Raw genomic sequence first — 57,671 nt, forward strand, 5'->3', positions numbered from 1 at the left:
CTCGACCCCCGCATGGCCAAGCTCGCCGGCGGCGTTCACCGTCTCGACGGCCAGCTCATGGTCGTCCTCGACGTCGACCGTGTTCTCGAAATCGTGCCGAAAACAACGCTCGCCGCGTAGCGCCGCTCGTCAAGCAAGGAGGCCTAAAATGAAAACCTGTCTTGTGGTCGATGACTCCAGCGTCGTGCGAAAGATCGCGCGCCGCATCCTGGAAGACATGGACTTCCAGATCACCGAGGCCGAGGACGGCGAGCAGGCGCTTGCGTCCTGCAAGGAGGCCATGCCTGACGCGGTTCTGCTCGACTGGAACATGCCTGTCATGGACGGCTACGAATTCCTCGGCAATCTGCGCCGCCTGCCCGGCGGCGACGTGCCCAAGGTGGTGTTCTGCACCACCGAGAACGGCATGGATCATATCTCGCGTGCGCTGCATGCCGGCGCCAACGAGTACATCATGAAGCCGTTCGACAAGGACATCGTCACCGCGAAGTTCCAGGAAGTCGGTCTGGTCGCGCTTACGGAACAGAGCTCGGTCTAAATCCTATCCGCTTGCCCTTGAGAGGCCCTCGTGACCCCGCCAGACTATGAGTATCTGCGTAAGCTCCTGAAGGATCATTCCGGTCTCGACCTGTCCGCAGACAAGCAATATCTGATCGAAAGCCGTCTGCTTCCGCTGTCGCGCAAATGCGGCGTGTCGGGCATCGGCGAACTCGTGCAGAAGATGAAGGGCGGGTCGTCATCGATCATCGCCCAGGTGGTCGAAGCCATGACCACCAACGAAACCTTCTTCTTCCGCGACAAGGTGCCGTTCGATCATTTCCGCGATACGATCATGCCGGAGATGTTGAAGGCGCGCGCCAGCCGAAAGAGCATCAGGATATGGTGCGCCGCCGGCTCGACCGGCCAGGAGCCATACTCGCTTGCCATGGCGCTGAAGGAAATGGGGGCAGTGCTCGCGGGATGGCGTGTGGAAATCATCGCGACCGACCTGTCCACGGAAGTGCTCGAGAAATCGAAATCGGGCGTCTACAGCCAGTTCGAGGTTCAGCGTGGCCTTCCGATTCAATTGCTCGTCAAATATTTCAAGCAGAACGGCGAGCTCTGGCAGATCAGTCCGGAGCTGCGCGCCATGGTTCAGCACCGGCAACTGAACCTGCTGCACGATTTCTCCCAGCTTGGCACCTTTGACATCATCTTCTGCCGCAACGTCCTGATCTATTTCGATCAGGACACCAAGATCAATATCTTCGGCCGACTCGCCAAGGCGATGGAAGGCGATGGCTTCCTGGTGCTGGGCGCGGCGGAAACGGTCGTCGGCCTGACGGACGTGTTCAAGCCGTTCCCGGACAAGCGCGGTCTCTATCGGCCGAGCGGCGCGCGTGCCGCGTCACCGCAGGGCGCAACGTCGATGCCGAAAATTGCGGCGATGGCGGGACGGTGAGCGATGACAGAGGACAGCAAAGGCGCGGAGCGGGTCACGTTCAGCCGGGGCTATGACGTCTGCATCATGGCGATCGACGGGACCTGGCGCAGGGACTGCCAGCTCAACGCGATCTCGGACACCGACGCCGAACTGACGGTGGAAGGCTCGATTCAGGGCCTCAATCTCAAGGAGTTCTTTCTGCTGCTGTCGTCGACCGGCCTCGCCTATCGCCGGTGCGAACTGGTCCGCGTCAACGGCACGGAAATGGACATTCGTTTCCTGAGAGGCAAGCCCGCCAAGAAGCGGCCGGGCGCCTCGTCAAAGGCCGAAGAGGCGGCGCACTGAGGCGATCGCAGCAGGCGGTTAACCGCGCGAGAAAATCCGGGGAAAAATTTGCGGTGGAGGAACATCGTGCGCTCCAGCGGGACGGCGCCGTGTCGGCCTTACGCTCCGATGACCGAAAGTGCGGGCAGGCTCGCGGCACCGGGATCGCTATCGGCGGAATCCATCAGGGAGCGCAGGGCGATGCCAAGATTGACGTCGCAGGCTTGCACCGCGGCGGCAGCCTTCATGTAGCGGGGAGATACGTCGTCGAGCACGATGAGGTTGGTGGAACTCTCGGGGCCGCCGGGCGACGTTTCCGGCGAAGTTTCCTTTGCGATCGTCTGTTGGATCAGCCGCAGGCTGTTCTGGACGCGCTCGACCAGGCTGACGAGGTCCGAAACCACGGCGCGGTAGGCGGCGTTCTGGTCGTGGGGCGCCTGTGCGACGCCGTCGCCTGCTGCATTCTGCATGGGTGCACTCCTTAGTTTTTTTTTAGGTGCGCGTTGCTACTTGTGCGTTAAGCTGCGGTCCCGTACAAATACGGTCCGGTATGGAGTTCGATACCGTTATCCGAGTGTGCGTCACATTCAACCACGCATGGACGATGGAACATGGCTGAGAAACCCCCCTCCCGTGGGGAGATCTTCGTAGTCGATGACGATCCTGCCATTCGCGACACGCTTTCGATGGTCCTGACGGCAGGCGGCTATCAGGTCATCTGTTTCGCCGACGGCGCCGCATTGCTGGCGATTGCACGAACGCGGACGCCAGCGTGCATCCTGCTCGATGTGCATATCCCCGGTAAGTCCGGTCTCGATATTCTGAAAGAGCTTCATGGCGAGGACTACCCTGCGCCGATCTTCATGATCTCGGGGCAGGGCGATATCGCCATGGCGGTCAGCGCCATCAAGAACGGCGCGCTGGACTTCATCGAAAAGCCGTTTCGCGGCAGTGAAATCGTGGCAAGACTCGATGAGGCGATCGAGGCTTACGCGCGCCGGCAGGCGCAAAATGCGCCATCGCGCATTGCGGCCCTGCATTTTCCCGGACGCGAACCGCTCACGCGGCGCGAACGCGAGGTGCTGGAGCAGTTCACCGCCGGCGCGTCCAACAAGGAAGCGGGGCGGCATCTCGGGATCAGCCCGCGCACGATCGAGGATCACCGCGCCAATATCATGAAGAAGCTCGGCGCGCGGAATGCGGCTGACCTGGTCCGGATCGTGATGACCACGCAGCGTCAGGGTCAGATCTGATTAATGATCTGATTGCAGGCAAGCCGGATGCGGGCGCCGCGGCTGCGATCACTCGGCGAGCGCTTTGCGGATCATGATCGCCATATCCGATTTCCGATAGGGCTTGGCGAGCAGCAATACGCCTTCGTCGAGCCGGCCGTGATGAATGATGGCATTCTCGGTATAGCCCGAGGTGAACAGTACCCTCAACCCGGGCCTCACCTTCAATATCTCGTCGGCGAGCTGGCGGCCGTTCATGCCGGGCATGATCACGTCGGTGAATAGCAGGTCGAACGGATGGCCGGTGTGGGCGAGCACCAGCGCCTCGGTCGCGTTCGCCGCGTCCAGCGTGACGTAGCCGAGCGAATGCAGCTGCGCCAGCACATAGTTGCGCACCAGCGTGTCGTCTTCCACGACCAGAATTGTTTCATGGCCGCCCTCGACGGCCGGCGCCAGCGCCGGCTCGGCCGCCGGCAAGGCGCCCGTGGCCGGCGGCAGGTACATCTTGATCGTCGTGCCATGGCCCTCTTCGCTGTAGATCATGATGTGGCCGGCCGATTGCTTGATAAAGCCGTACACCATGCTCAGCCCAAGGCCGGTGCCCTTGCCGTGACCCTTCGAGGTGAAGAACGGATTGAATACCTTGTCGAGGATCGCCGCCGGGATCCCGGTTCCGGTATCGCTCACCGCGATCATGGCGTAGCGGCCGGGCCGGACGTCGCTGTGCATCCTCGTATAATTGTCGTCGAGTGTGACGAAGCCGGTCTCGATGATCAGCTTGCCGCCGTCCGGCATGGCGTCGCGGGCATTGAGGGCCAGATTGAGGATCGCGGTGGCGAGTTGATTGGGATCGACGATCGCCGGACAGCTCTCGTCGTCGAACACGGATTCGATCTCGACATGCTCGCCGAGCGTGCGCTGCAGCAGCTTCGCGGTGTCGATGATCAGCGTGTTGACGTCGGTCGCCTTTGGTTCGAGCGGCTGCTTGCGCGCGAAAGCGAGCAAATGCTGGGTGAGGTCGGCGCCGCGCGACGCGGCCTCGTCGATCATTCGCGTGATGGCGGCAAGCTGCGGTTCGCCCTTGACGGCGTCAGCCAGAATTTCGATCGTTCCCGTGATCACGGTCAGGATATTGTTGAAATCGTGCGCGATGCCGCCGGTGAGCTGGCCGACCGCCTCCATCTTTTCGGCCTGCCGGATCCTGTCCTCGGCCGCGATCTTGTCGGTGAGATCGCGCATGAATCCGTTGAACACAAATCCGTTGCGCCGCCGCAGCTCGGTGACGCTGAGTTCGACCTTGATTTCCTTTCCGTCGCGCCGCATTGCCTCGATCTCGAAACGGCGGCCGAGGATGGCGCCCTCGCCGGTGCGCAGGAACCGCTCCAGGCCGGCCTTGTGCGCATCGCGGTGGACGTCGGGAACGATCAGTTTGCTCAGCCTGGTGCCGACCGCTTCGGCGCGCGACCAGCCGAAAATATTCTCCGCCTGCGGGTTCCAGTCCGTGACCGTGCCCTGATCGTCCATCTGGACGAAGGCGTCCAGCGCGGTGTCGATGATGCCGCGCGCAAGCTGTTCGCTTTCGCGCAGCGTCTCCTGCGCCAGCCGGCTCTCGGTCATGTCGCGGCCGACGAAGAAGAAGCGCTTGACCGGGCCGGACCATGTTCCGAGCCATGACAGCCACACCTCCCGCCCGTTCTTGTGAATGCAGCGCGTATCGGAAATCTTCGGGCGCTGCCCGCGCCGCGCCGCGCGCATTTCCTGCTGCGATTTCTCGAGATGGTCGGGATGAATGAAGTCGACCCCGCTGCGGCCGATCATTTCCTCCGGCCGATAGCCCAATATGGTCTCGCAGCTCGGGCTGATCTGAACCAGAAAACCCCTGGAATCCATCACCATGATCAGATCCTGCGAGGTTTCGAAGATGTGGCGAAGCTCTTCGGTCTGCCGCCGCAGCATCTGCCTGGTCTTGTTGGCCTCCGTGATGTCGCGCGCCACCTTCGAGATGCCGATGGTCGCGCCTGAGGGGGACTTGATCGGGGAGATGCTGAGCGAGACTTCGATCCGCTGGCCCCCTTTTCGCAGCCGCTCCGTTTCACTGTGCTCGATGCTTTCGCCCCAGCCGATCCGGCGCAGTCCGTCCTGCAGCTCCGGCAGTCGATCTTCGGGTACAATCAGCGCGATGTTCTGGCCCGCGGCTTCCGCCGCGCTGTATCCGAACAGCCGCTCCGCCGCCGAGTTCCAGCCGGTGACGGTGCCGTCGAGCGAGGTCGTAATGATGGCGTCGTTGGAGGATTCGACCGCCGCGCTGAACAGCCGTTCCCGCTCGGCATGATGATCGCGCGCGGCCACGGTGCGGCGATGCTCCTGAACCTCTTGCTGGAGTGCGGCGGTCTTTGCATTGATTTCCTCGATCGCATGCGCAAACGCGCGCGCGAGCACACCGGTCTCGCCGCTTGCATCGACCGGAATGACGGCCTTGCCTTTGCCGGCCACCCCCTGAACGGCTTCGGTCAGCCGGACGATCGGCCGGGTCAGCGATCTCGCGATCAACAGGGCGAGCACGGCCGCTGACAACACCGCGACCGCTCCGACCAGAAGCGAGGTGTTCCTGATGCTCGCAGCCGGCGCCATGATCACGGCGTTGGGGGTGGTTTCGATGACCGCGATCCATTCGGAACCGGCCAGAACGGCCGGCGCGAACGCGACCCCGTCGGATCGGGCGGCATGGTCCTGTACGATCTCGGCGCTGCCTTGCTTTGCCCCAGCCTGCGCCGCCAGATGCGGGAAGTCGGCTTTCCAGTCGTTGGGTTTGCCGAGCAGCGCGCCGAATTCGCGCGAACGGTCCGGATGAATGAGATAATCGCCGGACCGGTTGACGACATAGATCGTCTCGCCTGGCCACACCGATGACCGGACCCGGTCGAACGCGCGCCGCATGTCGACATTGATCATGAAAATGCCGAACGGCTTGCCGTCGTTCGCGAAGATCGGCGTCGCGACGCGAACCGTCGGCCTGTGCACCTCCTCGATCAGTCCGTTGAAGCGGCCCAGATCGAGCGGCGAGACGTAGATTTGTGTGGGACCGAGCCGGATCGTTTCCTGGAAGTAGGCGCGATCGCCTCTCTTCTGCAAGCCCGCTTCGGGGGCGATCCGAACCGTGCCGTTCGGTCCGTTGCGGTCGACGCGGACCAGCTCGCGGCCATCGTCGTCGAGGCCGATAATCCGGAACATCGCATAGATCGGCTTGGCTTCGAGTTCCGCCGCGAAACGCGATGCGATCCGGTCACGCCAGGTCTTTTCCGAGACGCCGTCGATCGGATCGGTGCCGCCCGCCTTGCGGGCGCGGACCAGTCCTTGTAGCGCCACCGCCGAACGAAAGCCCGCAACATCTCCGGTCGCGCTGGCCGCGTAGTATTCGAGATCGGTCGCGACCTGGCGCGAATGCGTCTCGATGCGGTCGCGGGCTCGCTGCAGGAGCGCCTGTTCCAGGTTGCGATAGCTCAGCCATCCGACCGCGGAAACCGCGATCGCTACCAGCGCAATCATCGCGATGGCAAGCCTGGTTGTGAGCGTCATGTCGGTGGTCGATCGCCCTCCCGCTCCGGCCCGGCAAGCCGCCGGACGAATCGGATGCTATGGCGCATTACGGGGAGGAAGCAACACTGCCGGGAGGGCGCGGCGAGCCGCGCCCTGCGGCTTCCAGGCAACCCGTGACGGCTGCCAGGAGATCGGCCGGCCGGAACGGTTTCTGCAGGCTGGAGATCGCTCCGAGCTTGGTCGCCATGGTCAGGAAGTCAGGGGCGGATTCCGGCTCCGAAGAGATCGGCCGGCCGGAGATGACGATGATCGGAATCTGCGGCCGGTGCTGGCGAACCATCCGCATGGTTTCAAATCCATCCATTCCCGGCATGAAGATGTCGAGAAACAACAGATCGAAATCTCCGGTCTGACACAATGCCAGGCCCTTCCGCCCGTCATCGGCAGTGACCACGCTATGGCCGGCGCGCTCCAGCAACAGGCGGACGGTCATCCGGACCGCTATGTCGTCATCCACGACCAGTATTCTTGCCAAAGTAAAAAGTTCTCCGGGCCCCGCTGGAATCAAATCAACGGCAGGTTGCGAGTTTTGCCGAATCCTTGTGTTGCCGCAACTGCTTCCCCGGTGGGAACGTGCCGGTTGGGCGGTCAAAAAGCCCATACAAACGCCGTTATCCGCATGTTGCCGGGCAGACAAATACGAAGCGGCCTGCGCCAGCGAACGTGATTCGCCCGCGCGAGCGAGCCGCATGCAGCGAGGCCGCAAGGGGCCGCAAGGATCAGTTCAAGGATCAGTTCAAGGATCAGTTGCTGAGATATTCCGGATAGCGCGATCGAATTCGGGCGAGTTCGCTGAGCGTGCCCGACAGATGGGTGCGCAAGTGCTTCTGCGCGTCATCGGGCTGCCCGGTATCGATCGCCTTCACGATCAGCCTGTGATGCCGCACGATATCCTGCGCCTTGCCGGGCGAGGGCAGATGCATCCGGCGCAGCCGATCGATATGCCCGCTGCGGCTGCGCACCAGCGCCCAGATGTCCTGCTTGTCGGCAGCCGCATAGAGTTGGCTGTGGAACTCGTTATCGGCTGCCATGAATTTTTCGAAGTCGCCGGCTTTGGCATATTGCTGCTGGCGGGCAATCGTCGCGTGAAGTTCGGCGACGAGCGTTTCGTCGTGCTGGATCGCAAGCCCGCGCACGATTTCGAGTTCGACCGCCTGCCGCAGGAAATGCGCCTGCTGCGCCAGCCGCACGTCGACCCGGCTGACCACGGTTGCATATTGCGGGAACACGTCGACGAGGCCTTCCTCCTCAAGCCGCATCAGCGCATCGCGGATCGGCGTCGAGCTGACGCCGAACTGGCCGGCCAATGCGGCGCGCGACAGCGGCGATCCCGGCGGCAGTTCCAGCGAAATGATCATGCCGCGGAGGCGCTCGAACACCTGCGGCGCAGCCTGGCGGTCGCGATCGAGCCCGCCTGTGGAACGGGGGGCTGCGCGGCGGGAGACGATTTGCGGGGGAGCCATCGGGCGATCGGCCGTTTCAGAAGGGACTTGCTTCAGATGCACTAATACATTAGTGCATCTCGGCAGCAGCGTCAACGAGACGCCGGAGGAGATGCACAATGAAAAACAGGATGTGGAGCGCCTGCGCGGGCGCCGTTGCGATGCTGATGTTGCTGCCGGACGCGCCGGCATCGGCCCAGCAGAAGTCGGAGATCACGCTGTCGCGGCAGCCGGGCATTTTCTACATGCCCTCCCACATCATGGAAAAGAACAAGCTGATCGAGAAGCACGCCGCTTCCCTCGGCGTTCCCGGCGTGTCAACCAAATGGATCAATCTGAGCGGTGGCGGCGCGCAGACCGATGCCTTGCTTGCCGGCAGCGTCGACATCCTCAACACCGGAACCGGCAATCTGCTGCTGCTGTGGGATCGCACCCGCGGCGGCGTCAAGGGCATCGTCGCCACCTCGGCGCAGCCGATGACGCTGATCAGCCGTGATCCGAATATCAAGTCGATCAAGGATTTCGGCCCGAACGACAAGATCGCGGTGCCCACCGTCAAGGTCTCGACGCAGGCGATCGTGCTGCAGATCGCGGCCGCCGAAGCCTTCGGCGCCGACCAGTGGTCCAAGCTCGACGTCAACACCGTGCAGCTCGGCCATCCCGACGCCTATGTGGCGTTGACCAACGCGCAGCACGAGGTGCGTAATCACTTTTCGATTCCGCCGTTCACGTTCCTCGAACTGAAGAACGTCCCCGGCGCGCATGTGGTGCTGTCGTCGCCCGACGTGATGGGCGGCCCGCTCAGCCAGGCGCAGTTCTTCACCACCACCAAATTCGCCGACGCCAATCCGAAGATCGTGCAGGCGGTGCGCGATGCCACCAAGGAGGCGCAGGACCTGATCCGCAGCGACACCAAGGCTGCGGTCGAGATCTACAAGGAAGTCACCGGCGACAAGACCAGTGTCGACGATCTCCTGGCGTGGCTCAAGGAGCCCGGTATGATGGAATGGAACCTGCAGCCGCAGGGCACCATGAAATTCGCCGCCCATCTGTTCAAGGTCGGCACGCTGAAGACGATGCCCAAGGCCTTCACCGATTACTACCTGCCGGTCGCGCACGACCTGAAGGGTAACTGATCGACATGGCCGCGCTTCTCGACGTCAGTGACGTAACGCTGCGCTACAAGACTTCGAGCGCGGTCGTGACTGCGACCGAGCGGGTCAGCTTCACGGTCGCTCGTTCCGATCGCTTCGTGCTGCTCGGCCCCTCCGGTTGCGGCAAGTCGACGCTGTTGAAGGCGGTCGGCGGCTATATGACGCCGAGCGAAGGCAAGATGCGGATCTCGGGCCGGGAAATATCGGAGCCGGGCGCCGACCGCATGATGATCTTCCAGGAGTTCGACCAGCTGCTGCCGTGGAAGACGGTGCTGGAAAACGTGATGTTTCCGCTGTTGATGACGCGCCGCCTGCCGCGCAAGGACGCGGAGATGCGGGCGCGGGCCTATATCGAGAAGGTCAGCCTCACCCGCGTCGTCGATTCCTATCCGCACACGCTGTCGGGCGGTATGAAGCAGCGCGTGGCGATCGCGCGCGGCATGGCGATGGAGCCGGATATTCTCCTGATGGATGAGCCGTTCGCCGCCCTCGACGCGCTGACGCGGCGCACCTGCCAGGACGAGCTGCTGCAGCTCTGGGCGGAAACAAAATTCACCGTTCTGTTCGTCACCCATTCGATCGCCGAGGCGATCAAGATCGGCAACCGCATCCTGCTGCTGTCGCCGCATCCCGGCCGGGTCAAGGCCGAGGTCGTCGACGTCGACCAGGTCTCCAGCGAGGACGGCAGCGCCGCTCGGCTGGAAAAGCAGATCCACGATCTCTTGTTCGCCGACGCCGTGACGGCACACTAGGGGAGCGCATCATGGGTGAAGCAAGGATCCTGCTGCGCGATGCCGCTGACCTGACCGCGACCGTGCCGGCCGAAGTCGAACGCAAGCTCAGCGTGCTGGAACTGCTGTGGAACGACGGCTTCGTCCGAAAGACGGTCATCATTCTCTTTCTCGCCACGGCGTGGGAGGTCTACGGCACCATCCTCGACAATCCGCTGCTGTTTCCGACCTTCCACGATACGATTCTGACGATGTTTGACAAGGTGCGCGACGGAACCATTCCGATGCGCGCCTGGGCGTCGTTAAAAGTGCTGTTCATGGGCTACGCCGCCGGCATCATCCTCGCGGCTATCTTCACCATTCTCGCGATCTCGACCCGGATCGGTACCGACTTCCTTGAAACCATCACGGCGATGTTCAATCCCTTGCCGGCGATTGCGCTGCTGCCGCTGGCGCTGATCTGGTTTGGCCTCGGCAATGGCAGCCTCGTCTTCGTGTTGATCCATTCGGTGCTGTGGCCGGTTGCGCTCAACACCCATTCCGGCTTCAAGAGCGTATCGAATACGCTGCGCATGGTCGGCCGCAATTACGGCCTGCGCGGCCTGCCTTACGTCGCGCGCATTCTCATCCCTGCCGCCTTCGGCTCGATCCTGACCGGCCTGAAGATCGGCTGGGCGTTCGCCTGGCGCACGCTGATCGCGGCCGAACTCGTGTTCGGCGTGTCGTCGGGGCAGGGCGGTTTAGGGTGGTTCATCTTCGAAAACCGCAATCTTCTGGATATACCCGCGGTGTTCGCCGGCCTGTTGACGGTGATCGTGATTGGCCTGATCGTGGAAAACCTGATCTTCCGGACGATCGAGCGCAACACCGTTCAGAAATGGGGCACCCAGTCATGACCAAAAACAAGAACCCCGCCGACCTCCGCAGCGCGCGCTGGTTCGCGCCCGACGATCTCCGCGCCTTCGGCCACAGGTCGCGCGCGATGCAGATGGGCTACGCGCCCGAAGAGTGGAAGGGCCGGCCGGTGATCGCGATCCTCAACACCTGGTCGGACGCGCAGCCCTGCCACATGCACTTCAAGAGCCGCGTCGACGACGTCAAGCGCGGCATCCTGATGGCGGGCGGTTTCCCGATGGAACTGCCGGCGCTGTCGCTGTCGGAATCGTTTTTGAAGCCGACCACCATGCTTTACCGCAACATGCTGGCGATGGACGCCGAGGAATTGCTGCGCGGCCACCCCGTCGACGGCGTCGTGCTGATGGGCGGCTGCGACAAGACCACGCCGGGCCTGCTGTTAGGGGCCACCAGCATGAACCTGCCGACGATCTATCTTCCCGCCGGGCCGATGCTGCGCGGCAACTGGAAGGGCAAGACGCTGGGTTCGGGCTCAGACGCCTGGAAATACTGGGACGAGCGGCGCGCCGGAAAAATCTCCGACAAGGACTGGGTCGATGTCGAGGCCGGCATCGCCCGCAGCTACGGCACCTGCATGACCATGGGCACCGCGTCCACCATGACGGCGATTGCGGAATCGATCGGCATGACCTTGCCGGGCGCGTCTTCCATTCCCGCCGCCGACGCCGGCCACATCCGCATGGCCTCGGAATGCGGCCGCCGCATTGTCGAGATGGTGTGGGAGGATCTGACGCCGAACAAGATCCAGACCCGAAAAGCCTTCGAGAACGCGATCACGGTGGCGATGGCGATGGGCTGCTCGACCAACGCGATCATCCATCTGATCGCGCAGGCCCGCCGCGCCGGCCAGGACATCGGGCTCGACGATTTCGAAAAGGCCAGCCGCAAGGTGCCCGTCATCGCCAATGTGCGGCCGAGCGGCGATAAATATCTGATGGAAGACTTTTTCTATGCCGGCGGCCTGCCGGGCCTGATGAGCCGTATCAGGGAGCATCTGCATCTCGACGTCATGACGGTGACCGGCCAGACGCTCGGCGAAAATATCGCGCGCGCCGAAGTCTATAATGACGACGTCATCCGCACGGTCAAGGATCCGATCTATGCCGAGGGCGCGCTCGCCGTGCTCAAGGGTAACCTTGCGCCCGACGGCTGCGTGATCAAGCCGAGCGCCTGTGAGCCGCGCTTCCTCAAGCACACCGGGCCGGCGCTGGTGTTCGACGATTACCCCTCGATGAAGAAGGCGATCGACGATCCGAATTTGGATGTTACCGCCGATCATGTGTTGATCCTGCGCAATGCCGGGCCGCAGGGCGGGCCTGGCATGCCGGAATGGGGCATGCTGCCGATCCCGACAAAGCTGGTGAAGCAGGGCGTGCGCGACATGGTGCGGCTGTCGGACGCGCGCATGAGCGGCACCAGCTACGGCGCCTGCATCCTCCACGTCTCGCCGGAGTCTTACATCGGCGGGCCGTTGGCCTTGGTGCGCAATGGCGACAAGATCACGTTGGACGTCAACGCCCGCACCATCAACCTCGATGTGCCGGAGGCTGAGCTCGCAAAGCGCCGCGCCGCATGGAAAGCGCCGGAGCCGCGCTACGAGCGCGGCTATGGCTGGATGTTCACCCGCCACATCAAGCAGGCCAATGAAGGCTGCGACTTCGATTTTCTGGAGACTGGTTTTGGGGCGCCGGTGGAGGAGCCGTCGATTTACTAGCTGGAATACACCACTGCGAGCGAAGCGAAGCAATCCATCTCACGGCACAAAGAAAGAATGAATTGCTTCGTCGCTTCGTTCCCTTGCGCAAACGCTTCGCGTTTGTCGCAGGCAATGGCGTTCGAAGAGCCGATACCAAACAAAAAGCATCACAGGGAGAACAACCAATGACCATGTCTCGACGTAATCTGCTCGCAGGGGCCGGCGCCGCTGCTGCTTCCACGCTTCTCGCGCGCAGCGCGGCTGCGCAATCGTTTCCGTTCACGCCGAACCAGCGCTATCCCGATCCGGCCGTGCAGATCCTCGATTCCAGCTTCGCGAAATACCGGATCTATTCCTCCACGGTCGAGCAGGTCGCGACCGGCATGCGCTGGGCCGAGGGGCCGGCCTACTTCCCCGAAGGCGGCTATCTGCTGTTCTCCGACATCCCCAACAACCGCATCATGAAGTTCGACGAGAAGACCAACCAGACCAGCGTCTTCCGCGCCAACGCCAACTATGCCAACGGCAACGCGCGCGACCGCCAGGGCCGGCTCGTCACCTGCGAGCATTCGGTCACCCGCCGCGTCACCCGCACCGAGAAGGACGGCAAGATCACGGTGCTGGCGGATAAATTCGAGGGCAAGCGGCTGAACGCGCCGAACGACATTGTCGTGAAGTCCGACGACACGATCTGGTTCACCGATCCGCTGTTCGGCATCAATGGCGAGTGGGAGGGCAAGAAGGAAAAGCCCGAGCAGGCCACCACCAACGTCTATCGCCTGACCAAGGACGGTAAGCTCAGCGCCGTCATTACCGACATCGTCAATCCCAATGGGCTCGCCTTCTCGCCCGACGAGAAGAAGCTCTATGTGGTGGAATGGAAGGGCACGCCGAATCGCAGCATCTGGAGCTTTGACGTCAATGCCGACGGCACGGTGGGCGGCAAGACCAAGCTGATCGACGCCGCGGATCAGGGGGCGCTCGACGGTTTCCGGGTCGATCGCGACGGCAATCTGTGGTGCGGCTGGGGCTCCAACGGCGCGCTGCAACCCGAACCGACCGACGTCGGCGGCCGAAAAGTGTTCCAGCTCAAGGGCAAGCCGGAGGACCTCGACGGCGTGATGGTGTTCAGCCCCGCCGGCAAGCCGCTGGCGCACATCCGCTTGCCGGAACGCTGCGCCAATCTCACCTTCGGCGGCCCGAAGAACAACCGCCTCTACATGACGAGCTGCCACTCGGTCTACGCGCTTTACGTGGAGTCGCATGGGGCGGTGTGAGTCACCCGTCGTTCCGGGGCGATGCGAAGCATCGAACTATGGTGCGCAATTGCGCACCTGAGAACCTCGAGATTCCGGATTCGCTCGCTGGCGCGAGCGCTCCGGAATGACGACCAAGAAAGCGAGAATGAAATGACAAAACTAAGCGACGCCACCCGCAACAAGCTGAGGACGGTCTCCACCGCTACCGTCGCCACCGCGCTGTTCAAGCGCGGCTTTCGTATCCAGATGATCCAGGATGTGCATCCGCTCGGTCCCGATCAGCCGGTGCTGGTCGGCGAGGCCTTTACGCTGCGCTACATGCCGGCGCGGGAGGATCTCAATAAGATCGACGTGTTCCGTGATCGCGGCCACCCGCAGCGCAAGGCGATCGAGGATTGTCCTGTTGGCGCGGTGCTGGTCATGGACAGCCGCAAGGATGCCCGTGCCGCCTCCGCCGGCGCCATCCTGGTGACGCGGCTGATGCAGCGCGGCTGCGCCGGCGTGATCACCGATGGCGGCTTTCGCGATTCCGCGGAAATCGCGGCTCTCGGCTTCCCCGCCTACCACCATCGCCCGAGTGCGCCGACCAATTTGACGCTGCATCAGGCGATCGAGATCAACGTCCCGATCGGCTGCGGCGACGCGCCGGTATTCCCCGGCGACGTCATCCTCGGCGATCGCGACGGCGTCATCGTGATCCCGGCGCATCTGGCGGATGAGATAGCGGACGAGGCGGTCGAGATGACTTCGTTCGAGGATTTTGTTACGGAGGAAGTGCGCAAGGGCCGCTCGATCCTGGGCCTCTATCCCGCAACCGACGAGCAGACGCTGAAGGATTTTGCTGCTTGGCGCAGGGCCAACGGACGATAGTCTTCTATTCCCGGACGCGCGATCCAGAAACGACGTAACAGTGGAGGAACCACCCATGCTGATGTTCAACAATTTGATCGACGGCGAATGGTTGTCCGATGGCGCTCGCGCGCCGAACGTCAATCCATCCGATACCAAGGACATCGTTGGCGAAGCCGTGCGCGGCACGCGTGGGCAAGCCGAGGCTGCGATTGCAGCTGCCAAAGCGGCGTTTCCGGCATGGTCGCGATCGACGCCGCAAGCGCGCTACGACATCCTTAAAAAGGCGTCGGACGAAATCTTGGCCCGCAAGGACGAACTGGGCCGGCTGTTGTCGCGCGAGGAAGGCAAGACGCTGCCGGAAGGCGTCGGCGAAGTCGCGCGCGCCGGCCAGATCTTTGCGTTCTTTGCCGGCGAATGCCTGCGGATGGCCGGTGAGAAACTCGCTTCCGTGCGCCCCGGCATCGACATCGAGATTACACGCGAAGCGCTGGGCGTTGTCGGCCTGATCACGCCGTGGAATTTCCCGATCGCCATTCCGGCCTGGAAGATCGCCCCGGCTTTGGCCTATGGCAATACCGTGGTGATCAAGCCTGCTGATCTTGTTCCGGGCTCGACCTGGGCGCTGGTCGATATCCTGCATCGCGCCGGCATCCCGAAGGGCGTGCTCAACCTTGTGATCGGGCGCGGCTCGGAAGTCGGCGCGGTCCTGCTTGAGCATCCCGATGTTGCCGCGATCAGCTTCACCGGCTCGGTGGCCACCGGCCAGAAGGTCGCTGCGGCCTGCATCGCCTCGCGGCCGATGAAGAAGTTTCAGCTCGAAATGGGCGGCAAGAATCCGCTGGTCGTGCTCGACGACGCGGATCTGAAGGTCGCCGTCGAATGCGCCGCCAACAGCGCGTTCTTTTCTACCGGCCAGCGCTGCACCGCTGCCTCGCGGCTGATCGTCACCGCCGGCATTCACGACAAATTCGTTGAGGCCCTAACCGAGCGGATGCGCGGCCTGAAGGTCGATGACGCGGTGAAGGCCGGTACCGATATCGGCCCCGTCGTCGATCAGAGCCAGCTCGATCAGGATCTCAAATATATCAGTATCGGCAAGGACGAAGGCGCCAAGCTCGCCTTCGGCGGCGAGCGCCTCAACCGCGAGGCGCCCGGCTTCTACCTGCAGCCGGCGTTGTTCACCGATGTGAGCAACAACATGCGGATCGCGCGCGAGGAGATCTTTGGGCCGGTGGCCGCGGTCATCCGGGTCAAGGATTATGCCGAAGCGCTGGCGACCGCGAACGACACCGATTTCGGCCTGTCATCCGGCATCTGCACCACCAGCCTGAAATACGCCAGCGACTACAAGCGCAATTCCGAAGCCGGCATGGTGATGGTCAATCTACCGATCGCCGGCGTCGATTACCACGTTCCGTTCGGTGGCCGAAAAGGCTCCAGCTTCGGCGCCCGCGAGCAGGGCCGCTACGCCGCCGAATTTTATACGACGGTGAAGACAGCCTACACGATGCCATGAGGGCCTTCACCTCACCCGGCGCATAGCGCCGGGTGAGAGGCTGATTCATGTATCGTCGCTATGCGACCTTTAAGAGCGGGCGGCTCGGTTGTTGTTGTCCGGGGGTTGATTGCGCATGCTCATCTGCAAATCGTCTACGTTTGTAGATCGTATCCAGATTAATCCTCAGTGCATTGGAATCAATTTAGACCTCCGCCTTCTCCGCCAATCCCACCGCCCAGAGCGCGAACGCATAGGCAATCGCGACTTCATCGAGCCGGTTGAACCGCCCCGACGCGCCGCCGTGGCCCGCGCCCATGTTGGTGCGCAGCAGCACCGGGCCGCCGCCACGCATGGTCGCGCGCAGGCGCGCGATCCATTTTGCGGGCTCCCAATAGGTAACGCGCGGATCGGTCAGCCCGCCCATCGCCAGGATCGCCGGATACTCCTTGGCGGCAAGGTTGTCGTACGGCGAGTACGACAAAATGGTGCGAAAGTCCTTTTCGCTTTCGATCGGGTTGCCCCATTCCGGCCATTCCGGCGGCGTCAGCGGCAGCGTGTCGTCGAGCATCGTATTCAAGACGTCGACGAACGGCACCTCGGCGACGATGCCCGCGAACAATTCGCCTGATCGGTTGGCGACTGCGCCCATCAGCATGCCGCCGGCGCTGCCGCCGTGGCCGACGATGCGCTTTGCGCTGGTGTACTTTGCCGCGATCAGCGCGCGCCCGGCCGCGGCGAAATCCTCGAACGTGTTCGTCTTCTTCTCGCGCTTGCCGTCGAGATACCAGCCCCAGCCTTTATCCGCGCCGCCGCGGATATGCGCGATCGCATAAACAAAACCGCGATCGACCAGCGACAGCCGGTTGGCGGCGAACGACGCCGGCATCGCCATGCCGTAGGAGCCGTAGCCGTAGAGCAACAGCGGCGCTTTGCCGTCGCGCACCAGGTCCTTGCGGTGCAGGATCGAGACCGGCACTGACGCGCCGTCATGCGACGTCGCCATGATGCGCGTGGTAACGTAGTCGGCCGGGTTATGGCCGGACGGAATCTCCTGCCGCTTGCGCAGCACCCGCGCGCGCGTCGCCATGTCGTAATCATAGACTTCCGCCGGTGTCGTCATCGACGAATAGGAGAACCGCAAATTCGTGGTCTCGAATTCGTAGCCGCCCATGGTGTCGAGCGAGTAGGCGGCTTCGTCGAAGGCGATGGCGTGCTCTTCGCCCGTCTTGAGGTCACGGATGATGATCGCAGGCAGCGCGTTGGCGCGCTCCAGCCGCACCATATGGCCAGCATAGAGTTCGACGTCCAACACATAGACGCCCTCGCGATATGGAATCAGATCGCGCCAGTTGGCGCGTTCGGGCGCGGCGAGGGGGGCGGTGACGACCTTGAAGTCGATCGCGTCGTCGGCGTTGGTGAGAATGAACAGTTGATCGCCGCGGTCGGCGATCGAATATTGCACGCCTTCCTCGCGCGCCGCGACCAGCCGCGGCGGCGCCTCGGGATGTTCGAGGTCGATCAGCCGTTGCTCCGAGGTCTCATGGTCGCCGCCGGCGATGACGCAGAAGCGGCCGGAGGAACTCTCATGCAAATGGGTGAACCAGCCGGAATCCTGTTCCTCGTAGACCAGCGTGTCGTCTGCCTGTTGGGTACCGAGCTTATGGCGCCAGACCTGCATCGGGCGATGGTTGTCGTCGAGCTTGACGTAGAAGAAGCTGTTGCAGTCTTTACTCCAGACGATGCCGCCATCGGTCTCTTCGACGAGATCGTCGCGATCCGTCCCGGTGTTCCAGTCGCGCACGCGGATCGAGAAATATTCGGAGCCCTTGGTGTCGGCGCTCCACGCCTGCAATTCATGGTCAGGCGAATGCCGCGCGCTGCCGAACTTGAAATATTCATGGTTCGCGGCCAGCGCGTCGCCGTCGAGCACGATTCTTATGTCGCCGCCATCGCGCGGCGTGCGGCCGAACATTTCATGCTGCCCGCCCTCGCGGAATTTCCGCAAATAGGCAAACGGACCGTCCGGCGCGGGGACGCTGGAATCGTCTTCCTTGATCCGCCCGCGCATTTCCGCAACCAGCTTTTTCTGCAAGGGCGCGGTGTGGCCGAGCAGGCTTTCGGTGTAGTCGTTCTCCGCTTCCAGATATTTCCGGATATCCGGGTCCAGGATCGAGGGATCGCGCAGCACCTCCTGCCATCTGGCGTCTTTCAGCCACGCGTAATCGTCCGTCACCGTGATGCCGTGCGTGGTGAAGGAATGCGGACGGCGCGGCGCCGATGGGGCGGGCAGAGAAGTCTTCCTGGCTAAGGGTTCAGTCACTCAATCCTCGTTCAGTTCCTGGGCGAGATGGCCGCGGGTCGATTCCGCGGGTCGATTCAATGTACGGGCTTGCACCACCTCTCCCCGTGAAGGACGGGGAGAGGGAGAGGAGCCCCCTCTATATCGGTTCGAATGCGCCGATTGCCAGATCGGCGCGGGTTGTGACATCTGCATTGTATGGTTAGGCTTTTCGGCACCACCGGGAAAGGCCTGATGCTCTTCAACTCGCATTCCCTTATCTTCCTGTTCCTGCCGGTCGTCCTGCTCGGCTATTTCGCGCTCGGCCGCCGCAGCAATCTGGCCCCGGTGGTCTGGCTGGCGCTGGCCTCGCTGGTGTTTTATGCCTTCGGCGGTTGGCAGTTCGTCCCGCTGCTGCTTGTTTCGATCGCCTTCAATTACGGCGTCGGCTATCTCCTGATCTCGCGCAAGCTCGGCCCCGGTGTACGGTTTGCCGCGCTCGCCATCGGTGTCGCCGGCGATCTCGTGGTGCTCGGCATCTTCAAATATGCGGGATTTTTCGCCGCCAATCTCAACGCGCTGTTTTCTACCGGCTTCGTCGTCAACATCGTGCTGCCGGTCGGCATCTCCTTCTACACCTTCACCCAGATCGCGTTTCTGGTCGATGCCTATCGGGGGAACGTCGCGCGCTACGCGCTGCCGCATTACGCGCTGTTCGTTGCATACTTCCCGCATCTGATCGCGGGGCCGATCCTGCACCACCGGGATATGATCCCGCAGTTCGAGCGCGCGGAAACAAAACGCCCCGATCCGCATCTGATCCTGTGCGGCCTCATCATCTTCGCGATCGGCCTGTTCAAGAAGACCTGCCTGGCCGACGGCATTCAGCCGCTGGTGTCACAGGCGTTCGGTCCCAATGCGCCGACCTTCGATCAAGCCTGGATCGGCGTCTTGGCTTACACGTTCCAGCTCTATTTCGATTTCTCCGGCTATTCCGACATGGCGATCGGCCTATCGCTGATGTTCGGCATCTTCCTGCCGCTGAATTTCAACTCGCCCTACAAGGCTGTCTCGATCATCGACTTCTGGCGGCGCTGGCACATGACGCTGTCGCAGTTCCTGCGCGACTATCTCTACATCCCGCTCGGCGGCAACCGCCATGGCCGCGTCCTGCGCTATGTCAATCTCATGATCACCATGCTGCTCGGCGGCCTCTGGCATGGCGCGGCCTGGACCTTCGTGGCCTGGGGCGCGCTGCACGGCGTCTATCTCTGCATCAATCACGCATGGACCAACTACGGGCCCAAGGCGCCGCCGCGTTTCGCCCTTCTTGCCGATATCGCGGGAGCGGCCCTGACATTTTTGGCCGTCGTCATCGCCTGGGTCTTCTTCCGCGCCCCGGACATCGCGACTGCGCTCGCGGTGCTGTCGAAAATGGCCGATCCCTCCAATATCGCCTTTGGCCGCGTTGAAATCGTTTATGCGCTGTTCGTCGCAATCTACGCCGCGCTGGCCTGGTTCGCGCCGAATACGCAGGAGATCATGGGCTACGACCACAAGAACCGGGTCGTCGGCGAAGGGCTTCGCGCGCAGCGGATGCGCCCGCTGTTTCTCTATGCCACCGCGGCTGTGCTGGCGTTCGGGATTCTTGGAATTCAGCAGCACAGCGAATTCATCTATTTCAGGTTCTGATGAGCGTATCGGCAAAAAACTTGAGGCGGTTTCTGTGCGCGACGGCGACCATCATCCTGATGGTGGCAGCGCTGAACTTCGTCGTCGATCCCCTGCAGCTGTTCCGGCCCGCGCGGTGGTTTCCGGCGATGTATTCGGTCGACAGCCGCATGCAGGATGCCGGCCTGATCCGCAGCCAACAATTCGATACCGTCTTAATGGGCACCTCGCTCGCGATTCACTTCCGCCAGAGCGATATCGACAGGGCGCTGGGCGTCCGCTCGCTGAAGCTCGCGATGACCGGTTCGAATTCCCGCGAGCAAGGTTTTGTGCTGGCGGCCGCGATGGAGCGCCGCCCGAAGCGGGTCGTCTGGCAGATGGACGACTGGATCTTTCGCGACGCGCCGAAGATCGATTTCGACGTCCACATTCCGGCCGATCTCTACCGCCGCAACGCCAAGGGCGTCGCCGGCTATCTGTTCAGTGGCGCGATGGCGCGCGAGTCGCTGTGGATTCTGGCGCGCGCGATCCCGCTGTCCGAACCGATCGTCGCGCGGTTGACCAACGGTGTCATGTTCAAATTTTCGATTTCGGGGATCGACGACATCAATGCCCTGCGCCCTGATTTCGACGTGGCGGGGTTCTACAATGCGAAAAGTGCCGCCGCGGCCTTCAGGCGTCTCACCGATCCTGCGCGCAGCGGTTCCATCGCGGAAGGCTACATCTACGACGCGATGGTCCGGAATTTCGAGCGCGATGCGGTCGCGTTGATCGAAAACAACCCGCACGTCACCTTCGATATCTACTTCGCGCCCTATTCGATCCTGCATTTCGTGGCGATGCGCAACGCCTCGCCGGCGACGCTTACGATCGCCTACGACTTCACGGCCTACGCCTTCCCGCGATTGCTGCAGTTCCCCAATGTGCGACTGCATGATTTCCGCGACGTGAAGGAGATCACCCACGACCTCGGCAATTACGGCGACGTGATCCACCACTCGCCGGCGATCGATCTGACGATTTTGGCGTGGCTGGCGGAACGGAAATACGTCGTTGACCGCACGAAGCCGCTGGCCTCGCTGGATCGACTAAAGGCGCAGGTCGAAGCGTATAAGCTGGAGCGTTAGCTAACCGTCGTCGTCCCTGCGAACGCAGGGATCCATACGCCGCGGCCGGTGTAATGGGCAGGAGCGGTGCCGGCTCTGCTTCCGCAATTCACAGCAGTAGTCTGCTAACGCAGAGCGTCCACGACCGCGCTTCATTGAGGGGTCACGCGGTATGGGTCCCTGCGTTCGCAGGGACGACATATCGATAGAGCCAGTCCTAACTATTCCGCAGCCTCGCCGCGGCGCCGCCGCCGAATACCGGGATCCGGTTCACCGCGAGCACCACGGCAAAGGTGATCACCAGCATCGCGATGCCGAGCACCGAAATCGCGGCGAGGTCGCCGCTTTCGTTGAGGTCGTAGATCAGGACCGACAGCACCTTGGTCTGCGAGGTGAACAGCACGATCGCCGCGGACAGTTCGCGCATCACGCCGATGAAGATGAAGCACCAGGTCGCGATCACGCCGGTGCGCAGCAAGGGCGCGGTGATCTGGCGCAGCGATTGCAGCCGCGTCGCGCCGAGGATGCGGCTGGCATCTTCCAGCTCGGGGTGAATGGTCGCAAACGCCGCCTGCAATTGCTGATAGGCCGACGGCAAATTGATGGTGAGGAACGCCAGCAGCAGGATCCACAGCGTGCCGTAGAGCACGAAGGGCGGCCGCGTGTAGCTCAGGAACAGCCCGACGCCGAGCACGATGCCGGGTACCGCCACCGGCGCGGTGGCGAGAAAGCCGAGTATGCGGTGGCTCGCGATTACGCGCCGCGTCGTGACATAGGCGACGACCAGCGCGAGGATGGTGCCGATGGTCGCCGTCGAGGCGCCCAGGATCACCGTGTTCTTCAGCGCGAGCTGGGTCGACGACAACTCGGTGAACACGAAAACGATGTTGTGCAGGGTCGCCGTCGACGGCGTCACCAGCGTGGTCGCGTTCGGCGAGAACGCCGCATTGAGCAGCGCGAAATAGGGCAGGAACACCGGATTGAGCAGCACGACGAGGCAGAACGCCAGCGCCGCCCAGCGCCATCCCTTCATCTCGACCTGACGCGGCGCGCCGTATTTGCCGCCGACCACCGAGAAGCCGCGGCGGCCGAGCAGGAATTTTTGGCCCTGCAACAGCAATATTGTCAGCAACAGCAGCGGCACGGCGGCGGCTGCGGCCAATTCCAGTTTTGGCGGATACTGGAACAGGCTCCAGATTTTCGTCGTCATGGTGTGGAAGCCGGCCGGCAGCGCCAGGATCGCGGGCGATCCGAACAGCGTCATGGCCTGCAGGAACGCAATCAATGCGCCGGCGACCAATGCCGGGAGCGCGAGCGGTATCGTGACGCGCCGCGCCGTGGTCCAGGCCTTGCCGCCGAGAATGGCGGACGCGTCTTCCAGCTCGCCCGGCATGTTGTCGAGCGCGTTGGCGACCAGCACGAAGACGAACGGAAAAGTGTAGCAGGAGATCACGAAGATCAGCCCGGTCAGCGAATAGATGTCGAACAGGGGATCTTCGGCGCCGGTGAGATAGCGGTAAAGCTGGTTCAACAGGCCGCTATTGGGCGCCGCCAGCAATTCCCAGGCGACCGCGCCGAGAAACGGCGGTGTCACGAACGAAGCCGTCACCAGCGCGCGGATGGTCTGCCGCCCCGGCATGTCGGTGCGCGACACCAGCCAGCCGATCGGAGCGGCGACAAGGCAGCAGATCACCGCCGAGGTGGTGGCGATGATCGCGGTCGTCAGCAGCGGATCGAGAAAGGCGGGGTCGGTGAACAGCGTGACGAAATTCTGCAGCGTCGGATGCCGTGCCTTGTCCGTGAACGCGAACACCGCCAGCCACGACATCGGCAGCACGATCAGCACGATCATGAAGGCGGCGAACAGCCACAGGATGGGGCGGGTCCAGTCGATGCGGGATTTTGGCGTGTCGGTGGCGGTGATGGTGGTCATGCGAAAACTTTCTCACCGTCATTCCGGGGCATCGCGCAGCGATGAGCTTTGATGTGCAATTGCACATCAGGGAATCCATTTCTCCGGCTGGCATGGATTCCGGGTTCGCGACTTCGTCGCGCCCCGGAATGACGGCAAAGGCTGGGGCTGCCCATCCTCAAACCCTGAACAGCCGCGCATAGCGCGTCTTGATCTCTTCGGTCATCTTTTCGACGCCTTCGGCATCTTCCTTCATCAGCTTGATGTCCGAAATCTTCCGCCGTCCCGGCTTCGATTGCACCTGCGCGTGAACCGAATACTGCGCGGTGAAGTCGATGAAGAATTGCTGGGTCTGACGCGTATGCAGCCAGGCCTGGAACAGTTTTGCGGCGTTGGGGTGCTGCGCGGTCTTGAAGATGCCGGTCGGCCCCGAAATCGTCGGCGTACCCTCGACAGGGTAGACCGGCTCGACCGGCTGGCCGGCTTCCTTCAAGAGCACGATGCCGTATTCGTTGCCGTCGGCCATAACGGCGCGCTCACCGAGCGACAGCTTCTTTGGCGGATCGGTTGACGACTGCACCTGCATCACGCGCTGCTTTGAAAGTTTCTCCATGTATTCCCAGCCGAGCTCGCGCACCATCTGGAACGTCGCGGTCATGATGGTGCCGCTATAGGCGGGGTGTCCCTTGACCATCTTGCCCGCCCATTTGGGATCGAGCAGGTCGGCAAAGCTCTTCGGCGCATCCTCCGGCTTGACGAGGTTGGTGTTGTAGGCGATCGACGACAGCCAGACGCGCGAGGTCACGAACATGCCGTCGGGGTCGCGATAGCTTTCGGGGAAATGCTTGGCGACGTCCTCGGGGACAAACGGCATCAGCCAGCCGTTCTTCTTCCAGACGATGAAGTGCGAGGCGTCGGAGGAGTTGACGATATCGGCGGCGCGAATGTTGCTCGCAAATTCCTGGTCGATCCGCTGGAACAATCGCTCCGAACCGGAGCGTTCGATCTGCACGGTGACGCCGGGATAGGCGGTCTCGAACGCCTTGCCGAGTTTTTCGCCGACCGGCAGGTCCATCGACGAATACAGGATCAGTTTGCCTTCCTTCTTCGCCGCCTCGACCAGTGCCGGCGTGATCGCGACCGGCTCCGGCGCCTGGGCGCGAACGGGGGAGGCGAATAGGGCGCCAGTGGCAAGCGTGGCCGCGCCTTGCAGGATGTCGCGTCTCGAAAGTCTTCGTCTCTCCATCGCGTCCTCCTGTGCTTTTCTTCTTTAACGGCTCAGCGCCCGGCAGCGCTCGGGCGGCAGCGTCAGCCAGACCTCGCCGCCCTTTTGCACGCTGGTTTCGGTCGGCGTGGTGGCGCGCAAACTGGTGCCGTCGGCCACCTCGACCATGTAGTCGCGCGCGGCGCCGAGATAGACCTGCCGCGTCACGATGGCCTTGATTGCGTTCCCGGGCGAAGCCGGCGGCTGCGTCGAAAGCCCGATATCATGCTGGCGGATCGCGACCACGGCGTCCTGGCCCGATGTGAGCGGCGCGCCGACCACCTTCAACGTCGCGCCGGCAAAGGCGACATGGCTGACATCAAGCGCGGTGCCCTTGATGACGTTGCTGGCGCCGATGAAGCGCGCGACGAATTCGGACTCGGGGCGGGCATAGATGTCCTCGGGCGTGCCGAGCTGGTCGATCCGCCCGCTATTCATGACCGCGATCAGGTCCGCCGTGGTCATGGCCTCGGATTGGTCGTGGGTGACATAGACGGTGGTGTAGCGATATTCGTCATGCAGCCTTCGGATTTCGAACCGCATCTCCTCGCGCAGATTCGCATCGAGGTTGGAGAGCGGCTCGTCGAGCAGCAGCGTTTCCGGTTCGACGATCAGCGCGCGCGCCAGCGCCACCCGCTGCTGCTGCCCGCCGGAGAGTTCGCCGGGATAGCGCTGCGCCAGCGCCTCGAGCTTGGTGGTGGCGAGAATGGCGGCCAGTTTCCTCGCGATGGTGTCGCGGTCGAGTTTGCGCAGACGCAGGCCGTAGACGATATTTTCCGTCACCGTCATGTGGGGCCACAGCGCGTAGCTCTGGAAGATCATCGACATGCTGCGCTGCTCGGGCGGCAGCGTGCGGGCCTTCGACGACACCAGCCGGTCGCCGACATGGATCTCGCCGTCGGAAGGTTCGAGGAAGCCTGCGATCAGCCGCAGTGTCGTGGTCTTGCCGCAGCCGGACGGGCCGAGCAGGCAGACCAGTTGTCCATGATCGATTTTCAATGAGACGTTATCGACCACCGCAAGCGAGCCAAATCGCTTGGTCAGGCCGCGCAAATCCACCGACGCCAATCGCCTCACTCCCACTCTTGTTCGTGCACGGATCAGCGCCCGGCTTGGTATGCCAGTATACGGACAAAAACGGGTTGGGAAAGGGAGTTGAGTTAGAAACGATGTGGTCCGCGCGCTGATGCGCAATGGCGCCGGCGCAGGATTTCACATTGTGAGAGACGCAGGCCGTAGGATGGGTGGAGCGAAGCGATACCCATCAGCTCCGCTAAGCCATCGGTCGGCGCCGTCCCTGCGAACGCAGGGACCCATACGCCGCGGCCGATGTGAAGGGCAAGCGGGGAGACGGTTCCGATTCAGCAATCCGCAGCGGGTGTTGGAAAACGCAGAGCGGTAGCCACGTCGCTTCATCGATAGATCACGCGGTATGGGTCCCTGCGTTCGCAGGGACGACAAGTTAGGCTCGCGATAGGCATGCTTACGCCCCGACGTTCTCGCCGAGATATTCGATCGCGGCCTCGGTTCCGCCCTTGCCATGGGGAACATTGAGCGCATTGAGGCCGACCTCGATGACGCCGAGCGTGCCCAGAATCATCGGCGCATTCACATGGCCCATATGGGCGATGCGGAACGCCTGGCCGGAGAGGTCGCCGATCCCGGTGCCCAGCACCACGCCGCATTTTTCCTTGCAGTAGCGCTGCAGCGCGGCCGGATCAAAGCCGTTCATCGTCACCGTCGTCACCGTGTTGGAGCGCTCATTGGCCTCCGCGATGTTGAAGCCGATCACCTGACCCTCGCTCCAGACGGCGACCGCGCGGCGCACGGCTTCGGCGAGCAGGCGGTGGCGCAGATAAGCGTTCTCCAGCCCTTCCGCGTGGAGCATGTCGATCGCCTTGCGCAGCGCGAACAGCAAATGCACCGGCGCGGTGCCGGCATATTTGCGGTAGTGCTCAGCTCCTTCGCGCTCGGTCCAGTCCCAATAGGGCGTGCGCAGATTGGCCTTCCTGTGCACTTCGCGGGCGCGGTCGTTGGCGGCGACGAAGCCGAGGCCGGGCGGTGTCATCAGGCCCTTCTGCGAGCCGGACATCGCGACATCGATGCCCCATTTGTCCATCTCGAACGGCATGCAGCCGAGCGAGGCCACAGTGTCGACCATGAACAGCGCCGGATGGCCGGTCGACTTGATCGCCTTGCCGATGGCTTCGATGTCGTTATAGGCGCCCGACGCCGTATCGACCTGCACCGCGACGATCGCCTTGATGCTGTGATCCTTGTCCTGCTTCAGCCGCGCCTCGACCTCGGCGGGCCGGATCGCGCGGCGCCAGTCGCCCCGCAGCACCTCGACCTCGGCGCCCATCGCCGCCGCCGCCTGCCCCCAGCCGATCGCAAAGCGTCCGCTTTCCAGCACCAGCAGCTTGTCGCCGCGCGACAGCACGTTGGACAGCGTCGCTTCCCATGCGCCATGGCCGTTGGCGATGTAGATGTAGGCTTGGCCCTTGGTGGCGAACAGTTTAGAGAGATCGGCGAGCAGGCTTGCGGTCAATTCCAGCATCTGTTCGGAATAGATGTCGAGCGCCGGGCGATGCATCGCCTGCAGCACTTCGTCGGGCATGGTGGTGGGTCCCGGGATGGCCAGAAATTCCCGGCCCGCGCGAACGGTCATTTTTTGGTTTTCCTTGTCGGCAGGAGATTCAATCTCGGTGTCGTATTGATATTAAGCCATCGCAGCCGTCATTGCGAGCGCAGCGAAGCAATCCAAAGCTGCAAAAACCGATTGCTCTCATTGCTCCGCGCCACAGTGGTGACTGCGTAAGCTATTTGCCCATTGCATTGGCGATCGCGCGCCAGATCTGATCCTTCAATTCGGTCGCCGGTGGGCTCGGGATCGTCACCGCAGGCCCCTCGCGCTTTTTGCAGGCCTCGACCAGCCGCAGCACCCAGATTTCGCCGTCGGTGTAATAGAGGTCGCCCCCGCCATTATGGCCCGCGATCGTCGGCCCGATGCCGGTGACCTGATATTTGGCCTCCACCATGCCGGCGTTTTCCAGATCAGCCGCAAGCAGCGCGCGCTCGGCGTCGAGATCGGGGCTGATATGGTGCGTGACGGCGGCGGTGTATGTGCTGACGCCGACGCCGCGATCTTCCGTCGCGGCCCCAAGCCAGACCGGTCGCTTCTCTGCACCGCTTTCCAGCACCTTCCAGTAGCGCACATGGTTGCGGCGGTCGGCGCTGGCTCCGATCGGCTTTTCATAGGCGAGATCCTCGCGGCGGCCGAGATAATAGAGATTGCTGACCGGCGCGTCCTTGTAGGGACGGTCGAGCAGCACGCTGCCGATGATCTCGATCGAGGATTTCAGCGTGATCCGGTCGGCCGGATACCAGCCCGCCGCGTGCATCGCGCAGACCACGTCGCCGATGGCGCCGATCAGCCCGACATTCATGGGATCGCCTGGAATGCCCTGCGCGGTCCGCGTCACCATCGGCATCTCAGCGAGCCCGCGCTGATGCTCGTAATGCGTCCAGAACCCCGGCAGCACCAGATAGGCGAGCAGGCCGTAGCCGCCGAGGATGACGAGCGTGAGCCACGCAGCGCGCCGCAGCCCGCCGCGCTTTCTCGGCGGCCGCGGTCGTTGGTTGGTTTGAATATCCGGCACGGTGTTGTGTTCTTACGAGTCTATCAGTGAACGGCAGTCGCACTTCTCCCTCTCCCCGCCCTTCGCGGGGAGAGGGTCGGGGTGAGGGGCTCTCTCCGCGCGATGAGGATTGTCGATAGACCTGTACCCCTCACCCGCCGCGCAAGAGCGCGTCGACCTAAGAGCAAGCTTCGCTTGTCTCGACCCCGCAAGCGGGGCGAGGTTAAGAAAGAAAACTATCGCCTCGTCTCGCGGCAGCCGGCGGCTTCGGCTTCCTCGACCGAGCAGAACCAGCGCGTGCCCTTTGAGATCTTCATCTGGATCTTCGCATACCAGCGGCTTGTCGGCTGGTGATAGATGCATTCGCCCGAGCGATTGACATTGCCCTTGATGGTGCAGTCGGGCGAGGGTGCGACCGAACCGGATGCCGACGCCAACAGGATCGCCCTGGCGTTCTCCGGCGGCTTGACGGCGCCGAGAATGGCGGTCTTCTTGTTGCGGACGCGCCAGTCCCACGGCGCGATGAACGCGCCCTGCCACATCCCGGCCTTGGCCTCGCGCGCGGCCTTCTCGTCAGCCTCGTAATCGTGCGAGACGCGCGTCAGCGCCAGCGCCCAGCCGTTCGACACCAGCCATTTCTGGACGTCCTCGCCGTCGGCCTCGCAGCGCGCGACCGTGCGGCCGCGGCGGTCGGTCACGGCCCTGGTATGACAGCTCCAGCTCTTTCCACCGAAGCGCTTGATCAGTTCGTCGCGCGCGGCGGCGCCGCAGGTCCAGCGCTCGCCCTTGGTGTTGAGGCATAGCTGATCGACCGCAGGCGCGTCGACGCCGCCCAGGCGAATGCGGTGGTTGCCGATCTGGAGCTGATCGCCTTCGCGGATTTTCGGGACACCGGTGATGTCGGCCGCCTGCGCCATGGCGGGGAGCGACAGCAGCAGAACAGCGAACAGCAATTTCCATAAATTCATCGGCAGTCCCAGCAGCGGAATGATGCGGATAGTGCGGACAATGGGGCCATCTTGCCAGAGCCGGAACGTCGCATCGCTTTCAACTTCCTGTCATTGCGTAGCGCTTCGCAGGGTGGGTTAGCGAAGCGTAACCCACCGAGATCTTTCGGCTCGACGAACAGGTCGGTGGGTTACAACCACCCTACGCATTCTTCATCATCACGCCTCGCGCCAACGCCAGCCCCATCAGCACAAACGCCGACGTCACCTCGGGTCCGCCGACCAGAATCCGCGTCGGCGTCTTCATCTTGTTCCATTCATAGGCCTTGTACGGCCCGTGCCTGCCGCCCTCGCCGAGGCTGGCGACGATGCAGTTCAGCGCCGGCGCGAAGGTCGAGATGTCGGCGCCGAGATGCGCCAGCGCCATCAGCGCCAGCGCGGCGTCGAACGGGTTCATCTCGCGCGCGATCAATTCTCCTTCGACGTAGGCCAGCACTTTGCCGCGGATGAACGCGAACGTGCCGTCCGGATCGATCGCCCGCCGCGCGGCATCAGGCAACGCCATAAACGCGGCGTGGCAGCGGCCGAAATAGGCGGAGTAGAGTTCCGGCAAATAATAGATATGCGAGCGCGGGTTGGCGAAGGCGCCGCTTTCGACCAGCCGCCGCTGGAAGCCGATGATGCGATGCACCGTCTCCAGCCGCGAAGGCGTCTCCAGAATGTTCCAGCGCGAAAGATTGCGGAAGGAGACTTCGAGAATGTCGAGATTGAGCGTCGGATCGAGGTCGTTGCCGTAGGGCCGCTCGCCGGCGAGATTGTCGATCCAGGTGACGACGCCGCCCTCGTAATCGATGTTGTCGTTCAGGGGCACGGTGACGCGCGGCTCGTTGGCGCCCTCGCGCACCTGGTAGCCGCGGTAGAAGTCGAGCAGCGGCTGGTCGAGGATCGGATCGGTCGAGCCGGCCTGCGTCGCCGCCGAGAACGAGCACGCGGTGGTGTCACAGTCAGGCACGTAGATCCCGAAGCCCAGATCCTGCTTGATCTGGGCGAAGAAGCGCGAGAAGCGCGGATGCGGCAGCGGCGCCAGCGCCGTGATCACGCGCACTGTGGAACCGTCATGGGAGGGCACTTCCTCGGCTGAGGTCTTGAGGCAGAAATCCACCATCTCCGAAATGGCGCGCCGCGACGCCGCGGCCTCGTCCGCCGACGCCAGACCGGTCTCGACATAGCTCAACAGCGCCTCGGTGAAGAAGGCGTCGTAATAGGCCGAGCGGTGGCGGATCTGCATCGGCTCCCACATCGGCTCGGCGATCCCCGTCCAGGACGGGTTGATCAGCGCGCGGGCCGGCGAATGCGCGATGAAGATCCGCGCCAGGCTGAACAACAGCGTCGAGTTCTTGTAGCCGCGCGAGTTCAGCCCGGTCAGCGCCATCAGCATTTCGCGCCCGCCCATGTCGGGGTCGCCGATCAGGTTGAAGGCGGCATAGGTCGGGATGAAGCCGTTTTTGGCGAACGAGCCCAGGAGATACGCGCCGCAGCGGCGGATCACCCGGTCGATCTCGCTTGCTTCAGGCGCCCGGCCCGGTGCCGCCACCGGCGGCGGGGCGGGGTGTCGCACCCCGATATCGGCCATCAGCTCGGCGATCGGGGCGCCGACCGCGGCCCAGTCCGGCTCGTCCTCGTCGCGCGCTAGCCGGAGCGCCTCCTGCAGGGCGCCGAGCCGCTTCGTATCCCGCAGCGCGGGCAGCCCGGTCCGCCGCAGCAGCGGCCGCAGCGCCGGATTGCCGAGCGCCGTTCGATAGAACTTGCCGAGATGGGGGTCGCCGCCGCGGTATTTCAACAGCACGGGATCGCAGACGTCGTATAGCGAGGGGCCGTCTTTCCGCGCGGTCAGCGCCCGAAATGCGGCGCCGGCGATGGTGTGGAAGCCCATGCAGTTTCTTTCCGCCGGAACGGTGAAGGGAGGGCCGCGTTGAGCATGGCAACTAGCTCAAGGCGGCCACCGCCGGCCGGATCGGGCCTGCAAGCCCTTGAAAACTATACAAATCCGCGAAAAACACAAATGTGATGTAGGTCACTTAACTGGCATTAACCCTCCGCCATAGTCGGCGGCAATTGGCTCCATGCACCAAATGAGGTTGTTCGGGCGGGCCCGGCAGGCTAAAAGCCCGGTTGTTGCGGTGCCGCAAATTGAGCGCAATTGGACGGCACACATCCTGCAACCCCTTCAAACCTGAACGGTCCTCACGCGACTAACTGGCGCGGTCTTGTTTGGTGCCCTTTGGACAAACTTGGGAATGGTATCGCAATGAACCTTGGTCAGCTCTGCATTTCCCGCCGCACCGTCACCATTGCCGTCGCTTTCATCGGCCTGGTGTCGCTGGCGATCGGCGCCCATGCGGCGTTGAACAAGCGCTCGCTCGACGCCGCCAAGGCAATCGGAACCGAACAGACCGGCTCGATCGGCACGTCGGCCAGCCGCGTCGCGCTCGTGATCGGCAACGGCCATTACCCGGATGCGTCAGCCCCGCTGGCCCAGCCGATCAACGATGCCCGCGGCCTCACCGCCGCGCTGCGCGCCAAGGGTTTTGACGTCGACGTGGTCGAGGACGCCACCAAGGACGACATGGCCCGCGCCATCATCAGGCTGAAGGCCAAGATCCAACAGGACACCGTGGCGATGCTGTTCTTCGGCGGCTATGGCGTCCAGGTCGGCCGCGAGAGTTTCATGATCCCGATCGACGCCGCGATCTGGAAGGAAGCCGACGTCCGCCGCGACGGCGTCAGCATCGAACAGGTGCTGGACGCGATGACCGAGAAGGGCGCCAAGGCCAAGCTGGTCGTCGTCGACGCCTCCCGCCGCAACCCCTATGAGCGCCGCTTCCGCTCCTATTCCCATGGGCTGGCCCCGATCTCCGCGCCGGAAAACGCGCTGATCCTGACCTCGGCGACGCCGGGCAAGGTGGCCGATGACGGCAAGGGCCAGTACAGCGTGCTGGTGACCGAGCTCTTGAACAATTTGAATTCGCAATCCGGCGCTGCCACCGCCTTCAACAAGACCCGCATCTCCGTCTCCCGCGCCTCCGACGGCGAGCAGGTGCCGCAGGTGTCGTCGTCCCTGCTGGAAGACGTCCGTATCGGCGGTTAAAGGGCGCTTTCGCGCACAACCCTATCCACACGTCGTCCCTGCGAACGCAGGGACCCATACCGCGTGATCTACCGATGAAGCGCGGTGGCTGACGCTCTGCATTAATCAACCAGACTAGCGCTGTGGGCTGCTGAACCGAAGCCGTCTCCCCGCGTGCTCTTCACACCGGCCGCGGCGTATGGGTCCCTGCGTTCGCAGGGACGACGAAGAGGGAGAGCATCCCTCACACAATCAGATCGCTGAGATCGCGCCATTCCAGATTCTCGCGCTCGATCAGCTCGATCTTCCAGTCCCGCTTCCAGCGCTTGAGTTGCTTTTCACGGGCAATCGCCTCATCCGGCCGCTCGAACGCCTCGACGTAAAGCAGCCGATAAACACCGTAGGTTTTGACGAACGAAGACCCTTCGCCATTGCGATGCCGCTCCATCCGTTTCGAAAGGGAATTGGTCACCCCGATATACAGGGTCCCGTGCCGCCGGCTCGCGAGAATGTAAACGTAATACATGCGCGAAACACCGCTGTCGTCCCTGCGAACGCAGGGACCCATACCGCGTGATCTATCGATGAGGCGCGGTAGCTAATATTTTACCACACAACGAGCGCCTGTGGTTATGGTCCCTGCTTTCGCAGGGACGACGGCAGCTTCGTCTGCCTACTTCGTGTCCGCGCTCGCTGTCACCGCCCGCACCGGATCGCCTTCGCGGAGCAGCGCGCCAGCGCGCGCCACTACGATGTCGCCTTCCTGGATCCCCGAGGTGATCTCGACCTGTCCGGCCGCCATCAGCCCGGTCTCCACCCGCCGCGTTTCGACGCGCGCGCGCCGCACCACCTGCACCACGGTGCCGGCGGAGCCGTAGAGGATGGCGGTGAGTGGCACCGAGACGCCGCAGCTCTGCCCGGTCTTGATCTGCGCGCGGCCGGAGGAATTGACCAGCAGGCGGCGGTTGGTGGTGACGCCGAGGAACACCTGCGCGAGCTGGCTGTTCGGCTCCACCGTGGTCGACAGCCGCCGCACCTTGCCGTCGACCTCGCCGGCGCCGATCACCTTGATCCGCGCGGTCTGGTTGACCTGAAGCTTCTGGATGTCGCGCGTCGGCACCATGCCGACCAGGTCGAACTCGCCGCGCGCGATGATCGAGAACAGCGCTTCCCCCTTGCCCGAGGCCATCGCGCCGACCGAAGCCGTCGAGGCCGAGATCACCCCGCCCACCGGCGCCTGCACCGTGATCTGCCCGCCCTCGGGGAGGGTCAGCCGCGCCAGCACCTGCCCCGCGGTGACGCTGTCGCCGGCATCCACCATCACCTCGGCGACCTTCAGCCCCATCCGTTCGGGGCGCAGCTGCGTCTCCTCGCGCGGAATGATGGTGCCGGAGACCTCGACGATATTGGCGAAACAGGATTTCGCGGCCTTGAGCACGGTGACGGCAGCGCCCTTCGGGGGGGCTTCGTCGTCGGCGGCGAGAAGGGGGGAGGAAAACAGGCAGAACATCCCCGCTGCGATCAGGGGTGCCAGCCGCAGTGAAAGGTCGCGCGCGCGGAGGATGGTCATCGGCATTTCGTTCCCGGTTTCGGTTCTACCGATACCAGAAGGCCGACAGGACAGCCAAGCCTAAGAACGTCACCCCTCGGCCTGGCTGACGGCCCCCGCCGACGCCGCTTCGAGCGCCAGCGGAACGCTTGCGAATTCGTCCGCGCGGGCGACGTGCCTCGCAGGTCCAGCGCGCATCCATTGGCGCCATAGCAGGAAATATCGGGGGCGAAAAATCGATGGCTGCGCCCGAGTTCATCGGCGAGCGTCTTCCACTGGCGGCCCGAGCCGAGCGAGCAATGCAGGGCCACGACGCAAGCCTGTTCGCGTTCCCTGCCGCGCCCTGGGCGCGAAATCTGAATCACATTGGTCATCGGAAAATTGCTGATTCTTAGACGGGACGCCATCAGCGGAGCCGCGCCAATGGCCCCGCTGGCATTTTTCTGGCGCGAGGTTTCACCGCTTGGTGATGACGACCTCGAGATATTCGCTGGGCACGACCATGGTGCTGTCGCCGGACCTGTTCATGCGGACGATCAGGGCATGCAGATCGTTATGCAGCACTTCCTGTTTCGCCGGGTCGAGCGCTGCGAACGCTTTCAGCACCGGGCCGTAATAGGTTTTGAACACGTCAAGGAAGTGCGCCGGCGAGCGATAGCGGAACTTGAACAGGCGCGATTCCGCTCTGATCGCGCGCGCCCCCGCGTCGAACATTTCAGTCAGCCGCGCGCGTGTTCCCCACAGCGCCGGCGACCTGGTGCCGGCGGGGGGTGGCAGATATTTGCCGAGCGTCTTGAAGACCTGTCCGATAAAACCTTCCGGCGTCCAGTTCGCCAGGCCGATCTGTCCCTTGGGCTTGCAGACCCGCATCAGCTCGGCGGCCGCGCGGTCCTGGTTCGGCGTGAACATGACGCCGAAGGTGGAAAGCACCGTGTCAAAGCTGCCATCGTCGAACGGCAGGTTTTCCGCGTCGGCTTCCCTGAATTCGATTGGCATGCCTTCCGCCGCGGCGCGCGCCTGGCCGCGCTCCAGCAACGCCGGCACGTAGTCGGTCGAGGTGACGTCGCACCACCGCCGCGCCGCGGCAAGGCTCGCCATGCCATTGCCGGCGGCGACATCAAGCACTTTTGATCCGGCCTTGAGATCGAGCGCCTCGCAGAGTTCCTCGCCGACGATCTGCAGCGTCGCGCCGACAATGGCGTAATTGCCGGACGACCATGCGGCCTGTTGACGCGTCTTGAGAGCGGCAAGATCGGGGGCAGGTGGGGCAGAATCGGCTTGGGTCGGACTCGCTGCGATCGCGGTCTGGGCTGCCATCAGTGTCTCCTCCCGTGTCATGCAGCCACGGAATGGGGCTGCGATGAACCGAACATGGCCCTGTCAGGACCTAAAGACTGTGATGCCGGGCTGATTTTGCCTTGAGACGATCCTGATTTTTCAGTGAGATTTCTTTTCCTGTGAGATTTCTCACACGTTCCTGACGGCAAATTCGCTCTACCTTTCCGGGGAGCATGATCCGGAAAAGTGGGCACCGGTTTTCCCTCGGGACGAGCGCGGAACGCGTTGCCCGGAGATCATGCTCAAACAAGTGCGGGACAAAGTGATCTGTGATGATTTAACCGGGATGAAGCCGTGCAATTTCACTTTTCCAACCATGTGCTGGATGTCGACCTTCGCGAACTGACCCGCGGCGGCGAGAGCGTGGCGGTCGAGCCGCAGGTGTTCGATCTCCTGGTTCACCTGGTCAAAAACCGCGACCACGTCGTCACCAAGGACGATCTGATCGAGGCGGTGTGGGATGGCCGCATCGTCTCCGAATCCACGTTGACGAGCCGGATCAACGCCGCGCGCAGGGCGGTCGGCGACAGCGGCAAGGATCAAGCCGTGATCCGCACCCTGGCGCGAAAAGGTTTTCGCTTCGTCGGCGACGTGCAGCCGAAAGCCGCGAACGGTGGCGAAGCGCACGCGGGTGCGCTGCAGCCGCTCGATTCCACGGGCGAACTGCACCCGCCACTCCCGCCGCTCGATCGCACCGCGATTGCGGTGTTGCCCTTTGCCAATCTCAGTGGCGAGCCGGAGCAGGAATATTTTTCCGAAGGCATCAGCGAGGACATCATCACCGCGCTGTCGAAGCTGCGCTGGTTCTATGTGATCGCGCGGAATTCCTCGTTCATCTACAAGCAGAAATCCGTCCACCACCAAAGAATCGGCGAAGAGCTCGGCGTCGGCTACATCGTCGAAGGCAGCGTGCGCAAGGACGGCGACCATGTGCGCATCACGGCCCAGCTGGTCGACGTGGCGACCGGCAGTCACCTCTGGGCGGAGCGCTACGACCGCGATCTCGCCGACGTTTTCGCCGTGCAGGACGAAATCACCCAGGCCGTCGTCGCGGCGATCGAGCCGCAACTCTACGCCGCCGAGGATTTTCGGGCCCGGCGCAAGACGCCCGACAACATGGATGCGTGGGACCTGGTGATGCGAGCGCTGTCGCATTACTGGCGCGTGACGCGGCAGGACAATCTGGTCGCGCAGGCGCTTTTGGAAAAGGCGATCAGTGTCGATCCCGGTTACGGCCAGGCGCTCAGCCTGCTGGCGGCTTGCCATACGTTCAGCGCTCATATGGGCTGGCAGGAAATGGCAAGCGCCGTCCCGGTCGCGGAACGCGCGGCGCTGGCGGCGATCCGGGCCGACAGCGAGGACGCGTGGGCGCATTATGCGCTCGCCAGCGTCTATTTGTTCAACCGGCGCTTCGATGATTGCATCGCCGAATTCGAGCTGGCGCTGCGGCTCAATCCCAGTTTTTCGCCGGCGCGCGGCGTTTACGGCGTTGCGCTGTCCTATCGCGGGCGCTGGGAGGAGGGTGATCGCGCTGCGCGCGAGGCGCTGAAATTCTCTCCCCGCGATCCCTTTGCCGCGATCTATTGCGGCGTCGCCGCCTATTGCCAGTATGTCGGCAAGAATTACGCGGAGGCGATCCGCCTGTCGCGTGAAGCGCTGCGGCACCGCACCGATTTTGTCGGCGCTCACCGCGTGCTGACGGCTTCCCTCGGCATGGCCGGCGGCGCTGACGCCGCCAAGGCAGCCCTCGAGGGCCTCCGCCGCGCCCAGCCCAACGTCACGCTCGCCTGGCTGGCCGGCGAACTGCCGTTCGAGCACGACGCGGACAAGGCGCATTACGTGGAAGGGTTTCGGCGCGCGGGCTTGCGATAATTGAGATCTGCAATCGCTGCGCGGCGATATCTCAAGCCGAACTGGACGGTAAATCACAGCTGTCTGAAAGTCTTGGCCGACCGTAACGGGCATGTTGACGCTGCCCTCGTTTCCGCGAGGTCCAGAGCGTTTTCAAGCGAAGTGGATACCGGTTCGCGTGAAGAAAACGCGTCAAAAAAAGAGCAGGAGAACAGCATGCCGTTGATAGAGGTTCACGTCATCGAGAACGTGTTCAATGCCGAGCAGAAGCGCCAGATGATCAGCAAGCTCACCGACGCCATGGTGTCGATCGAAGGCGAGAACATGCGCGGCGGCACCTGGGTCAAGATTTCCGAAGTCGCGAGCGGCGATTGGGGCGTCGGCGGTCAGTCGTTGACCACGGAAGCCGTCAAGGAGCTCGCGGCCGGATGCAAGGTGGCCTGACGCGCGGCGCCTTGCATCGCCAGCGGGCTGGCCCTGCCGGCGGTGCGGCGCATCGCTTCCTCATTTTGATCGTTCACGCAGCCGTGTCCGGTGCTCGTCGCCGCGCCGAAGCCTGCTGACACCATGCTGGCAGCAGGCCTTCGATAGAAAGGGTACCGGCAAGCTCACCGGGTTCCGGTTGCTTTTGAAAGAAAATAGCCATGACGATGCTGACCACCATTCCGACCTCCGCCACCAGAGCGTTTTCCAGCGAAGTGGGGACCGGTTCGCGTCAAGAAAACGCGTCAAATCAAAAATCTGGAGCCCCGTTCCGATTCAATCGGAACGGAGAAGACTCCAGGCCATTTGCCTGGCGAACTGCAGTTTTGCTGGCGCGCCTGCGCCGTCTCATCAACCGCTTCCTCGCGGCGGTGATCGCGCGCCACGAGCGCCACGCCGCGCGCGCCGCCCTGCACAGGCTCGACGACCGCCAGCTCCAGGATTTCGCGATGACCCGCTCCGAGATCGAGAGCAGGCTCGAAGAACTGGCGCAGACTCGCGCGCGAATGCAGCAGCCGGGTTGGCACTGACGGGCGGGTGCGGCGTCTTGTCAGTATGTCGGCCGCAGCCGGGCCAGGACGTCCACATACGAGTCTTGAAGCTGGCACAAGGCCAACAAGTGCAGGGCGCCTACTTTGCGGACGAGATAATTCAATTCATTGGCCCGAGGGTACAGCGGGACTAAGAACTAATGCATCGCTCCTCGTGCGGGTGCCGCGTATCCGTTAGCTTGATTATATGCACGGATGGAGCACGGCGCCCTTTCCTGCATGATCGAAGGCCAATGAGACTGCCCAGCACTGATTTGCCGGACAGCGCAAATCAAAAAGCGATCTTCCGCAAAAATAATTCGCTTTCCGATTGACCCAAATCACCCTTACAACTCCGCGCATCCCGTCCTGTTCAGAGGGGCGTATCGCGATCGTCACGGACGTTGGGTGCGGGATGCGATGGACGCGGCAGCGTCGGGCGCGCGAGGGGTCGCAGGGCGGATTTCCGTGAGCGGCCGGCCGGCGCGCAGACGACCGGCGCTTAAACGCCTTCGCCGGAATTTCGGTCGGCAGCACATGAGCCGGTCGAAGCGTTTTGGTGGAGGAAGCCGCGGACGGCAAAGGCGTGTGGTCCTGGCACCCGTGGCTGGTGTCAAGCTGATGGAGATTGGTCGGGCCCAACCGGGCTTCGGTGGATCGTCAATTCGTCAGCGATGGAGGCAAGAGGAATTCGTCTCCAGGGAGAGCGCGTTATAAGCCGTAAAACCATTGCGCAGGGAAGGCCGGGTGGTCCGGCGCACCTTGCGGTCACCCGTGTGCATTTCTGCGCACGATCGCGGGTGCTGAGGGCACCCGGCTTTCCCTGCGCCCTCTGAATTTTCGGAGGGCGAATGAATGATGCAAATCCCCGGGCGCGTGGCGCCGCGGGAAGATTGCTGCTGTTTGAAATGTGAGGCGAGCGTGCGGCACACTCATCGTCGTCCCTGCGAACGCAGGGACCCATAGCCACCGGCGGTTGTTGGGAGCAGAGTGTCAGCTACCGCGTCTCACCGATAGATCACGCGGTATGGGTCCCTGCGTTCGCAGGGACGACTAAGATTTTTTCTTCATCCGCGCCGCGGCCGCGGCCGCATCGACAACATTGTCGACTTCCTCGCGCCAGCTCAAAATCTCCGCCGCCAAAATCGGATGATTGAATCCCTTCAGGTTCAGATCGTCGATCGGCTTGCCCTCCACCCACGGCTCGACCATGCCGTAGACGCGCCTGCTCACCACGATCTGGTTCGCCTTGGCTTCGTCGCACAGCCGCGACGCCAGATTGGTGACGCTGCCGATCGCGGCGTATTCCAGCCGCTGCTCGAAGCCGATCTGGCCGAGCGTGGCGTAGCCCAGCGCGATGCCGATGCCGAAGCCGAGATTGTGGCCGCGGTTGCGCCACTTGTCGGTCAGCCCGCCGATGGTGTCGCGCATCTCGACCGCCATCCGCACCGCGCGCGCGGTGTGGTCGTCGAACTGGATCGGCGCGTTGAACAGGATCATCACGCCGTCGCCGGCATAGCGGTCGAGCGTGCCTTCATACTTGAAAATCAGTTCGCCGAGGGCGGCGTGATATTCGCGCAGCACGTTCATCGCCTCCTCGGGCTCGGTGGTCTCGGTGAACGCCGTGAAACCGCGCAGATCGCAGAACACCACCGTGACCTCGCGGCGGTGGCTGTCGAGCAGGCCCTCATGGCCGTCGGAGGAGGCGATCAGTTGCGCCACCTGCGGCGCCAGGAAGCGCTCCAGCCGCCGGATGCGCTCGATCTCGCCGAGCTGGGTCTCGACGCGTTCCTCCAGCGAGCGATTCCAGTCCCTGAGCTGGTCGGTCTGCTCCTGCAGCTTGTCGGCCTGCTCGCGCACGATGTCGTTGGCGGCCAAGAGCTCGCGGCTCTTGTGGTCCACTTCCGTGAACAGCCGAGCATTGCGCATCGCCAGTACCGCCTGGTGCGCAAAGGTCTTCATCAGCCCGATCAGATTGTCGGAGAATTCGCCGGCATTCTGCCGCAGCACCACCAGCGAGCCCAGTATGCCGGTCTGGTCGACCAGCGGCACTACCAGCACCGAGTTGAAGCCGGCTTCGAGCGCGACGTCGCGCAAGGGATGTTCGGGCGCCGCGCCGAGATCGGGAATGGCGATCGGCTCGCCCGTGGTGGCGGCCTCGCCGAGCGGGGAGTTGTCGGCGTCGATGGCGCGGTGGCCGCCTTCGGCCGATTTGTCGATGCCGATCGATTCGGCGAGGCTGAACTGGTGGTTGCCGGCGTCATAGCCGTAGATCAGCACGGCGTCGGCATGGGTGATTTCCAGCGCCCGCGCGGCGACCGTGGGCAGCACGGCGTTGAGGTCGAGCGAGGAGGCGACCGCGCGGCCGACTTCCTCGAGCACCTTGAGCTCGTTGATCGATTGCGCCAGATCCCGCGTCCGTTCCTTCACCTTCTCCTCGAGGCCGGAATAGGTCGCGGCGAGCTGCCCGGCCATGCCGTTGAACTGGTTCGCCAGCTCCTCCAGCTCGTCCGACGTCTTCACCTCGATGCGGTGGCCGAAATCGCCGGCGCCGAGACGCCGCGCGCCGGCCTGCAGCGCCGTGATCGGCACCAGCATGCGGCGCGCCATGATGGTGCCGGCGATGATCGCGACCACGAGGCCGAGCGCGATCAAAAGCGCGATTCGCATCAGTTGATCGCGGATCGGCGTCAGCGCCTGCGCGGTCTCCTGCTCGAAGAACACGTGCCAGCCGAGCTTCGGCACCAGGCTCGATGTGGTCAGCACGGCGTTGCCCTTGGCATCCTTGCCCGACGCCGGCGCCACGCCGCCGGGCCTGCTGACGGCTGCGACCTGCGGCAGCGTCGACAGATTCCTGCCGACCTCGGGCCCGTTCGAGGAGGCGGCCAGCACGTCGCCCCTGGAATCGGTAACATAGGCAAACGCCACCTTGCCGACCTGGGCGTCGATCAGGAACTCCGACAGGAAGTCGAGGTCGATCTCGGCGACGGTGATGCTGCCATCGGCATGCGGCAGCGCGATCGACATGAACGGCCGCTCACCGCGCAAGTAAGCCGGCGCGAAGCTGGTGCCGCGCGGGATGGTTTCGGTGAGCCTGACGTCGCGGGAGAAATCGGCGTTGCTGTCGAGCGTGACGGTCTGGCGCGTCATGCGGAGCTGTTCGCGGCCCTGGGCATTGAGCAGCGAGAGCTGGCTGACCTGCGGCACCTGCCGCAGCAATTGGGCGTAGTCGGCGCGTCGGAGGTCGGTGGTGTTGGAGGAGGCGCGCGTCACCCAGGAAATCTGCCGCTCGAGGTCGGACAGCGATTGCTGGATCCGCTTGGCGGTCGCTTCCGCCTTCTCCGACATGCCGTCGTTGAGCGAGCTCTTGATGCCGCGATAGGTGATCCAGATTTCGATCGCGCCGTTGACCGCCAGCACGAACACGACGAGGCCGACCAGCGCGACGACGTATTTGGCGAACAGGCCTTCGCGCAGGAACCCGGTTCTGTCCTTGACCTCGTTCATCCGGACCCTCGTGCGCCACAGCCTCGCGCGCGCGTCGGTTTGTCATTGGCGCCGGCCTGTCTCGGCAGCCCCGGCATGAGGGCCCTGTTTAGCACGAATTGGGGGGGCGGGATTGTGCGTCCACCCACATGGTTAGCCCCGATTATAGGCAGGAATCGCGGGATTCGTCGTGGCCGGGCTTGCTTAACCTCGCCCCGGTCTGAACAAAAAGAGCGGGGCGAGGGAGTGGCAGCTTCACCGGTTGAACAACTGCCGCAAGACCTCGTTCATTGGCTGACTGTCCTGCTGGGCGGTCGCATCGCTCGGCGGTATGGGAGGGGCGGGCTCAGCCGGGGCGGCCTCGGTCGGCGCCTCGGCCGGCAAGGTGCGGCTCGGGATGCTCCGCTGGCCGCTCGGCCGGCCGCCGCCTTGGCCTTGGCTCTGATTCAATCCGCTCAGGCCCTGCTGCAGGAGATTGCCGAGGGTCTCGCCGAGCTGGCCGCCGAGCGGATTGCCCGGCTGCTGGCTGCCGGCCGCACCGCCTTGTTGTCCGCCGGCCGTCCCCGGCTGCCCGCCGAGCAGGCTGCCGATCGCAGCCCCGAGGCCGCCGCCGTTCTGGCCGAACAGGCCCTTGCCCATCTCCTTCAGCTTGGCATAGGCGGCGTCGGGATTGTCGAGGATGCCCTGCATTTCCGGATAGATCCGTGGGCTCCCCCACGGGCCCGCGATCATCACGGGGATGCCGAGCCCGACCGGATCGGTGGCGCGGCCCTGGCCTTCGGTGGTCATCACGAGCTTCGGCTCGACCCGGAATCCGATCTGCTTGGTGCCGAGGTCGATGGTGCCCGCGCCGGTCATCTTGACCAGCGGGCCGACCAGATTGAGATCGGTGGTCTGCGCCTGGCCCTTGTCGATCTTGAACGACGCCGACAATTGCGAAAGGTCGGTCGCCTTCTCCTCGCTCTCCTGCCAGCCCGACAGCGTGCTCGCCGTCAGCGAGCGGATCATCTGCGCGACGTTGAGCCCCTTGATGGCGCCGTCCTGGAACACGACAAAGGCGGTGCCGGCCATGTTCGACATGATCGCGCGCTGGCTGGTGCCGGAGGAGCGCACGCTGACCTTCGCCTGCATCTTGCCGTCGATCCTGTTGAAGTCGGCAAGGCCGTCCAACAGCGGCAGCGCGCGCACGCCGGCGAGGTCGGCCCGCATCGTGTAGGTGGGATTGGCGGTGGAAACGTCGACGGTCAGATCGCCATTGGCGTTGCCGTCATAGGCGCCGAGGTTGGAAACCTGCGCCTTCAGGACGCCGCTTGTGAGCGTGGCGTCGATCGCGGCGGGGGTGAAGCGCGCGTCGCCGATCTTGAGTTCGGACGCGGAAATGCGGGCCTGGAGATCGACATAGTTGAGGCCGTTGATGTCGATCGTTGCACTGCTCCAGGGCTGGCCTGCGGAACTGCCGGTGCTGCGGGTCATCGCGACCGCGAGCTTCTGGAAATCGAGGTCGAGCTTCACCAGCGGCTTGCTCGACAGATCGACCGAGGCCCAGCCGTTAAACGCGGCGTCGCCGAGCGCGCCGGTGACGCCGTTGATCATCACGACGGAGCCGTTAAGCCGGACTTCAGCCTTGGCGGTGAGCGGGGTGCGCAACAGGTCGGGTGCGTCGATCTTGATGTCGGCCGGGATATTCTGCCGCTCGATCGGCGGTGCGGGCGGTGCCGCCTTGATCTCGAATTTCAGCGGATAGCCGTCCCTGCGGGCGCTGCCTGTCAGCACGACCTTGCGGTCGGAATCGATGGTGATGTCAGCGTTGACGGTCTCGATCCTGCGCTCGACGCGGTCGCGCAGGTTGGAGAATACGATGGTGCCGCCGGTGATGCTGATGTGCTCGATCGAGAAAGCCTCGGATGTCTTGCCGGCAGCGGGCTTCGGGGGAGGATTGGCCTCCCTGTCGCGCTCGCGTCGCAGCGGCAAATTCGCCACCGGGCGGATGATGACGAGGTCGGTGATCTGCGGTTTGCCTGCCCACAGGCTCGCGAGCGTCACGTCCGCCTCGATACTTGCGGCCGCGAAGTGGCGGTTGATGTCGCGGTCGTTCGGATTCTGCAGCGTGACATCGTTCAGCGTGATGTTGAGCGATGGCCACAGGCCGATCTTGGCGCCGCCATTGATGGCGAGCTTGTAGCCGGTCTCACGCTCGACCCGCTCCTGGATCTGCGCCGTCAGGAAGCCCGACGGGATGCCGATCACCAGCAACAACGCGATGACGACGATCACGGCGGCAATGGCGACGCCGGCAAGTTTCAGTGCTTTCATATCGACATTCCAGACCGCGCAAACGGCACTTATTTCGGCGGCGCCAGACGCGGGCGCAACCGGTCAGGCGAGCTTATCCCGGAAAGGGGGTGGGGCCCAAAGAAGCCAAAAATATTCCGGGGGTACTGCAAAGTTATGTGACTTATGACACACTCGTGGGCGTCGGAATCTTGCTAACGGCCTGAGGGGGCGGGTACGGGCTGATTTTGGAAGGTAGTACAATGAGCAAACAGGCCGAATTTGCGGTCATTTTGAAAATGAATCCGATGTTTGCGGATCTGGGCGCTGACGAATTGCAGCGCATCTCCGGCCTTTGCCACACCGAGCAGCTCGGCCTCGGCGAAATGCTGTTCCAGAAAGGCGATGCCGGCGACGCCCTCTACGGGGTCCGGCGCGGCCAGATCCGGATCGAGACGGGCGCCTCCGACGGTAGCCGCCTGACGCTGAATTTCATGGGCCCCGGCGATCTGTTCGGCGAAGTCGCCGTCCTCGACGGCCAGAGCCGCACCGCGGACGCCACCGCCGGCGAACCGTCGGAACTGTTCGTGCTGCGGCGCGAGGATTTCCTGGCCTTCCTGGAACGCGAGCCCAAGGTCGCGATCAAGATCATGATGCTGTTATGCCAGCGCATCCGCTGGCAGAGCGAGCGGATGGAGGAATCCGTGCTGCAGCCGCTGCCGGTTCGCCTCGCGCGGCGGCTCTGCGCACTCGCCTCTGACTTCGGTTCCGAAGTGCACATCTCGCAGGAGCAACTCGGCGTCTTCGTCGGCGCCGCCCGCGAGAGCGTCAACCGTCAACTGCAGCTCTGGCGCAAGGACGGCATTCTGGACCTGCAGCGCGGCCGGATCTTGCTGCAGAACATGACCAAGCTGACGGCGGTGGCAAGGAACGAGTGAGGTTCCCTCCTTCGTCAACCATGACCTGCTGTGATATGATGACCATATGAATAGGATACTCAAAGAAGTGATCGAGCACGCCGAGACCTGGCCCGTGGAGGATCAGCAGGAACTTGCCGAGTACGCCCGAGAAATCGAGGCGCGTCGGACCGGCGTCTACTCGATGTCAGACGATGAGCGAGCGGCGGTCGGGAAAGGGTTGGCTGAGGCCGATCGCGGGGAGTTCGTGTCTGACGAGATCGTTACCGAAGCCGACGAGCGCCGCGGCGGATGAAGATACGCTATACGCCCGCTGCCTTCTCCGATCGAGAGCGAATAATCGAATACTTGAGAGAACGATCTGCTGACGGCGCGAGGAACTTCTATCGGGTGCGAGACGCGATAGAAATTCTGCACATCCGGCATACCTCTCGAAGAGCGTGGAAGAACGATAGGTAGCCGGTGCAGGGCCGCCCCTATTTCGCCGCAGGCGACATCGCCGGCGGCACCGCGGGCGGGCCCTTCGCGGGCGGCTCGTTGTGATGATCCGATCGGTGGCCGGCGGGCTCGGTCTCCGCGCTGGAGACGATCAGCTTCTTGCCGAAGCGCCAGCACAGCGCGCCGAGATCATCCATTACCATGAACATCGCCGGCACGAACACCAGCGACAGGATGGTTGAGAAGATCAGGCCACCGATCACGGCGAGCGCCATCGGCGAGCGGAATTCGCCGCCGGCGCCAATCGCCAGCGCTGACGGCATCATGCCCGCGGCCATCGCGATCGTCGTCATCACGATCGGGCGCGCGCGCTTCATGCCGGCGTCGATGATGGCCTCGTCGCGCTTCTTGCCTTCGCGGATCGCTTCGACCGCGAACTCCACCAGCATGATGGCGTTCTTGGTGACGATGCCCATCAGCATCAAAATGCCGATCCACACCGGTGTCGTGAGCTGCTTGCCGGTCAGCAGCAGTGCAGCGATCGCGCCGCCGATCGAGAGCGGCAGCGAGAACAGAATGGTGATCGGCTGCAGGAACGTGCCGAACAACAGCACCAGCACCGCATAGACCATCATCAGGCCGGCGGTGATGGCGGTGGCAAAGCCTTCCGACAATTCGTTGAGGCTTTCGGCGTCGCCCGAAGGGCTTACCTTCACGCCCTTCGGCAGGCTCTTCATGACCGGAAGGTCGTAGATCATCTTGGTGGCGTCGCCGAGCGCTGCGTTGCCGACAAGATCGGCCGCGACGGTGGCCTGCCGTTCGCGGTCGTAGCGGTTGATGCTGGTCGGGCCCTGATCGAGCTGGATGTCGGCGACGACCGACAGCGGCACGCCGCCGCGTTCGCCGCGCTGGCCGAGCGGCACCCGCAATTGCTGCAGCATCTGCAGGTCGCTGCGCGCACTGTCCTCGAGCTGGACGCGGATCGGCACCTGACGGTCGCCGGCATCGAATTTCGCCAACGCCGGACCGACGTCGCCGATCGTGGCGACACGAATTGTCTGCGACAGGCTTTCGGTGGAGACGCCAAGCCGCGCCGCGAGTTCGGCGCGCGGCCGGATGCGCAGCTCGGGCCGGTCGAGGGAGGTTTCCGAAATCACGTTGGCGATAATCGGAATCCGCTTCATCTGCGTCGCCAGCTCGCTGGCGACGTTGTTGACGATGTTGCTGTCGACGCCGGTCACGACCAGCGAAATCGCGCGCAGGCCGTTTTCGTCCAGGAACCAGAAGCGGATGTCCGGAACGTTTTCCAGTTCCTGGCCGATCTCGAGTTCGAGTTGCCGCTGGGTGATCTTGCGATCGGCCTTCGGCGTGTAATTGATGATCAGCGCGGCGCGCCGCACCTCCTGCGTTCCCGGCGGCACCCTTCCGCCATCGACGAAGATGCTCTTCACCTCGGGCCGCTTGCGCAGGCGGGCGACGATTTCCTCCGTCACCTTCTCGGTATAGGCGAGCTGCGAGCCCGGCGGCAGCTCCATCGCCAGAAGCGAGCGCGCGGTGTCCTGCGCGGGCAGGAAGCCCTGCGGCAGCAGCGTAATGCTCCAGATCGAAGCCGCGAAGACGCCAAAGCCGATCAATACCGTGATAAAGTAGTGCTTCACCGACCAGGTCACGAGCCTGGTGTAGACCTGCAGGATGCGTCCGGGCGGCGGGTCCTCATGCGGGTGATCCTTCAGGAAGTAGGCGGCCAGCACCGGCGTCACGAAGCGCGCGGCGAGCAGCGAGAAGAACACCTGCACCGACACGGTGATGCCGAACTGCTTGAAGAACTGCCCGGCGATTCCCGACATGAAGCTGGCGGGCGCGAAGATCGCGATAATCGTCAGCGAGATCGCGATCACCGCGAGGCCGATTTCGTCGGCCGCTTCGAGGGCCGCGCGATAGGGCGACTTGCCCATGCGCATGTGGCGCACGATGTTCTCGATCTCGACGATGGCGTCGTCGACCAGAATACCCGTGGACAGCGTGATGGCGAGGAAGGAGACCAGGTTCAGCGAGAAGCCGAGCAGGTCCATCGCCCAGAACGCCGGGAAGATCGACAGCGGCAGCGAGATCGCGGCGATGATGGTTGCGCGAATGTCGCGCAAAAACAGCAAGACGACGATGACCGCGAGGATCGCGCCTTCGAACAGTGTCGAGATCGCGGCATGGTAATTGCCTTTGGTGAATTCGACCGAGGTGTCGATCAGCTTCAAGTCGACATCGGGATAGGCCGCTTTCAGCGCTTCGATGCGCTTCTGCACGGCGTCGGCGACCACCACATCGCTGGCGCCCTTGGAGCGCTTGATGCCGAGCGCCACCACGGGTTCACCGTTGAAACGGGCAAAAGTCCGGCGATCGGCGATGGTGTCGGTGACGGTGCCGAGATCGTCGAGCCGCACCTCGCCGCCGCCGAACAGCGGGATCATGGTGCCGGCGAGTTCGTTCAGGGTCTTGGCGCCGGCAAGCGTGCGGATCGCCTGGTCGTTCTTGCCGATTTCGGCGCGGCCGCCGGCGAGGTCGACATTGGTGCCGCGCAGGATCTGGCTGACATTGACGGCCGTGAGCCCCGCCGCCTGCAGCCGGTCCGGATCGAGTGAGACGAGTATTTCGCGCTCGACACCGCCGATGCGCTCGACTTGCGCCACGCCGCGCACGCCCTGCAGCGCGCGTTTGACGACATCGTCGACGAAATAGGAAAGCTGCTCCGGCGTCTTGCCGGGCGAGATCGCGGCATAGGTGACGATCGGCAGGCCGATCACGTCGACGCGCTGGATCAGCGGTTCGTTGACGTTCTGCGGCAGGTTGGAACGTACACGGGTGACGGCGTCCTTGACGTCATTGAGCGCGCGATCGGTGTTGGTCTCCAGCGCGAACTGGATCGTGGTCACCGACAGGCCGTCGGTGATCGACGACGAAATATGCCGCACGCCCTCGACACCGGATACGCCGTCCTCGATGGTCTTGGTGACCTGGCTTTCCAGCTCGGCGGGAGCAGCGCCGAATTGCGCGACCGCGACCGAAATCACGGGGATGTCGGCGCTCGGCAGCCGTGTCACCGCGAGCTTGGTGAAGCTGACCCAGCCCAGTACCAAAAGAATGATCGAGAAGACGATCGAAGGCAGCGGGTTCCGGATCGACCATGCCGAGATATTCAAAGCCATTAGCGTGCCCGCGTGCGCTCGAGTTCGTCGGCGAACATGATCTTGATCTGGTCGCCGTCATGCAGCGAGGTGCCAGCATCGGCCACGACGGTTTCGCCGACGTCGAGGCCTTCAAGAATTTCGGTGGAGGTTTCGGAAGTCAGGCCGACGCGCACTCTTCGCGTCTCGATGGTGTTGCCTTTCACGACCTGCAGCGTCAGGCGGTCGATGGCGGTGCGCGGGACGGCGACGCCGCAGGAGCGCTTGGCGTCGATATTGGCGCGGGCAAACATGCCGACCTTGAGCGACGGATTGTTGTTCAGCGAAATCCGGACCTTGCCTAGCTGGGTGGTGCGGTCGATCTGCGGCGAGATCTGCCGGACCTTGCCGACGACGTCGGGCGCGTCGTCGCGGCTGATGCGCACCGTCGCACCCGGATTGAGCTTGAGCAGATGAACGCTCGGCACTTCGGCCTCGAGCTCGATTTCATTGTTCACGGAAATGCGGAACATCGGGCCTGCCTGCGGCGAGGCCGGCGCTCCGATGGCGGTCCTGGCTTCGGTGACGAGGCCGGCAGCGGGCGCGCGCAGCGAGATCGGGCCCTGTCGGCCGCCGGGAGCGCCGGGCTGCTGCGGCGGCGCGGTGAGGCGCGCCAACTCCTGATTCTCGGTGACCGTGTCGCCTTCCTTGACGAACAGGTCGGTGACCCTGGAGCCCTCCTGATCGACGCCGACCTGGGCCTCGCGGCGCGGCACGATAAAGCCGGTGACCCGCACCATGTCGGAGAAGCAGGCATTGGTGGACTTGGTCACGATCACCAGCGCCTGGCCCGGCGTGTCTTTCTCTTCGGCGCGCGGACGGTGCTCGAACCAGTAATAGCCGACGGCCAGAGCGGCAACGAAAGCCACTCCGAGCGCAGGTTTGAGATATTCGGAGAATTTCATCGCCGGATCAATCCAGACTGGAAGTCAAAACAAACAGGGCGCGTCAGGCCGGCCGACGACCTGCAATGGAGCCAAAACGAATACGTCCCGCACGGGTGCTGCGGGACGTATTGTAACCGGAAACTATTGGTCGGCGCCACGCCCTTGCCTGCAAAGCCTTATTTGGCTGCGTTCGACGCCGTGGCCTTGTTTTCCATGTTCACGACCTGGACGCGGCGGTTCACCTCGGCCATCGGCTGGCTCGGATCCTTGAGCTTGCTCTTGCCATATCCGACCGTGACGAGGTCGGTGCCGTTGATGCCATATTTGTCGACGAGATAGCGCTTGATCGCGTCGGCGCGGCGCTCGGAGAGATCCTGGTTGTAGGTTTCGCCGCCGGCCGCATCGGTATGGCCCGCGACCACGAAGGTCGAGCCTTTGAGATCATTGTTGGTGAGGGCGCGGCCGAGCGCCTGAACCGACGGCAGCGACTTCGTGCTGATATCGGCCGAGTTGTAGTCGAAGTTGATCTCCAGATCGATCTTCGGCTTGTCCTTGACGATGGCGGCGATCTCCTCGCGCTCGGCGCTCGAAAGCGAACGCGTGGAGCGGCCACGGATCTTCTGGACGAACTTGCCCTCGGCGGCGGTTACTGCCGGGTCGACGACGGTCTGCGGACCGGTAGAAAGGCCGCGGGTCAGCGGCTTCTTTTCCGGCGCCAGCGCGCGAACGATCTGGTCCTCGGTGACGTTCTTGTCCTGGGCCAGGGCGGTTTCCGCACTGAAGGAAATTGCGGCGCCGAGCGCCGCAACCGAGACGATTGCGGTGAAGGTCTTCGCTGCCGAGATATTTGCCATTGACAGTCCCCTCCTGCGGGCTTCCCACGCGGTTCCAACGTCATCCAAATTGGCTGCCAGACCCTGATTGCGGCCGGCTGCTTTACCTTAGTCTGGACGCCCCGCCACAGGGTTCGAGGGGCCGCCAGCCTTCATCCAAAAAAAATCGTCACTGCACCCCGTAATCGGCGAATTCCTTGACGATATTGGGGTCCATCGCCTTCGCATTGTTGATATCCAGGTCGCCTTCCGAAATCGAGCCGTTGCGTTTCTTGGCCAGGCCGCGACCATACAGCGACGACGTCAATCTCGGGTTGATCTTGAGCGCCGCGTCGAAATCAGCAATTGCATTCTTGTTCTGGCCGCTCTTCAGGTTGACGAGGCCGCGGCTGTCGAGCGCGTCGACGAAATTCGGTCGCAGCCGCAACGCCTCGTTGCAATCCTTCAGGGCCGCCTGCAGGTCGCCGATCACCGTGCGCGCCCAGCAGCGGTTGTTGAAGGCTTCCACATCCTTCGGGTTCAGCCGCAGCGAATTGTTGAAGTCCTTGATGGCGAGTTCGTAGGCGCCCTTGCTCGCATAGACCTGCCCGCGCCGGTACAGCGCGGCCGCATCGTCCGGATTGTCGTTGAGCTTGGCGGTCAGGCTCTTGATGGTCGGATCGTCGGCAAGCGCGACCGCTATCGGACTGGGGCTCTCCGCCGGCTTGGCCGGTGGCGGGGGCGGCGGAATCGCGGCTTCAACCGGTTTCGCCGCCGCGGGCGGCGGAGGCGGGGGCGGAGGTGTCGGTGCGGCCACCGGGGTGGGGGCAGGCGCAGGAGGCGGCACCGGCGCCGTGGCCACCGGAGTCGGCGGCGGCGGGCTCGCCGGCCGCGGGCCTGAGCCGCTGGGGATGAAGGAGAAATCCTCGGCGAGCGACGACGAAATCCACGGCACCTGTTCCTGGCGCGAGGCGCGGGTCACGCCGACGCGGGTGCGATTCAGCGTTTCCTCCGCCATCAAATCGGGGGTGCGGATTTCCTTCAGCAGCTCTTTCACGAACAGGCTGCGGTCGCTGCCATTGTCGGAAACGACCGACGAGAGCGCGGCCGAATACATCACCAGCGTGCCGTTCGGCGCAATCACCGGCGCAAGGCCGGCGGAAAAGCTGCGGAACCGGCGCTCGAACGGATTGCGCCTGGAGGCGTCGATCAGCGCGATCTTGACGCCGGCGCCGCGGCTGTTGATCTCCCCCAGCACGGTTTCGAGGCTGAAACCGTCACGACGGACGTCCGGTTCGGTCCAGATCTGGGCATCGACGGGGATCATGTAGCTCTGGCGGCTCGACTGCACGCCAAAGCCGGAGAAGAATATCAGCGCGACGGAGCCCGGCTTGATCTTGCCATACAGGCGCTCGAAGGCGCGGCGCATCTGCTCGCCGGTCAGGTTCTCGCCGATATCGACATTGAAACCGTCGCGCTTGAGCTCTTCGGCGATGTCGCGCGCATCGTTGATCGGCTCCTTCAGCGGCGCCTCGGCGTCCGGATATTTCGCGTTGCCGATGACCAGCGCGTAGCGCTCACCGGCTGCGAACGACGGGGCTACCGACGCGACTGAAAAGAACAAAGTTAGGAGCAATGCGAGGCGGATTTTCATAATGACGGCAGTCCAGATCACGGCAGTCCAGCCAAAATAGCGCCGATGCCAGCTCGCGCCGCGGCGACCTTACTCTACGCTTTCGGCATTATCAAACCACGCCCGCTGCCCGTCAACCGCTTGCGATGTCGTCACTAATTGCGACAATTGACCGCGACAGGGGCGGGGCGGACGAACCGAATAAAAGCGTCCGTTGCGACAGAACCACAGCGTGCGGTTTGGCCGGTGCAAACGGTTCCCAATCAGGCCGACAACCCCTTCGCGCAGATACCCGGCTTCGTGTCCCGGACCTGATCGGCATACCCCGCGAAAGCGGGGTATGCAGTACGCCGCAGTCCTCGACTCTATGGCTATCGCCGCCAATGCTGAGTCACCACCTTCGCGGGCGGCAATGTGATCCCTCTCACATAGCGTGCCGAACTGTCGCGCGGCTGTCATTCGCGCGCCGCGTTTGACCTTTGCGGATGACAATGGCTTGTTGCCGGCATCGGCCAATCCAAACATCCAAGAAAAAAGTGACACCGATGGGAAATGCCTACGAAATCTACGCGTTGCGCTATGCGACGATGTCGCCGCGCACCCCCCATTTGAATTTTCTGGTCCCCGATCCGCACGAGACCACGGCGCAGGACCTGGACTATTTCGTCTGGCTGATCCGAGGGGCCGGCCCCGACATCCTGGTCGATACCGGCTTCAATGCCGAAGAGGCGAGGGCGCGCTCGCGCAAGCTTAGCCTCAATCCGGTCGACGCGCTGGCGGACTTTGGCGTTTCGGCCGACACCATCAAGGACGTCATCGTCACCCATTTGCACTATGACCACGCCGGCAATCTCGACCGCTTCCCGAACGCGCGGTTTCATCTGCAGGACCGCGAGATGAGCTACGCGACCGGGCGCTGCATGTGCAACGGCATGCTGCGCCATCCATTTTCGGTCGAGCACGTCACCACGATGGTGCGCCATGTCTACGGCGAGCGCGTCACCTTCCATTCCGGCGATGGCGAGGTCGCGCCCGGCGTGACGGTGCATCGCGTCGGCGGCCATTCCGACGGATTGCAGGTGGTGCGCGTGGAAACGGCGCGCGGGCCGGTGGTGCTGGCCTCGGATGCGGCGCATTACTACGCCAATCTGCAGAAGCGCAGCCCATTTCCGATCGTCTACAATGTCGGCGACATGGCGCAGGGCTGGGAAATCGTCGAACGCCTTGCCGGCCATCCCGACCGTTTCATCCCCGGCCACGATCCGATCGTCAGCGAGATCTATCCGCGCGCCAGCGACAAGGTCGATGCGTTCGCGCTGCATTTGCAGCCTTCGCGATCGTTCGTGAAATAGGTTCAAGAAAACGATGCGAGAATACAAGACTGTCGGCTTCATCGGCCTCGGCGTGATGGGCGCACCGATCTGCCGCAACCTCGTGAAGAAGAGCGGCAAGCGCATCCTTGCCTTTGATCTGTCGCCGGAGCCATTGGCGCGGCTGCGTACCGAGGGCGCCGAGATCGCGGGCTCTGTTGCCGACGTGATCAAGCAAAGTGATTTACTGTTCCTGTGCCTGCCGAGCGCCAAACATGTGCGCGCGGTGTTCGAAGGCGACGGCATTCTGAAAAACATCCGGAGCGGGCAGGTCGTCGTCGATCTCGGCACGTCGTCGGTCAGCCAGACCCGCGATTTTGCCGGGCAATTGCAGGCCAAGGGTGCGTCCTGGGCCGATGCGCCGATCGCGCGCACGCGTCAGGCGGCGCAGGATGGCACGCTCAGCGTGATGGTTGGAGCGACGTCCGCGCTTTACGCCGATATCGAGCCTCTGATCCGCTGCTTTGCCACCGATGTCACGCTCTGCGGCGAGGTCGGCGCCGGGCAGGTCACAAAAATCCTCAACAACATGGTGCTGTTCGAGACCGTCAATGCGCTGGCCGAGGCGGTTGCGGTCGCCAGGCATAATGGCGTCGATCCGAAGCTGCTGCTCGATACGCTTTCAAAGGGCTCGGCCGACAGCTTTGCGCTGCGCAATCACGGCATGAAGGCGATCGTGCCGGGCAATTTTCCGGAGCGCGCGTTTTCAACCGAATATGCGCTGAAGGATCTGTCCTATGCGCTGGAGCTGGCGTCCGACGCGGGCATCAGGATTCGCGGCGCGGAGTTGATGGCTAAGGTGTTGCAGGAAGCCATCGATGCCGGGTCGGGAGACAATTATTTCCCTGTCATCGCGAAGCATATTGGTGGCCGCTAACCGGAGATTCCTGATGATCACTCGCTTTGCCGGGCTCACGCCCACCCGCAGCCGCGCCGTCGCTCACGACGATCTGGTTTTCACGGTGGCCGTCGCGCCCGATCCGGTCAGCTCCTCGATGTACGAGCAGAGTGCAAAGGCGCTCGCCCGCATCGACGAAAGCCTCGCGCTCTGCGGCACGGACAAGAGCAAAATTCTCTCGGCCATCGTCTATATCACCGATATCAAGCGCAAAAGCGAGATGAACCGCGCCTGGGACGAATGGGTCGATACCAGGAATCCGCCGATGCGCGCCTGCATCGGCGTCGATCTCGAACCGCCGCACATCGTGGAGATCGTGGTGACGGCGGTGAAGTGAGCCGGTCAGTAAGGTTCCTTCGCGTCCGCCTCTTCGCTGGTCTGCACCAGATCGAGGCTCGCCTTGGCGAAGGCCGTCGGAGTCGCAGTGGGTCAAAAGCGCCAATCTCGCCTGGCTTTGCTGATGTCGACGTGGTCGCAGGCGGGGCCGGCCGGTTGGGGCCAATTGCTGACTCATGCACCGCAGCAAAAAGGGGCTCTATTCGATCACCTCGTCGGCACAAGCGTGCACAGGCTCATTCGGGCAGCCCCGCTTTCCGAAGCCCCTCAATCAACAGCTTCGAGTTTGATTGGCCGCCCCGGGCGATCCACGCGGATATTGTAAAGGCGGGATCGGTCTCAAGGAGATGCGCCGCCGCCTCACGTGCCTCCGCATCACGTCCGAGATGGGCGAAAGCGGACGCGAGACAGCGATAAGCTGATGCCGCAGAGGGGTTCTGACGAACGGCTTTCTTCCCTGCGGCGATGGCTTCGTCAAAGCGACAAAGCTCAATAAAGGCCGATCCCATCCCAACAAACGACCGGTGTAGCAGCGGATCTACCGGGCTCATGCGAATGGCACGTTCAAAGCTCCGGACCGCTTCCTCCGGCAGCCCGGCAACTTTCAAGACCCAGCCTCTGCAGTTCCATGCGTTAAATGAATTTGGGTTGAGCGCAACCGCCCGGTCTGCCATTTCGATCTCACTTTCGCCATCGCCGACCATGAACGCCGAGGTTATGGAAACCCATGCTAACGTATCTGGATCACCATCATCGATGCTCAATGCCAAGTGAAGAAGCCGAACCGCTTCCTTGCGCTCGAATTCAGGATCGATAGCATAACCCCAAATGACGTTTCGCATATGACAGGCACCTACCAGAGCAGCGGCGAAGCCGAACCGAGGGTCCAGTTCCAAAGCGCGATGAGCCAGTCCTATCGCCTCGGCCAACCCTTCGCGGGTCGTTAGGTAGAACTGCGACATAGCACGGAGAAAAAAATCATATGCGGTGGGGTTCTCTGGTCGCCGCCGCGTCGCGAGTGCAATTTCTGTTTGAAGCAATTTTGGCTGAATGGCTGAGACAACGGCGACCGCCACTTCGTCCTGGAGAGCGAAAACGTCAGTTAGGTCGCGCTCGAACCTGTCTGCCCATATGTGCGCGCCTGTAAGCGCATCAATCAACTGCCCTGTGATGCGAACTTTCCCCGACGCCTTGCGCACAGACCCCTCAAGGACATAGCGCACGCCAAGTCTGCGCCCGACTTCCTTGATGTCGACGGCTCGGCCCTTGAAGGTGAAGCTCGAATTGCGAGCGGTCACGAACAACCACTTAAACCGCGAAAGCGCCGTCGTGATCTCTTCAACCATTCCGTCCGCGAAATACTCCTGCTCGGGGTCGCCGCTCATGTTCTCGAACGGCAGCACGGCGATGGAGGGCTTGTCTGGAAGTGGAGGAGCCGCGCTTATCCTCGCAGTCAGCGCGCTATGCGCTCCCGCGCGCACCGCGTAGGCGCGGACCGGCTTGGCGATGTTCTTGAGCTGCTGTTCGCCCCGGTCCTCGAAGCCGGCGTCCAGCTTGCCTTCGACTTCGCCGTAGACCTTCTCGGACATCAGGATGCCACCCGGATCGGCGATCCCCTCCAGCCGGACCGCAATGTTGATCCCGTCGCCGTAAAGGTCACCGTCTTGCCCAACAATAACGTCACCAAGGTTGAGCCCGACGCGCAACCTCAGGGAACTGCTGCCAGAGGCGAGATGATCCTGTATCTCCACCGCGCATCTCGTGGCGGCCAAGGGACTCGCGAACTCGGCCAGCGCGCCATCACCCGTTGTCTTGATGAGTCGTCCTTGGTGGCGGGAGAGGCTCGGCTCGATCAATTCTCGCTTGAGCCGTTCGAACTCAGCATAGGTCGCTTCCTCGGCGCGTTCCATGAGCGCGGAATAACCAACCACGTCAGCGGCCAGGATCGCCGCTAGTCGCCTCTGAACCCGGTGCTCCGTCACAGCGTCCTCCGAACGACCAGGCAAAGCACGTCGCTGGGACAAGGAGGAGCCTAACACTTTATTGTGGACCTGCGAGCGGCAATCGCGGGAGGGCCCGGTTCCCCCCGAAACTGGACATCAAATACACGCACCTCAATACGCCTCTTTCGCGTCCGCCTCTTCGCTGGTCTGCACCAGATCGAGGCTCTGCTCGATCTTGCCGAGCAGCCGCGCGAAATCGCGCCGCTCCTGCGCGGAGAGGCATGACAGGATTTCCTGCTCCTTGCGCAACAGGCGCGGGATCAGTTCTTCGTAAAGCGCTGCGCCCTTGCGCGTCAGGCGCAGGCGGAATTCGCGGCGGTCGTCCTCGTTCTCGACGCGCTCGACGATCTGCCGCTTCATCAGCGCGGTGACCGCGCGGCTGATGGTGGATTTATGCGTGCGGGTGCACTGGGCGATGAATTGCGCGCTGCAGGCATCGTGGCGGAAGCCGAGCGTCGCCAGCACGCGCCATTCCGGAATATCGAGCCCGTAGCGCGTCGCATACTCGACCGAGAGCGCCGAACTGACCTCAGCGGCGAGCCGGTTGAGGCGGAACGGGACGAATCCGAACAGATCCAGCCTGGCGCTTCGCTTCGACGCGCTCTCTTCTCGCGGGCCGGCAGCCACTTCGCTTGAAGACGCCTTTGGCAAAATCGCTCCAATTTGAGTTGACGCCGGGCCCGGCTCGGGGTTTAAGATAGTTGCAGATGCGACTAATTTAGCAGGGTCGCACGTCCTTGGCTAGTCACAGGGTCGAGCCCGCATGGCACTGACTAATACCCAATTCGGCTATCGTCGCCACCCCGATCAGGATCGGGCGGATGCGAACGTCGCCGAACACGCGATTGTCGTGGTCGGCGCCGGTCCCGTGGGGTTGTCGCTGGCGATCGATCTGGCGCAGCGCGGCCAATCCGTGGTGCTGCTCGACGACGCCGACCGGATCGGCGAGGGCTCGCGGGCAATCTGCTTTTCAAAACGCGCGCTCGAATTCTGGGACCGCCTTGGCGTCGGCCAGCGCATGGTCGACAAGGGCGTGGTGTGGAGCGTCGGCAAGATCTTCCACGGCGAGCAGCAACTCTACCAGTTCAACCTGCTGCCGGAACAGGGTCACAAGCGGCCGGCTTTCATCAACCTGCAGCAATTCTATGCGGAGGCCTACCTGGTCGACCGCGTCGAGGAACTCTCTGCCATCGACCTGCGCTGGCGCAACAAGGTGACGGGGCTCGAGCCGCGCAACGACCATGTGGCTTTGACGATCCAGACGCCGGACGGTCCCTATCGCGTGAATGCGCAATACGTCATTGCCTGCGACGGCGCCCGATCCTCGCTGCGGCAAATGGTGGGCGCGGAATTCGCAGGGCAAGTGTTCGAGGATCAATTCCTGATCGCCGACGTCAGGATGACGGCGGCGTTTCCGACCGAACGCTGGTTCTGGTTCGATCCGCCGTTCCATGCCGGGCGCTCCGCGCTGTTGCACAAGCAGCCCGACGACATCTGGCGGATCGACCTGCAGCTCAATCGCTTTGCCGATCCCGCCGTTGAAAAGCTGCCGGAGAACGTGCGGCCCCGGATCGCGCGCATGCTC

The 57,671-nt window shown here is 63.4% G+C and carries 47 protein-coding genes and 1 pseudogene (1 of these 48 running past the window's edge); 24 read left to right on the forward strand and 24 right to left on the reverse strand.

Going from position 1 to position 57,671, the window contains the following annotated elements; translation table 11 throughout:
- The 4 genes and pseudogenes from JQ624_RS38615 to JQ624_RS16720 all read left to right on the forward strand — a co-directional run.
- Positions 1-120 (forward strand): annotated as a pseudogene (locus JQ624_RS38615) (chemotaxis protein CheW); the annotation flags it as partial.
- Between the two features lie 28 nt (positions 121-148).
- Entirely contained in the window at positions 149-538 is a 390-nt protein-coding gene (locus tag JQ624_RS16710) for a PleD family two-component system response regulator (protein WP_212420001.1), read from the forward strand.
- 30 nt (positions 539-568) lie between these two features.
- Complete coding sequence (locus JQ624_RS16715) at positions 569-1,441, forward strand: protein-glutamate O-methyltransferase CheR (RefSeq protein WP_212420002.1); 873 nt, start codon at positions 569-571, stop codon at positions 1,439-1,441.
- A 3-nt stretch (positions 1,442-1,444) separates the two neighbouring features.
- A complete protein-coding gene (locus JQ624_RS16720; protein ID WP_212420003.1) occupies positions 1,445-1,768 on the forward strand; it encodes a PilZ domain-containing protein in 324 nt (107 codons plus the stop codon).
- Positions 1,769-1,866: 98 nt separating this feature from the next.
- On the opposite strand, the gene JQ624_RS16725 is transcribed toward JQ624_RS16720, so the two are convergent.
- Positions 1,867-2,217: a hypothetical protein gene (locus tag JQ624_RS16725; protein WP_212420004.1), complete on the reverse strand. Its 351-nt coding sequence runs from the start codon at positions 2,215-2,217 to the stop codon at positions 1,867-1,869.
- 141 nt (positions 2,218-2,358) lie between these two features.
- On the opposite strand from JQ624_RS16725, the gene JQ624_RS16730 reads away from it, so the two are divergent.
- On the forward strand, positions 2,359-3,000 hold the full coding sequence (locus tag JQ624_RS16730) for a response regulator transcription factor (RefSeq protein WP_212420005.1): 642 nt from the start codon (positions 2,359-2,361) through the stop codon (positions 2,998-3,000).
- A 48-nt stretch (positions 3,001-3,048) separates the two neighbouring features.
- Here JQ624_RS16730 and JQ624_RS16735 read toward each other — a convergent pair whose 3' ends face one another.
- From JQ624_RS16735 to JQ624_RS16745, 3 genes are all read right to left on the reverse strand, one after another.
- A complete protein-coding gene (locus JQ624_RS16735; RefSeq protein ID WP_212420006.1) occupies positions 3,049-6,555 on the reverse strand; it encodes a PAS domain S-box protein in 3,507 nt (1,168 codons plus the stop codon).
- A gap of 67 nt (positions 6,556-6,622) precedes the next feature.
- Positions 6,623-7,051 (reverse strand): response regulator, encoded by a 429-nt coding sequence (locus JQ624_RS16740; protein WP_212420007.1) that lies wholly within the window; start codon positions 7,049-7,051, stop codon positions 6,623-6,625.
- 268 nt (positions 7,052-7,319) lie between these two features.
- A complete protein-coding gene (locus JQ624_RS16745; RefSeq protein ID WP_212420008.1) occupies positions 7,320-8,039 on the reverse strand; it encodes a GntR family transcriptional regulator in 720 nt (239 codons plus the stop codon).
- Positions 8,040-8,149: 110 nt separating this feature from the next.
- Here JQ624_RS16745 and JQ624_RS16750 point away from each other — a divergent pair, with 110 nt between their 5' ends.
- The 7 genes from JQ624_RS16750 to JQ624_RS16780 all read left to right on the forward strand — a co-directional run bounded on the left by JQ624_RS16750 (position 8,150) and on the right by JQ624_RS16780 (position 16,141).
- Positions 8,150-9,154, forward strand: coding sequence for an ABC transporter substrate-binding protein (locus JQ624_RS16750; RefSeq protein ID WP_409334341.1), 1,005 nt, complete (start codon positions 8,150-8,152; stop codon positions 9,152-9,154).
- 5 nt (positions 9,155-9,159) lie between these two features.
- Positions 9,160-9,924 (forward strand): ABC transporter ATP-binding protein, encoded by a 765-nt coding sequence (locus JQ624_RS16755; protein WP_212420010.1) that lies wholly within the window; start codon positions 9,160-9,162, stop codon positions 9,922-9,924.
- 11 nt (positions 9,925-9,935) lie between these two features.
- The gene (locus tag JQ624_RS16760) at positions 9,936-10,799 is read left to right on the forward strand and encodes an ABC transporter permease (protein ID WP_212420011.1); all 864 of its coding nucleotides are present in this window, start codon (positions 9,936-9,938) and stop codon (positions 10,797-10,799) included.
- Entirely contained in the window at positions 10,796-12,532 is a 1,737-nt protein-coding gene (gene araD, locus JQ624_RS16765; protein ID WP_212420012.1) for an L-arabinonate dehydratase, read from the forward strand. The genes JQ624_RS16760 and araD overlap by 4 nt, the downstream gene beginning before the upstream one ends.
- A 167-nt stretch (positions 12,533-12,699) precedes the next feature.
- A complete protein-coding gene (locus JQ624_RS16770; protein ID WP_212420013.1) occupies positions 12,700-13,791 on the forward strand; it encodes an SMP-30/gluconolactonase/LRE family protein in 1,092 nt (363 codons plus the stop codon).
- Positions 13,792-13,923: 132 nt separating this feature from the next.
- The gene (locus tag JQ624_RS16775; protein WP_212420014.1) at positions 13,924-14,643 is read left to right on the forward strand and encodes a ribonuclease activity regulator RraA; all 720 of its coding nucleotides are present in this window, start codon (positions 13,924-13,926) and stop codon (positions 14,641-14,643) included.
- A gap of 55 nt (positions 14,644-14,698) precedes the next feature.
- Positions 14,699-16,141 (forward strand): aldehyde dehydrogenase family protein, encoded by a 1,443-nt coding sequence (locus JQ624_RS16780; protein WP_212420015.1) that lies wholly within the window; start codon positions 14,699-14,701, stop codon positions 16,139-16,141.
- 184 nt (positions 16,142-16,325) lie between these two features.
- Here the strand turns inward: JQ624_RS16780 and JQ624_RS16785 are convergent, their stop codons facing one another.
- Positions 16,326-18,443 (reverse strand): S9 family peptidase, encoded by a 2,118-nt coding sequence (locus JQ624_RS16785; protein ID WP_312014433.1) that lies wholly within the window; start codon positions 18,441-18,443, stop codon positions 16,326-16,328.
- A gap of 213 nt (positions 18,444-18,656) precedes the next feature.
- Between JQ624_RS16785 and JQ624_RS16790 the strand changes: the two genes are divergently transcribed.
- Entirely contained in the window at positions 18,657-20,093 is a 1,437-nt protein-coding gene (locus JQ624_RS16790; RefSeq protein ID WP_212420016.1) for an MBOAT family protein, read from the forward strand.
- 20 nt (positions 20,094-20,113) lie between these two features.
- Positions 20,114-21,199, forward strand: a complete 1,086-nt coding sequence (locus JQ624_RS16795; RefSeq protein ID WP_312014434.1) for a hypothetical protein — start codon at positions 20,114-20,116, stop codon at positions 21,197-21,199.
- Between the two features lie 196 nt (positions 21,200-21,395).
- Here the strand turns inward: JQ624_RS16795 and JQ624_RS16800 are convergent, their stop codons facing one another.
- The 7 genes from JQ624_RS16800 to JQ624_RS16830 form a co-directional block, all read right to left on the reverse strand.
- Complete coding sequence (locus tag JQ624_RS16800) at positions 21,396-23,111, reverse strand: iron ABC transporter permease (RefSeq protein ID WP_212420018.1); 1,716 nt, start codon at positions 23,109-23,111, stop codon at positions 21,396-21,398.
- 157 nt (positions 23,112-23,268) lie between these two features.
- Positions 23,269-24,336 carry an ABC transporter substrate-binding protein gene (locus JQ624_RS16805; RefSeq protein WP_212420019.1) on the reverse strand — a complete coding sequence of 356 codons (1,068 nt, stop codon included), beginning with the start codon at positions 24,334-24,336 and terminating at the stop codon, positions 23,269-23,271.
- Positions 24,337-24,360: 24 nt separating this feature from the next.
- On the reverse strand, positions 24,361-25,413 hold the full coding sequence (locus tag JQ624_RS16810) for an ABC transporter ATP-binding protein (protein WP_312014438.1): 1,053 nt from the start codon (positions 25,411-25,413) through the stop codon (positions 24,361-24,363).
- A gap of 424 nt (positions 25,414-25,837) precedes the next feature.
- Positions 25,838-27,022 carry an alanine--glyoxylate aminotransferase family protein gene (locus JQ624_RS16815; RefSeq protein ID WP_212420021.1) on the reverse strand — a complete coding sequence of 395 codons (1,185 nt, stop codon included), beginning with the start codon at positions 27,020-27,022 and terminating at the stop codon, positions 25,838-25,840.
- A 151-nt stretch (positions 27,023-27,173) separates the two neighbouring features.
- Positions 27,174-28,004 carry an LssY C-terminal domain-containing protein gene (locus tag JQ624_RS16820; protein WP_409334342.1) on the reverse strand — a complete coding sequence of 277 codons (831 nt, stop codon included), beginning with the start codon at positions 28,002-28,004 and terminating at the stop codon, positions 27,174-27,176.
- Positions 28,005-28,228: 224 nt separating this feature from the next.
- On the reverse strand, positions 28,229-28,960 hold the full coding sequence (locus JQ624_RS16825; protein WP_212420022.1) for a thermonuclease family protein: 732 nt from the start codon (positions 28,958-28,960) through the stop codon (positions 28,229-28,231).
- Between the two features lie 181 nt (positions 28,961-29,141).
- Positions 29,142-30,872: a hypothetical protein gene (locus JQ624_RS16830; protein ID WP_212420023.1), complete on the reverse strand. Its 1,731-nt coding sequence runs from the start codon at positions 30,870-30,872 to the stop codon at positions 29,142-29,144.
- Positions 30,873-31,247: 375 nt separating this feature from the next.
- On the opposite strand from JQ624_RS16830, the gene JQ624_RS16835 reads away from it, so the two are divergent.
- A complete protein-coding gene (locus JQ624_RS16835) occupies positions 31,248-32,087 on the forward strand; it encodes a caspase family protein (RefSeq protein ID WP_212420024.1) in 840 nt (279 codons plus the stop codon).
- 223 nt (positions 32,088-32,310) lie between these two features.
- On the opposite strand, the gene JQ624_RS16840 is transcribed toward JQ624_RS16835, so the two are convergent.
- The 3 genes from JQ624_RS16840 to JQ624_RS16850 form a co-directional block, all read right to left on the reverse strand.
- On the reverse strand, positions 32,311-32,592 hold the full coding sequence (locus tag JQ624_RS16840; RefSeq protein WP_212420025.1) for a GIY-YIG nuclease family protein: 282 nt from the start codon (positions 32,590-32,592) through the stop codon (positions 32,311-32,313).
- A gap of 147 nt (positions 32,593-32,739) precedes the next feature.
- Positions 32,740-33,636 carry an efflux RND transporter periplasmic adaptor subunit gene (locus JQ624_RS16845; protein WP_212420026.1) on the reverse strand — a complete coding sequence of 299 codons (897 nt, stop codon included), beginning with the start codon at positions 33,634-33,636 and terminating at the stop codon, positions 32,740-32,742.
- A gap of 435 nt (positions 33,637-34,071) precedes the next feature.
- Positions 34,072-34,932, reverse strand: a complete 861-nt coding sequence (locus JQ624_RS16850) for a class I SAM-dependent methyltransferase (RefSeq protein ID WP_212420027.1) — start codon at positions 34,930-34,932, stop codon at positions 34,072-34,074.
- 315 nt (positions 34,933-35,247) lie between these two features.
- On the opposite strand from JQ624_RS16850, the gene JQ624_RS16855 reads away from it, so the two are divergent.
- The gene (locus tag JQ624_RS16855) at positions 35,248-36,825 is read left to right on the forward strand and encodes a winged helix-turn-helix domain-containing protein (protein WP_212420028.1); all 1,578 of its coding nucleotides are present in this window, start codon (positions 35,248-35,250) and stop codon (positions 36,823-36,825) included.
- 195 nt (positions 36,826-37,020) lie between these two features.
- Positions 37,021-37,248: a tautomerase family protein gene (locus JQ624_RS16860; protein WP_212420029.1), complete on the forward strand. Its 228-nt coding sequence runs from the start codon at positions 37,021-37,023 to the stop codon at positions 37,246-37,248.
- Positions 37,249-37,321: 73 nt separating this feature from the next.
- Here the strand turns inward: JQ624_RS16860 and JQ624_RS16865 are convergent, their stop codons facing one another.
- The gene (locus JQ624_RS16865) at positions 37,322-37,468 is read right to left on the reverse strand and encodes a hypothetical protein (protein WP_212420030.1); all 147 of its coding nucleotides are present in this window, start codon (positions 37,466-37,468) and stop codon (positions 37,322-37,324) included.
- On the opposite strand from JQ624_RS16865, the gene JQ624_RS16870 reads away from it, so the two are divergent.
- Positions 37,449-37,817, forward strand: a complete 369-nt coding sequence (locus JQ624_RS16870) for a DUF1127 domain-containing protein (protein ID WP_212420031.1) — start codon at positions 37,449-37,451, stop codon at positions 37,815-37,817. The genes JQ624_RS16865 and JQ624_RS16870 overlap by 20 nt on opposite strands.
- A 1,053-nt stretch (positions 37,818-38,870) precedes the next feature.
- Here the strand turns inward: JQ624_RS16870 and JQ624_RS16875 are convergent.
- A complete protein-coding gene (locus tag JQ624_RS16875) occupies positions 38,871-41,324 on the reverse strand; it encodes an adenylate/guanylate cyclase domain-containing protein (protein WP_212420032.1) in 2,454 nt (817 codons plus the stop codon).
- Between the two features lie 234 nt (positions 41,325-41,558).
- Positions 41,559-43,616, reverse strand: coding sequence for an AsmA family protein (locus JQ624_RS16880; protein WP_212420033.1), 2,058 nt, complete (start codon positions 43,614-43,616; stop codon positions 41,559-41,561).
- Positions 43,617-43,837: 221 nt separating this feature from the next.
- Between JQ624_RS16880 and JQ624_RS16885 the strand changes: the two genes are divergently transcribed.
- Entirely contained in the window at positions 43,838-44,512 is a 675-nt protein-coding gene (locus JQ624_RS16885) for a Crp/Fnr family transcriptional regulator (RefSeq protein ID WP_108522260.1), read from the forward strand.
- A 67-nt stretch (positions 44,513-44,579) separates the two neighbouring features.
- A complete protein-coding gene (locus JQ624_RS16890; protein ID WP_212420034.1) occupies positions 44,580-44,786 on the forward strand; it encodes a hypothetical protein in 207 nt (68 codons plus the stop codon).
- A 181-nt stretch (positions 44,787-44,967) separates the two neighbouring features.
- Here JQ624_RS16890 and JQ624_RS16895 read toward each other — a convergent pair whose 3' ends face one another.
- The 4 genes from JQ624_RS16895 to JQ624_RS16910 all read right to left on the reverse strand — a co-directional run bounded on the left by JQ624_RS16895 (position 44,968) and on the right by JQ624_RS16910 (position 51,500).
- Positions 44,968-48,129, reverse strand: coding sequence for an efflux RND transporter permease subunit (locus tag JQ624_RS16895; protein ID WP_212420035.1), 3,162 nt, complete (start codon positions 48,127-48,129; stop codon positions 44,968-44,970).
- Positions 48,129-49,052: an efflux RND transporter periplasmic adaptor subunit gene (locus JQ624_RS16900; protein WP_212420036.1), complete on the reverse strand. Its 924-nt coding sequence runs from the start codon at positions 49,050-49,052 to the stop codon at positions 48,129-48,131. Before JQ624_RS16900 ends, JQ624_RS16895 begins: the two co-directional genes overlap by 1 nt.
- A 158-nt stretch (positions 49,053-49,210) precedes the next feature.
- Complete coding sequence (locus JQ624_RS16905) at positions 49,211-49,888, reverse strand: OmpA family protein (RefSeq protein ID WP_212420037.1); 678 nt, start codon at positions 49,886-49,888, stop codon at positions 49,211-49,213.
- Positions 49,889-50,036: 148 nt separating this feature from the next.
- Positions 50,037-51,500 carry a caspase family protein gene (locus JQ624_RS16910; RefSeq protein WP_212420038.1) on the reverse strand — a complete coding sequence of 488 codons (1,464 nt, stop codon included), beginning with the start codon at positions 51,498-51,500 and terminating at the stop codon, positions 50,037-50,039.
- A 524-nt stretch (positions 51,501-52,024) separates the two neighbouring features.
- Between JQ624_RS16910 and JQ624_RS16915 the strand changes: the two genes are divergently transcribed.
- Genes JQ624_RS16915 through JQ624_RS16925 form a run of 3 tightly spaced genes read left to right on the forward strand, consistent with a single transcriptional unit; the run spans position 52,025 to position 54,084 of the window.
- Positions 52,025-52,831 carry an N-acyl homoserine lactonase family protein gene (locus tag JQ624_RS16915; protein ID WP_212420039.1) on the forward strand — a complete coding sequence of 269 codons (807 nt, stop codon included), beginning with the start codon at positions 52,025-52,027 and terminating at the stop codon, positions 52,829-52,831.
- Between the two features lie 13 nt (positions 52,832-52,844).
- The gene (locus JQ624_RS16920; RefSeq protein ID WP_212420040.1) at positions 52,845-53,726 is read left to right on the forward strand and encodes an NAD(P)-dependent oxidoreductase; all 882 of its coding nucleotides are present in this window, start codon (positions 52,845-52,847) and stop codon (positions 53,724-53,726) included.
- A 13-nt stretch (positions 53,727-53,739) separates the two neighbouring features.
- On the forward strand, positions 53,740-54,084 hold the full coding sequence (locus JQ624_RS16925) for a RidA family protein (protein ID WP_212420041.1): 345 nt from the start codon (positions 53,740-53,742) through the stop codon (positions 54,082-54,084).
- A gap of 235 nt (positions 54,085-54,319) precedes the next feature.
- Here JQ624_RS16925 and JQ624_RS16930 read toward each other — a convergent pair whose 3' ends face one another.
- Together JQ624_RS16930 and JQ624_RS16935 are read right to left on the reverse strand one after the other, a co-directional pair.
- A complete protein-coding gene (locus JQ624_RS16930) occupies positions 54,320-55,993 on the reverse strand; it encodes an adenylate/guanylate cyclase domain-containing protein (protein ID WP_249129867.1) in 1,674 nt (557 codons plus the stop codon).
- 204 nt (positions 55,994-56,197) lie between these two features.
- Positions 56,198-56,713: a MarR family transcriptional regulator gene (locus tag JQ624_RS16935; protein WP_312014439.1), complete on the reverse strand. Its 516-nt coding sequence runs from the start codon at positions 56,711-56,713 to the stop codon at positions 56,198-56,200.
- A gap of 136 nt (positions 56,714-56,849) precedes the next feature.
- On the opposite strand from JQ624_RS16935, the gene JQ624_RS16940 reads away from it, so the two are divergent.
- A protein-coding gene (locus JQ624_RS16940; RefSeq protein WP_212420043.1) for an FAD-dependent oxidoreductase crosses the window boundary here: on the forward strand, positions 56,850-57,671 show its 5' portion. Its footprint extends 792 nt past the window's final position; the window shows 822 of its 1,614 coding nt (coding positions 1-822); the start codon lies at positions 56,850-56,852; its stop codon lies off the right edge, out of view.

This window comes from Bradyrhizobium sp. AUGA SZCCT0283 (assembly GCF_018130385.1).
Taxonomy (GTDB): Bacteria; Pseudomonadota; Alphaproteobacteria; order Rhizobiales; family Xanthobacteraceae; genus Bradyrhizobium.

What these genes read in the sequence shown, in the direction of transcription:
- JQ624_RS16760 (WP_212420011.1), top strand. Translation starts at nt 9,936, where the DNA reads ATGGGTGAAGCAAGGATCCTGCTGCGCGATGCCGCTGACCTGACCGCG.
- JQ624_RS16775 (WP_212420014.1), top strand. Translation starts at nt 13,924, where the DNA reads ATGACAAAACTAAGCGACGCCACCCGCAACAAGCTGAGGACGGTCTCC.
- JQ624_RS16800 (WP_212420018.1), bottom strand. Translation starts at nt 23,111, where the DNA reads ATGACCACCATCACCGCCACCGACACGCCAAAATCCCGCATCGACTGG.
- JQ624_RS16925 (WP_212420041.1), top strand. Translation starts at nt 53,740, where the DNA reads ATGATCACTCGCTTTGCCGGGCTCACGCCCACCCGCAGCCGCGCCGTC.
- JQ624_RS16835 (WP_212420024.1), top strand. Translation starts at nt 31,248, where the DNA reads ATGAACCTTGGTCAGCTCTGCATTTCCCGCCGCACCGTCACCATTGCC.
- JQ624_RS16850 (WP_212420027.1), bottom strand. Translation starts at nt 34,932, where the DNA reads ATGGCAGCCCAGACCGCGATCGCAGCGAGTCCGACCCAAGCCGATTCT.
- JQ624_RS16875 (WP_212420032.1), bottom strand. Translation starts at nt 41,324, where the DNA reads ATGAACGAGGTCAAGGACAGAACCGGGTTCCTGCGCGAAGGCCTGTTC.
- JQ624_RS16745 (WP_212420008.1), bottom strand. Translation starts at nt 8,039, where the DNA reads ATGGCTCCCCCGCAAATCGTCTCCCGCCGCGCAGCCCCCCGTTCCACA.
- JQ624_RS16730 (WP_212420005.1), top strand. Translation starts at nt 2,359, where the DNA reads ATGGCTGAGAAACCCCCCTCCCGTGGGGAGATCTTCGTAGTCGATGAC.
- JQ624_RS16755 (WP_212420010.1), top strand. Translation starts at nt 9,160, where the DNA reads ATGGCCGCGCTTCTCGACGTCAGTGACGTAACGCTGCGCTACAAGACT.
- JQ624_RS16725 (WP_212420004.1), bottom strand. Translation starts at nt 2,217, where the DNA reads ATGCAGAATGCAGCAGGCGACGGCGTCGCACAGGCGCCCCACGACCAG.
- JQ624_RS16910 (WP_212420038.1), bottom strand. Translation starts at nt 51,500, where the DNA reads ATGAAAATCCGCCTCGCATTGCTCCTAACTTTGTTCTTTTCAGTCGCG.
- JQ624_RS16915 (WP_212420039.1), top strand. Translation starts at nt 52,025, where the DNA reads ATGGGAAATGCCTACGAAATCTACGCGTTGCGCTATGCGACGATGTCG.
- JQ624_RS16710 (WP_212420001.1), top strand. Translation starts at nt 149, where the DNA reads ATGAAAACCTGTCTTGTGGTCGATGACTCCAGCGTCGTGCGAAAGATC.
- JQ624_RS16750 (WP_409334341.1), top strand. Translation starts at nt 8,150, where the DNA reads ATGTGGAGCGCCTGCGCGGGCGCCGTTGCGATGCTGATGTTGCTGCCG.
- JQ624_RS16865 (WP_212420030.1), bottom strand. Translation starts at nt 37,468, where the DNA reads ATGGTGGTCAGCATCGTCATGGCTATTTTCTTTCAAAAGCAACCGGAA.
- JQ624_RS16790 (WP_212420016.1), top strand. Translation starts at nt 18,657, where the DNA reads ATGCTCTTCAACTCGCATTCCCTTATCTTCCTGTTCCTGCCGGTCGTC.
- JQ624_RS16825 (WP_212420022.1), bottom strand. Translation starts at nt 28,960, where the DNA reads ATGAATTTATGGAAATTGCTGTTCGCTGTTCTGCTGCTGTCGCTCCCC.
- JQ624_RS16830 (WP_212420023.1), bottom strand. Translation starts at nt 30,872, where the DNA reads ATGGGCTTCCACACCATCGCCGGCGCCGCATTTCGGGCGCTGACCGCG.
- JQ624_RS16920 (WP_212420040.1), top strand. Translation starts at nt 52,845, where the DNA reads ATGCGAGAATACAAGACTGTCGGCTTCATCGGCCTCGGCGTGATGGGC.
- JQ624_RS16895 (WP_212420035.1), bottom strand. Translation starts at nt 48,129, where the DNA reads ATGGCTTTGAATATCTCGGCATGGTCGATCCGGAACCCGCTGCCTTCG.
- JQ624_RS16885 (WP_108522260.1), top strand. Translation starts at nt 43,838, where the DNA reads ATGAGCAAACAGGCCGAATTTGCGGTCATTTTGAAAATGAATCCGATG.
- JQ624_RS16815 (WP_212420021.1), bottom strand. Translation starts at nt 27,022, where the DNA reads ATGACCGTTCGCGCGGGCCGGGAATTTCTGGCCATCCCGGGACCCACC.
- JQ624_RS16905 (WP_212420037.1), bottom strand. Translation starts at nt 49,888, where the DNA reads ATGGCAAATATCTCGGCAGCGAAGACCTTCACCGCAATCGTCTCGGTT.
- araD (WP_212420012.1), top strand. Translation starts at nt 10,796, where the DNA reads ATGACCAAAAACAAGAACCCCGCCGACCTCCGCAGCGCGCGCTGGTTC.
- JQ624_RS16870 (WP_212420031.1), top strand. Translation starts at nt 37,449, where the DNA reads ATGACGATGCTGACCACCATTCCGACCTCCGCCACCAGAGCGTTTTCC.
- JQ624_RS16845 (WP_212420026.1), bottom strand. Translation starts at nt 33,636, where the DNA reads ATGACCATCCTCCGCGCGCGCGACCTTTCACTGCGGCTGGCACCCCTG.
- JQ624_RS16840 (WP_212420025.1), bottom strand. Translation starts at nt 32,592, where the DNA reads ATGTATTACGTTTACATTCTCGCGAGCCGGCGGCACGGGACCCTGTAT.
- JQ624_RS16805 (WP_212420019.1), bottom strand. Translation starts at nt 24,336, where the DNA reads ATGGAGAGACGAAGACTTTCGAGACGCGACATCCTGCAAGGCGCGGCC.
- JQ624_RS16880 (WP_212420033.1), bottom strand. Translation starts at nt 43,616, where the DNA reads ATGAAAGCACTGAAACTTGCCGGCGTCGCCATTGCCGCCGTGATCGTC.
- JQ624_RS16860 (WP_212420029.1), top strand. Translation starts at nt 37,021, where the DNA reads ATGCCGTTGATAGAGGTTCACGTCATCGAGAACGTGTTCAATGCCGAG.
- JQ624_RS16930 (WP_249129867.1), bottom strand. Translation starts at nt 55,993, where the DNA reads ATGGAACGCGCCGAGGAAGCGACCTATGCTGAGTTCGAACGGCTCAAG.
- JQ624_RS16770 (WP_212420013.1), top strand. Translation starts at nt 12,700, where the DNA reads ATGACCATGTCTCGACGTAATCTGCTCGCAGGGGCCGGCGCCGCTGCT.
- JQ624_RS16780 (WP_212420015.1), top strand. Translation starts at nt 14,699, where the DNA reads ATGCTGATGTTCAACAATTTGATCGACGGCGAATGGTTGTCCGATGGC.
- JQ624_RS16735 (WP_212420006.1), bottom strand. Translation starts at nt 6,555, where the DNA reads ATGACGCTCACAACCAGGCTTGCCATCGCGATGATTGCGCTGGTAGCG.
- JQ624_RS16720 (WP_212420003.1), top strand. Translation starts at nt 1,445, where the DNA reads ATGACAGAGGACAGCAAAGGCGCGGAGCGGGTCACGTTCAGCCGGGGC.
- JQ624_RS16900 (WP_212420036.1), bottom strand. Translation starts at nt 49,052, where the DNA reads ATGAAATTCTCCGAATATCTCAAACCTGCGCTCGGAGTGGCTTTCGTT.